Here is a 56,161-nt window from a genome sequence, read left to right as displayed (position 1 = left end):
GGGCAGGTCGTCGTCGTAGGTGTCGGAGTCGTAGAGGAAGTTGCCGTCCTCGCGGACGATGCGGCGGGTATTGGGGCCCAGGCGGCCGGTGTACCAGCCCTGCGGACGCTGGCCGGTCAGCTCGGTGAGGATGCGCACGGCCTCGAGCATGTGCTCGCGCTCCTGCGCTTCGTCCATGTACTGGTAGTCGATCCAGCGGTAGCCGTGGCTGCAGATCTCGTGGCCGTCGGCGACCATCTGGCGGATCGCTTCGGGGTGGCGCTGGGCGGCCATGGCCACGGCGAACACGGTCAGCGGCAGGTCGTACTTCTTGAACAGCTTGAGCAGGCGCCACACGCCGGCGCGGCTGCCGTATTCGTACAGCGACTCCATGCACATGTTGCGCTCGCCCTTGAGCGGCTGCGCGGCCACCATCTCGGAGAGGAAGGCTTCGGATTCGGCGTCGCCATGGAGGATGTTGCGCTCGCCGCCTTCTTCGTAGTTGAGGACGAAGGACAGGGCGATGCGGGCATCGTTGGGCCAGTGCGGGTGGGGGATGTTGTTGCCGTAACCGATCAGGTCGCGTGGGTAATCAGCGCTCACTGCAGTGTTCCTTCTTGTGGTTGGCGGTCGGCGCCGGGTCGGTGGACTGTGCGCTGCCGTTGATGGGTGCATTGTATACAAAATGTCAGGCGGTCTGTAAATACAATCCGCGCAACGGTCGTTTCATTCCGTTCGTCAGCGCTCGACGGGCTGCGGATGCCCAACATCTCCAGCATCCATACCTTGTGGCGGGCCTTTTCGCGCCATCGGGCAGCCTCGGAGCAAGGCGGGCGGCAGAGGCTTTTTGCAGAGCTGAATCAGTTTTTTGTATACAATCGTCCGCACTGCTGGGTATATTCGCAGACACCAAACGCATCCGCGGGCGGCCTCGATGGCCGCCCGCCCATTCGTATCAACAAGACAGAGGAGGAAGGTGTCGGCCGGCTCCGCCGCAGGACACCGTTAAGCCCATGGGACGCCTGACCACCCACGTACTGGATTCCGCCCACGGTTGCCCCGGCCATGGCATCACCGTCGAGCTGTACCGCGTCGAAGGCCAGCAACTGGAGCTGATCGCCACCCGCGTGACCAATGACGACGGCCGCTGCGACGAGCCGCTGCTGCAGGGCGACGACTTCCGCGCCGGCGTTTACCAGCTGCTGTTCAACGCTGGCGACTACTACCGCGCCCGTGGCGTCGAGCTGCCCCAGCCGGCCTTCCTCGACCAGGTCGTGCTGCGCTTCGGCATCGCCTCGGAAAGCGACCACTACCACGTGCCGCTGCTGATCTCCCCCTACAGCTATTCCACCTATCGCGGCAGCTAGTCCCCGCCCATAGGTTCTTCCCGGACTCTTCGTGGAGTCTTCCTCGGCCCGCCCACACTGCGGGCTTTTTTTTGCCCGTCGTTCAGGGAAATGCTTAGGAATCACAGGCGAGAAGGGTGGAATTGGGCTAGAAGGAGTGAGGGAAAAATCCGTTTCGAGGAGTGGTATGAGCAGGATTCTTATCGTCGACGAACAACCGGTCACCCGTCACGCCTTGCGGCTGATGATGGAGGCGGACCATCACGAGGTGGTCGGCGAAGCGGACAACGGCCCCGATGCGTTGCAGCAGGTACGCGCCTGCAAGCCGGACCTGATGATCCTCGAACTGTCCATTCCCCGCCTGGGCGGCCTGGAGGTGTTGCAGCGCCTGGTGGCCCAGGATTCTCCGGTGAAGGTGCTGGTGCTCACCTCGCAGGATTCGGAATACTTTGCCGGCCGCTGCCTGGCCGCCGGCGCCGCCGGGTTCGTCAGCAAGCAGGAGAACCCCCAGGCCGTGCGCGAGGCCGTCCGCGCCATCACCCAGGGCCACAGTTATTTTCCCAGTCACGCGCTGGGCAGCGTCGCGGCGGCCGAGGAGGTCGGGCATGGCGAACTGCTGCGCGGCTTGTCGGTGCGCGAGCTGTCGGTGCTGCAGTTGTTGGCGCGCGGCCTGAGCAACATCGCCATCGCCGATCAACTGGCGATCAGCGACAAGACCGTGAGCACCTACAAGGTGCGCCTGATGCAGAAGCTGCGGGCCAAGTCCCTGGTGGAACTGGTGGACATCGGCCGGCGCCACGGCCTGGTCGAGGGCGGGGTGAAGGAGGAGCACGAGGAGCCGGCCCCGGCATTCGACGCCGAGCAATCCCGCGAGCTGGGCCTGCTGCGCAAGGTGATCGATGCCATCCCGCATCCCATCACCATTCGCGACCTGCAGGCGCGGCTGGTGTACGGCAACCGCTCCGCCCTGGAGATGCTCGGCCTGCCGCTCGAAGAGGTCGTCGGCAAATACACCAACGACCTGCTGCTGCCCAATCACCATGAAGTGGAGTATCTGCGCGAGCGTTTCCTCGAGCGGGTCAGCAAGGGCGAGGCGTACGAAGACGATCTGGAGTTCATGTCCAACCAGGGGCGCATGGTCATTCGCCACTGGACCCATCCCTACACGGACGAGCAGGGCACGCTGATCGGCGCCATCTCCGGTTCGGTGGACATCACCGACCGCGACGAGCTGCTGCGCTCGCTGCGCGGGGCCAATGCCCGGGTGCAGAGCGTGAGTCGCAGCAAGAGCCAGTTCCTGGCCGGCATCGCCTCGGAGTTGCAGGGGCCGATTCAGTCGATGGTCGCGATGATCGACCTGGCGCTCAACCAGTCCGAGCAGAAGTCCCGCCAGGAACCGCTGCAGGTCGCGCGCTCGGTCGCCGACAACCTGCTCGCCCTGCTGGATGACGTGCAGTCCCTGGGCCGCGCGGAGTCCGGCCGACTGGTGCTGGCGCAGGAGGCGGTCGACCTGGTGGCGCTGGTCAAGGAACAGGTCGTCGCCATCCAGGAGCGCGCCCAGGCGAAGGGCCTGCGGCTGGACACGGACTTCGACCAGGCCTGGCAGACGCTGGTCTGGGCCGACCCGACGCGCCTGCGGCAGATCCTCAGCAACCTGTTGAGCAACGCCCTCAAGTTCACCGATCACGGCGGCATCCTGGTCCGGTTGATCGCGCGCGGGCGCAGCGAAGGCATCGTCGACGTGCAACTGGAAGTCATCGATACCGGCATCGGCATCGAAGCCGATGAGCGCCAGCGCGTCTTCGAGCCGTTCTCCCAGCACATCGACAGCGAACTGATCCTGCGTGGCGGCACCGGGCTCGGCCTGGCGCTGAGCAAGAGCCTGGTGGAGATGATGGACGGGCGGATCGAGGTGCTCGGCGAGCCGGGCAGCGGCACCGAGGTGCGGGTGACGCTGACCTTCACTACCGCCGAGAACTGGTCGTCCGCGCCGGAGTCCTGAGGCGGCGCCGAGCGCACCAGCGAAACGAACGAGCCCCGGCCTGTGCCGGGGCTCGTTCGTTGATGGCTTTAAAGGAAGATGAACTTGGCGACGAAGATCGCGCACAGCGCGTACAGGCTGACGGTCACGTCCTTGTGGCGGCCGGTGAAGACCTTCATCGCCACGTAGGTCACGAAGCCCAGGGCGATGCCATCGGCGACCGAGAAGGTCAGCGGCATCATGATCACCGTGACGATGGCCGGGATGGTCTCGGTGTGCTCGTCCCAGTCGATGTGGGCCATGCCGCCCATCATCAGCATGGCGACGTAGATCAGCGCGCCCGCGGTGGCGTAGGCGGGGATCATGCCGGCCAGCGGGGCGAAGAACATCGCCGCGACGAACAGCACGCCCACGGTGACGGCGGTCAGCCCGGTACGACCACCGGCGGCAACGCCCGCGGCGCTTTCCACGTAGCTGGTCACCGGCGGCACGCCGAGCACCGCGCCGAAGGCGCTGGAGGTGCTGTCGGCCTTCATCGCCTTGGACAGGTTCTCGATGCGGCCGTCCTCGCGCACCAGGTGCGCGCGCTGGGCGACGCCCATCAGGGTGCCGGCGGTGTCGAACATGTGCACGAAGAGGAAGGCCAGGATCACGCTGATCATGGTCACGTTGAACGCGCCGGCGATGTCCATGGCCAGGAAGGTCGGCGCCAGGCTCGGCGGCATGGAGAACACCCCGCCGAACTTGACGATGCCCAGTGCGATGCCGGCCACGGTGACGGTGAGGATGCTGATCAGGATGCCGCCGAACACGCGGCGGTATTCCAGGACGGCGATCATCAGGAAGCAGACGGCGGCGAGCAGCGGGCCGGGGCTGGTCAGGTCGCCCAGGTGGACCAGGGTGGCGGGGCTGGCGACCACGATGCCGGCGGTCTTCAGGCCGATCAACCCGAGGAACAGGCCGACGCCGGCGCCCATGGCGAAGCGCAGGCTGACCGGGATGCTGTTGAGCAGCCATTCGCGCACGCGCGAGAAGGTCAGGATCATGAAGGCGATGCCGGAGATGAACACCGCGCCCAGCGCGATCTCCCAGCTGTAGTTCATGGTCTTGACCACGGTGTAGGTGAAGAAGGCGTTGAGGCCCATGCCCGGCGCCAGGCCCACCGGCCAGTTGGCGTACAGGCCCATCAGGAAGCAGCCCAGCGCTGCGGCGAGGCACGTGGCGACGAAGGCGGCGCCGTGGTCGATGCCGGCATCCGCCATGATGTTGGGGTTGACGAAGATGATGTACGCCATGGTGATGAAGGTCGTGAGACCCGCGGCGAGCTCGGTCTTCACGGTGGTGCCATGCTGGCTGAGCTTGAACACGCGTTCGAGCAGGCCGGTGGCGGGGGGGCTGGTTGCAAAGGCTTGTTGTTCTTGTTTGGTGCTTTCCACAGCGGTACTCCTCAACGCTCTTGTTGTTGGTCTCTCGCCGTCGGCTGGTTCACCTGCGTCCCTTGCGCTAACGGAAAGAGTTGTGAGGGTGTGAATGTTGACCTTTGGGTCAGGAAGTCACGCCGCGATTATGCAGTTGTGTACAAAAACTTCAAATAATGTTTCGTGCCCTGCTGAAAGATTTTTACAAGCAAAGCATCGGAATGGTCGCAGGCTGATTGTCGCCATGTTCCGTCACCGCGCGGCATTGGCGCCGATGGCGAGTCGCGCGCGACGGCTGCACGATAGTGGCCACTTTGTGTACACTGTGCCCCATGCCTGGCCCGCGGCCAGCTCCACCCAAGCCCCCACGGATTTCGCGCCGGTTCCCGCCGGCTGAGCAGGGTTCGACTCCGATGACCGACCAGTTGCAACAGATCAGGAAGCAGCCGCGCAATGGCAAGACCCGCAGCGGCACGCAGGACGAGATCGTCTACGCGCACATCTTTGACGCCATCCTCGAGCAGCGCCTGGCGCCCGGCACCAAGCTGAGCGAAGAAGCCCTCGGCGAAATCTTCGGCGTCAGCCGCACCATCATCCGTCGTGCCCTCTCGCGCCTGGCCCACGAGCAGGTCGTGCTGCTGCGCCCGAACCGTGGCGCGGTGGTCGCCAGCCCGAGCATCGACGAAGCGCGGCAGATTCTCTTCGCCCGCCGCACCGTCGAGCGCGCCATCACCGAGCTGGCCGTGGACAACGCCAGCGGCGATGCCCTGGCCGAACTGCGCGACATGGTGAAGCAGGAGCAGTCCAGTTTTGCCCGTGGCGACCGTGGCGCCGGCATCCGCCTCTCCGGGGAGTTCCACCTCAAGCTCGCCGAAATGGCGAAGAATGCGCCGCTGGTGAGCTTCCAGCGCAGCCTGGTATCGCAGACCTCGCTGATCATCGCCCAGTATGAAAGTGGCGGCCGCTCGCACTGCTCGTTCGACGAGCACAACGAGATCCTCGACGCCATCGAGAAGGGCGACAAGGAAAAGGCCGTGACCCTGATGATGCACCACATGGCGCACATCGACGACAAGCTGAACCTGGACGTGGACGGCGCCTCCGGCGACCTGCACGCGGTGTTCTCGCACCTGCTGGCCGGCAAGAAGAAACCGCGCCGCAGCAAGGCCGACGCCGACTCCGCGGCCTGATCGCCGAGCTGGAAAAAAGCCCCGCAGTGCGGGGCTTTTTTCGTGGTTGCACGGGTAGCGCTTTGCAGGGCAGCGCAGGAAGCCCTGGCCCTTGGCCGCCGACGCGCCTTGGGTTCCGGCGAGACGTGGGTTCGCGAGCAAGCTCGCTCCTACAGGTGGTGCCAGCTGAGACTCCCGCGTGTGCCGCGTTGCTCTTCGTAGGAGCGAGCTTGCTCGCGAAACCGAGGCCGCGCCGCTCTGGAAGCGAGCCTGATCTGCAAACGCCCGCATCGCGCCTGACGCCATCGCGGACGGAGTCCGCTCCTACAGCCGAACGACGGCGTTTCCCTGTAGGAGCGGGCCATGCCCGCGATCGCGCCCAGAGGGCACTCCTACAGGTTCTGCGCGGTTTCCCGGTCTTGCTGCCAGCCCCCGCCGAGCGACCGGTAGAGCAGCACCAGCGTGGTCGCCACGGCCTCGCGGCCGCGCACCTGCTGTTCCTCGGTGGCGAGCAGTTCGCGCTGGGCGCTGAGCACGTTGAGAAAATCCACGGCGCCGGCCTTGTATTGCTCGCGGGCGTTGGCCAGGGCGGTGCGGCCGTGTTCGGCGGCGGTATCGAGGCTCGCCAGGCGACGCTGGTCGGCGGCGTAGTCGGTGAGCGCGTCGTCCACCTCGCGCCAGGCGTTGAGCACGGTGCGGCGGTAGGCGAGGGCTGCCTCCTGCTGCTGCGCCTCGCGCAGGGCCAGCATGCCCTTCAGCTGGCCACCCTCGAAGATCGGCAGCGACAGGCTCGGGCCGATGCCGAAGGTGCGGCTGTTCCAGTCGCCGAAGTTCGACAGTTGCAGCGCCTGGAAGCCGAGGTTGCCGTTCAGGCTGATGCGCGGGTAGAAGTCCGCCTTGGCCACGCCGATGCTGGCGGTGGCGGCGTGCAGCGCCGCTTCGGCGCGGCGTATGTCCGGGCGGCGCTGGGCCAGCTCCGAGGGCAGGCCGACCGGCACGCCGCGGGGCGGTTGGGGCACCGGTCTGGCCTGGGCCAGTTCGGCTTGCAGCGCGCCAGGCGCTTCGCCGAGCAGGTAGCCCAGGGCGTTGATCAGTCGTGCCTGGCGCTTCTGGCTATCGGGCAGGCGCGCCTCGATGCTGGCGACCTGGGTCAGGGCCTCGGCCACGTCCAGTTCGGTGGCCACGCCATCGGCGCGGCGCAGGCGGGTCAATTCCAGGCTGCGCCGGGCGATCTCCAGGTTGCCGCGGATGATCGCTTCCAGGTCCTGTTCGGCGCGCAGTTGCAGGTAGGTGCGCGCGGTCTCGGCGAGTACCGACACCAGCACGTCGCGGCGGCTTTCCTCGCTCACGCGGACGTTGGCGTCGGCCGCCTCCAGTTCGCGGCGCACGCGGCCCCAGAAGTCCAGTTCCCAGGACAGCTCGACGCCGCCGTCGAGCTGGTTGAAGCTGTCCTTGCCCGCCTTGCCGGACGGGTCGTTCAGCCCGACCTGGCTGTTGCGCTTGCGCTGGTAGCCCAGGTTCGCGCTGACGTTGGGCACGGCATCACCGCCCAGCGCCTGGCGGATCGCCCGGCTCTGCTGCAGGCGCGCGTCGGCTTCGCGCAGGTCCAGGTTGGCGGCCGCGACGCGGCGTTGCAGGTCGTCCAGCTGCGCATCGCCCAGCAGCGTCCACCACTGCGCCTCCAGTGGCGCATCGAGCGTGCGGCTTGGCGCGTCGCCGCGCTGGGCGGACCAGTGCACCGCGTCGGCATCCTGCGGGCGCTGGAAGTCCGGGCCGACGCTGCAGGCGCCCAGCGCCAGCAAGGCAAGCAGCAGCGGAGTGCGGGCGGCGGTCATTGCGCGGCCACCGTCTGCGGGGCCTCGGCGTGCTTGCCGGTGTCGATGCGGGCGATGACCGACATGCCCACCCGCAACCTGTCGCGCAGCGGCTGGTCGGCGTCGAGGACAATCTTCACCGGGATGCGCTGGACGATCTTGGTGAAGTTGCCGGTGGCGTTGTCCGGGGCGATGGGTGCGAAGCTCAGGCCGGTGGCGGGGGCGATGCTGTCGACGTGGCCGTGCAGCGTCTCGCCGGGGAAGGTATCGATGCTGATCGCCACGCGCTGTCCGGGTTGCACGTCGGTCAGCTGGGTTTCCTGGAAGTTGCCGACCACGTAGGCATCCTGCAGCGGCACCACCGCGAGCAGCGCGGTGCCCGGCGTGGTGTAGGCGCCAACGCGCACGGCGCGGCGGCCGACCATGCCGTCGAAGGGCGCGCGGATCTCGGTGTAGGACAGGTTAAGCTGCGCCTGCTGCAACTGCGCCTGGCCGCGCTTGAGGGCGCCGAGGGCCTCGGCCTGCTGGGCCAGCAGTACGTCGAGCTGCTTGCGGGCGGCCAGCGCGGCGGCTTTGTCCTTGTCCAGCACGGCCTTCGCCGAGTCCACGCGCGAGCGCGCCTGCTGGGCATTCTGCAGCGTGCCGGCGCCCTGGGTGGCGAGGTGTTGGTAGCGGTTGAGTTCCTGCGTGGCGAAGGTCAGCGCCGCCTGGTCGGCCTGCACCTGGGCGGCGCTCTGGGCAATCACCGCCTGCTGGCGTTCGAGGTCGGCGGCAACGTGATGGTGACGTGCCTGCGCGGCCAGTACGTCGGCTTCGGCGGCTTCCAGCGCGGCGCGATAGTCGCGGGCATCGATGCGCGCCAGGACCTGCCCGGCCTTCACCGGCTGGTTGTCCTCCACCAGCACCTGCTCGATGAAGCCGGCGACTTTCGGCGCCACCAGGGTGAAGTCGGCGTGGACGTAGGCATCGTCGGTGCTCTGCTCGCGGCTGGGGCCCAGCAGGCGCAGCAGCAGGTAGACGACGAGGGCGAGAAGCAGCACGGCGACCAGGGCCAGACTGCCGCGACGGGAGCTCAGTTTCGACATGGGCAGACCTTTCATTGATGAGGAATGACGGGCCGCGGCGGATAGACCCGCAGCGGCATCAGGGGGATCAGCACGAGCAGCGCGGCGGCCAGCCAGGACATCGCCAGCAGCGTGTCGGCAGCGGCGAGCACGCCGGCCTGGCCGCGCACCTGGCCGGCCAGGCGACCGACGTTCTCGGCGCCGCCCAGTTGTTCCAGGCGCAGGCCGAGGGCTTGCGGGGCGTTGCCCAGGTGATCGACCAGGCGGTTGGAGTGGTAGTGCTGGCGCCAGGTCATCAGGATCGACACCACCGCGCTGCCGAGCACCGCCGAGAAGCCGCGCACGCTGTTGAACCAGGCCGAGGCGAACGGCCCTTCGATGGGCGCGACCACGCTGGTGGCCGACATCAGCAGCGGCACGATGGCCATCGGCTGCCCGACGATCTGCAGCGCCAGCAGCCAATAGAAGTTCTCCCGCGTCCACTCGCTGGTCAGCTGGCTCATGCCGAACGCCGACAGGCCGCACAGGCTGATGCCGATGGCCAGCACCCAGCGGCAATCCACCCGCGGGATGTTGCACAGCGCGGCCACCAGCGGCAGCGAGACCAGCTGAGGCAGCGCCACCAGCAGCGCCATCGGCGCCGACTGCAACGGGCGATAGCCGTGGGCCGAGGCCAGGTAGGACGCCGGCACGCCCGCGCAGGCGCCGAGCACCACCAGCACGCCGGCCAGGGTGATCAGCGCGTGGGTGAAGTTGCGCCGCTTGAGGATGTCCAGGCGGTAGAAGGGCAGCGGGTGCGTCCATTCGTTGATGAAGAAGCCCACCAGCAGACCGGCGCCGCCGAGCACCAGCACGGTGATCAGGTCGGACTCGAACCAGTCCAGGCGCTCACCCTGCAGCAGGCCGATCACCAGCATCAGGATGCCCGGCAGGCCGAGGGCGAGGCCCGGGTAATCGAACTGCTTCAGGCGTTCCAGGCGCAGCGGGTCCTGCGGGATGCCCCAGGCGACGGCGGCCAGTGCCACCGCGCAGAGCGGGATGACCTGCCAGAACACCCACTGCCAGCCGACGAACTCGGTCCACAGCGCCGCCAGCGGCATGCCCAGGTTGGGGGCGAAGGTGGCGGTCAGCGCGTAGGCGCCCAGGCCGTAGAGCTTGATGCCCGGCGGCAGGAAGCGCAGCGCCACGGTCATCAGCATCGGTGGCATGCAGCCGCCGGCGAAGCCCTGCAACAGGCGCAGCAGGTACAGCGTCTCGACGTTCGGGGCGAAGGGGCAGAGCAGCGCGAGCAGGGCGAAGCAGGCGATGGCGCCGAGGGTGAAGCGGCGCAGCGAGACGGTGACCGAGAACCACGGCGCGAACGCCATGGCCGCTACCTGCGCCGCCGAATACAGGGCGAGCAGCCAGGTGCCCTCGTCGTGGCCGATGGACAAGGCGCCGCGCACGTCGGTCATGGCCAGGTCCGTGACCTTTTCGTTGAGGCCGGCGCTCAGGGAGGCCAGCAGCACGCCGAGCATGCCGACCACGATGCGCAGGCCGAAGGGCTGCGCTGCGGGGGCTGCGGGTTTGGCCGCTGGTGGTTGGGTGGCGGAAAGCGGGGCGAGCGCGGTCATGGCCGGCCTCCACGGGGGTGGCCGCCGCCGCCGCCGCCGGTGGGCGGTGCTGTGCAAGGCATAGGAATCAACTCGGGTATTTGCGACCGAGTCTAGGGAAGGGCTATAGCTGTGAAAATTGAAATGATTGCAGCTAATCAGTGCGTCTAACGCACTTAATGTGCACTCAACTCAGCAAGCCGGACGTCTCGCGCAGCTCGATGCAGACGCGTTTCACCGTCTGCCGCAGCCAGCTGTGCGCCGGGTCATTGTCGAAGCGCGGGTGCCAGGCCTGGATGATCACCACCGATTTGAGCGGCAGCGGAATATCGAACTGGCGCAGGGCGAAGCCCAGGCGGTCGAGGCGCCACAGCGAATGCTCGGGGATCGGCAACACCAGGTCGGATTCCAGCAGGGCGAAGATCGAGGAGTGGAAGGTCGGTGCGGTGAGGCGGATCTCCCGTTGCAGACCCAGGTTGGCCAGCTCTTCGTCGATCGGCCCGCGGGATTTCCCGCGCCGCGACACGCTGATCTGCGGGAAGGAGGCAAAGCGCTGGGCGGTGATCTCGTCGTCGAAGATGGGGTGGTCGCGCCGCGCCAGGCCGACGAAGTTGGTGGTGAACAGCGTCTGCGTGCGGATCTCCGGCTCCAGCGTCGAAGCGCCGCCGATGTACAGGTCGATGCGGTTCTGCCGCAGGGCTTCGTCGTCGAAGTCCGCCTCCGGGGCGATGCGCAGGCTGCAGCGTGGCGCCTCGTCCTTCATCACCGCGAGCATGCGCGACGCGAAGCCGCCGACCAGCACGTTGTTGGAGCGCAGCACGAAACAGCGTTCGAGCTGGTCCATGCGCAGGTTTTCCTTGGCGTTGAACAGGCGCGTGGCGTGCTCCACCAGGTCGCTGACTTCCTCGCGCAGTTGCAGCGCGCGGGGCGTGGGCACCAGGTTGCGCCCGGCGCGAACCATGATCGGGTCGCCCACCGCCTCGCGGATGCGCGACAGGGTGCGGCTCATCGCTGGCGCGCTGAGGTGCATGCGGCGGGCGGCGCCGACCACGCTGCCTTCTTCCAGCAGGATATTGAGGGCGACCAGCAGGTTGAGATCGGGCAGGGCCATGGTGACTCCAGAACGGTAGGCGCGATGCCGATCATGTTCCCTGGCGAAGGGCCGAATGGGCAAGCGTGCGTTTCATGCAATGGTCCATTACGCCCAGCGTGCCTTTACGCTCCGCGCCCGGGCCCGAAGAATGGCGGCGGATTTCGCTTTACGAAGGAGAGACGCATGTTCAAACGGATCCTGCTGGCCATCGACGGCGCGGCGCAGTCGCCCCGCATCATCGTGACCGCCCGCGAGCTGGCACGTTGCAATGGGGCGCAGGTGCACGTGGTCTGCGCCGTGGACCGTGCTTTCGCCATGCCGCGCCAGGATGCGCTGGAGTACCCGCCGGCGGAGCAGGAGCAGCACGAGGCGCAGGGCCTGGTGGATGGCGCCGTGGCGCAGTTGCAGCCCTGCCAGGCGTCGGGCGCGGTGGTGGCGGGCGATCCGGCGCGGGCCATTCTGCGTGAGGCGGAGCGGTTGGAGTGCGACCTGATCGTGATCGGCCATCGGCACCTGGGGCGCATCGAGCGGTTGCTGGACCCGTCGGTGGGGCAGCGGGTGATCGAGCGCGCGCCGTGCCCGGTGCTGGTGGAGGTGCGGGAGTAGGGCGCCTGTTTGCGGATGGGGGCCGTGCGGTTCGCGAGCAAGCTCGCTCCTACGAAGAGCACGTCGGTGCGGGCCTGTAGGAGCGAGCTTGCTCGCGAACCGCGGACGGCGCCAACAATTGGCTGGAGCCGATCGCGGACGGAGTCCGCTCCTACGTATGTCGGGGGCTGTGGAGCTCCCTGTAGGAGCGGGCCATGCCCGCGACCGCGCGCAGGGCCCCGTCCTACAAGGGAGGATTCACGCGGGGTTGTCGCGCGAAGCAAGAAAGAAAAGCGGCCCCGGCGCCGGGTTGGTCCTGAGCGAGGAACCGGCGCCGGAGCCGTAAGGGGTCAGCCGCGGCGATGCACGTTGCGGCCGTGCGCGAAGGTTTCCTTCACGGTGCGGTCGTCGCCGAGGATGACCAGTGCGAAGAGTTTCTCCTCCAGTGTCTTCGCCTGCTGCAGGCGGTAGTCCAGCAGCGGGGTGGCCTTGTAGTCGAGGACCACGAAGTCGGCTTCGTTGCCCTGGGCGAAGCTGCCGACCTTGTCCTCCAGCTCCAGCGCGCGGGCGCCGCCGAGGGTGGCCAGGTACAGCGACTTGAACGGGTCGAGCTTGATGCCCTGCAGCTGCATCACCTTGTAGGCCTCGTTCAGCGACTGCAGCTGGGAGAAGCTGGTGCCGGCGCCGACGTCGGTGCCCAGGCCGACCTTGACCTTGTGCTTTTCCAGCTTGGCCAGGTCGAACAGGCCGCTGCCCAGGAACAGGTTGGAGGTCGGGCAGAAGGCCACTGCCGAGCCGGTCTCCGCCAGGCGCTGGCACTCGCCGTCGCACAGGTGCACGCCGTGGGCGAACACCGAGCGCGGGCCGAGCAGGCCGTGGTGGTCGTAGACGTCCAGGTAGCCCTTGCGCTCCGGGAACAGCTCCTTGACCCACTCGATTTCCTTGAGGTTTTCCGACAGGTGCGTGTGCAGGTACACGCCCGGGTGCTCCTTGAGCAGGCGGCCGGCAGCGTCCAGCTGTTCCGGGGTGCTTGTCGGAGCGAAGCGCGGCGTCACCGCGTAGAGCAGGCGGCCCTTGCCGTGCCAGCGCTCGATCAGCGCCTTGCTGTCCGCGTAGCTGCTTTCGGCGGTGTCGGTCAGGTAGTCCGGCGCGTTGCGGTCCATCATCACCTTGCCGGCGATCAGGCGCAGGTCGAGCTTCTGCGCGGCGCCGAACAGCGCGTCCACCGACTGCGGGTGCACGGTGCCGAACACCAGGGCGGTGGTGGTGCCGGCGCGCAGCAGTTCCTTGAGGAAGATGCCGGCGACGTCGGCGGCGTGGGCCGGGTCAGCGAACTGCTTCTCGGTGGGGAAGGTGTAGGTGTTCAGCCAGTCCAGCAGCTGCTCGCCGTAGGAGGCGATCATGCCGGTCTGCGGGTAGTGGATGTGGGTGTCGATGAAGCCGGGGGTGATCAGCGCATCGCGGTACTCCACCACGTCCACGCCGCCCAGGTGCGGCAGCAGGTCGGCAGCGTGGCCGAGGCGGGCGACCTTGCCGTCTTCCACCAGCAGGATGCCGTCCTCGAAGTACTGGTAGGACTTCTCCACGCCGACTTCGGCGGGGTCGGCGACGCTGTGCAGGATGCTGGCGCGGTAGGCTTTGGCTTGAGTGCTCATCAATGTCTCGCAAATCGGAATTAGCGCGTCTTCGGACGCTATTCGATGGGTATCGCTGGCGCTCCACCCATCCTACAAAAACAGGTCATGGTTCCGTAGGATGGGTGGAGCGAAGCGATACCCATCACAAGGCCAGACACGTTGGAAATCAGGTGCCGCCATCGGCCGTGCGTGCGCGGCGGCTCGTGGGTAACAGTCTGGCCACGGTGTTCTCGCCCTGGCTGGCCTGCTGACCGAAGGTGGCGTTGTAGGTGGCGATCACCTCGCCGGCGATGGACACGGCGATCTCCACCGGCAGCTTGCCCTTCACCTCGCTGATGCCCATGGGGCAGCGCATGCGCTGCACGGTGTCGGCGGCGAAGCCACGGTCGCGCAGGCGGTGTTCGAACTTGGCGCGCTTGGTGTCCGAGCCGATCAGGCCGAAGTAGGCGAAGTCGTTGCGCGCCAGGATTTTCGCGGTCAGCTCCAGGTCCAGCGCGTGGTTGTGGGTCATGACGATGAAGTAGCTGCCGGCGGGCATCTCGTCGATCTCGTCGATGACGTCCTCGTTGATCACGCGGGTCACGCCCTCGGGGATGTAGCCGGGGAATTCGGCTTCCCGCGAGTCGATCCAGCGCACCTTGCACGGCAGGCTGGCGAGCAGCGGCACCAGGGCGCGGCCGACGTGGCCGGCGCCGAACACGGCGATGTGCGCCTGGGGCTGGCCCATGGGCTCGAACAGCAGCACGGTGGCGCCACCGCAGCACTGGCCCAGGCTGGCGCCGAGGCTGAAGCGCTCCAGCTTGGGTTCGCGCTCACGGTTCTGCAGCATCTCGCGGGCGATGGCCATGGCCTTGAATTCGAGGTGGCCGCCGCCGATGGTGTCGTACGTCTTGTCCGCGCTGATCACCATCTTCGAGCCGGCATTGCGCGGGGTCGAGCCGCGTTCTTCGATGATGGTCACCAGCACGCTGGCTTCGGCGCGCTGTTGCAGGTCGGCGAGGGCACTGATCCAGTTCATGGCTTCAACCTCTGGGGTGGAGCTCTTCGTAGGAGCGAGCTTGCTCGCGAACGAGTTTCCCGGCAGCTCTGTGGCTGGGCGGTTCGCGAGCAAGCTCGCTCCTACAGTTGGGAGTTAGGGTGGGGCGCCGCTGGCCCGGGGGAGGACGGGATTGGGGACGTCTTCCCGTGCCGGCGGCACCCCATGGTTACATCACGCCGGCTCGACCTGAGCCGGTGCCTTCTCTGCCTGGGCGGCCTTCAGCTTGCGCATCTGCTCCACGCCCCAGAGTACGCGCTCCGGGGTGGCCGGGGCGTCGATCTGCGGCTGGGCGCGGTAGTCGGCCAGGCTCGCCACGGCGTCCTTGATCGCGCAGAACACCGAGATGCCCAGCATGAACGGCGGCTCGCCGACGGCCTTGGAGTGGAACACCGTCTGCTCCGGGTTCTTGCGGTTCTCCACCAGCTTCACCCGCAGGTCGAGGGGCATGTCGGCGATGGCCGGGATCTTGTAGCTTGCCGGGCCGTTGGTCATCAGCTTGCCCTTGGCGTTCCAGACCAGCTCTTCCATGGTCAGCCAGCCCATGCCCTGGACGAAGCCGCCTTCCACCTGGCCGATGTCGATGGCCGGGTTCAGCGAGGCGCCGACGTCGTGGAGGATGTCGCTGCGCAGCATCCTGTACTCGCCGGTGAGGGTGTCGACGATCACTTCCGAGCAGGACACGCCATAGGCGAAGTAGTAGAACGGCCGGCCGCGGGCCTGGCTGCGGTCGTAGTAGATCTTCGGCGTGCGGTAGAAGCCGGTGGAGGAGAGCGACACCTGGCCGAAATAGGCCTGCTGCACCAGTTCCTCGAAGGGCACGATCAGATCGCGCACGCGCACCTGGTTGTTGCGGAACTCGACGTCTTCCTCGGTCACCTTCCAGTGCCTGGCAGCGAATTCCACCAGACGCTGCTTGAGGGTTTCGGCGGCGTTCTGCGCGGCCTTGCCGTTCAGGTCGGCGCCACTCGAGGCGGCAGTCGGCGAGGTGTTGGGCACCTTGTCGGTGTTGGTCGCGGTGATCTGCACGCGGTCGATGTCGACCTGGAAGACCTCGGCCACCACCTGTGCGACCTTGGTGTTCAGGCCCTGGCCCATCTCGGTGCCGCCGTGGTTCAGGTGGATGCTGCCGTCGGTGTAGATGTGAATCAGCGCGCCGGCCTGGTTCAAGAAGGTGGCGGTGAAGCTGATGCCGAATTTCACCGGGGTCAGCGCCAGGCCTTTCTTCAGCACCGGGCTGCTGGCGTTGAACGCGCGGATCTCGGCGCGGCGCTTGGCGTATTCGGCGCTGGCTTCCAGTTCCTCGGTCATCTCCTGCAGCAGGTTGTGCTCCACCTGCTGGTAGTAGTGGGTGACGTTGCGCTCGTCCTTGCCGTAGTAGTTGCGCTTGCGCACCTCCAGCGGGTCCTTGCCCAGGTGGCGCGCGACCGCGTCCATGATCTCCTCGATGGCGACCATGCCCTGCGGGCCGCCGAAGCCGCGGTAGGCGGTGTTCGAGGCGGTGTTGGTCTTGCAGCGGTGACCGTTCACCGTGGCGTTGCCGAGGAAGTAGGCGTTGTCGGAGTGGAACATCGCTCGGTCGACGATGGAGCCGGAGAGGTCCGGCGAGTAGCCGCAGTTGCCGGCCAGGTCGATGTGGATGCCGTGCAGCAGGCCGTCGTCGTCGAAGCCCACGTCGTATTCGACGTAGAAGGGATGGCGTTTGCCGGTCATCTGCATGTCTTCGACGCGCGGCAGGCGCATCTTCGCCGGCCGGCCGGTAAGGCGCGCGATCACCGCGCACAGGCAGGCCGGCGCGGCCGCCTGGGTTTCCTTGCCGCCGAAACCGCCGCCCATGCGGCGCATGTCGATGACCACCTTGTTGAAGGAGATGCCCAGCACTTCGGCGACGAGCTTCTGCACCTCGGTGGGGTTCTGCGTCGAGGTGTAGACGATCACGCCGCCGTCTTCGGTGGGCATCACCGAGGAGATCTGCGTCTCCAGGTAGAAGTGCTCCTGGCCGCCGATGTGCAGCGTGCCCTGGATACGGTTCGGCGCGGTCGCGAGCATGCCTTGCGAGTCGCCGATCTTGTGCTGGTGGCTGTCGAGCACGAAATGCTTCTTGCGCAGCGCCTCGACCACGTCGAGCACCGGCTCCAGGTCCTCGTACTCGATGATCGCGGCCATGGCGGCCTTGCGCGCGGTTTCCAGGCTGTCGGCGGCCACCGCGATGACCATCTGGCCGACGTACTCGACCTTGCCATCGGCCAGCAGCGGGTCGCCGGCGACCACCGGGCCGATGTCCAGCTGGCCGGGGACGTCACCCTTGGTGATGGCGATGGCGACGCCGGGGAACTGGTAGCAGGGGCTGACGTCCAGCCGGGTGATGCGCGCGTGGGCGCGGTCGCTCATGCGGGCGTAGACGTGCAGCTGGTTGGGGAACTCCAGGCGGTCATCGATGTAGATCGCCTCGCCGCTGACGTGCTTGGGCGCGCTCTCGTGCTTGACGCTGCGGCCGACGCCGGTGGTGAGGTCGGCGCGGAACAGGGCGGCGAGTTCTTCCTGGCTTTTCTGGGGCTTATGCATAGTGGGTCACCCGGGTCACGGCCTGAGGGGCTTCCAGTTCCAGGAAGCACTTGCGCAGCAGGTTCTGCGCGGTGAGCAGGCGGTATTCCTTGCTCGCACGGAAGTCGGTGAGCGGGGCGAAGTCCTCGCTCAGTGCCAGTGCGGCGCGTTCGAAGGTGGCGCTGTTGAAGGTCTGGCCCAGCAGCGCGGCTTCGCAGGCCTTGGCGCGTTTCGGGATGGCGGCCATGCCGCCGAAGCCGGTGCGCACGGCGGTGATTTTGCAGTTGTCGACCGTCAGGCTGAAGGCGGCGCAGACGGCGGAGATGTCGTCGTCCAGGCGCTTGGAGACCTTGTAGGCGCGGAACGCCTGGTTGGCCTGCGGGCGCGGGATGATGACCTGCTCGATGAATTCGCCTTCCTGGCGCGCGGTGACCTTGTAGTCGATGAAGTACTCGTCGATGGGCAGTTCGCGGCGCTCGTTGCCCTTGCGCAGCACCAGGCGCGCGCCGAGGGCGATCAGCAGCGGCGGCGAGTCGCCGATGGGGGAGGCGTTGCCGATGTTGCCGCCCAGGGTGCCCTGGTTGCGGATCTGCAGTGAGGCGAAGCGGTGCAGCAGTTCGCCGAAGTCCGGGTAGTCGCGGGCCAGGGTTTCGTAGCAGTCGGTCAGCGGCGTGGCCGCGCCGATCTCGATGCGGTCGTCGAAGACCTCGACGCGCTTCATGGCCTCGACGTGGCCGACGTAGATCATCACCGGCAGCTCGCGGTGGAACTGGGTGACTTCCAGCGCAAGGTCGGTACCGCCGGCCAGCAGGCGCGCCTGCGGGTTGGCGGTGTAGAGGTCCGCCAGGTCGGCGATGGTCAGCGGCAGCAGGCAGCGCTTGTCGCCACTGTTGAGCTCGGCGGTTTCGCGCGGGGCGATGGCCTTGAGCTGGGCGATGATCTCGGGCTGGGCGATGTCGAACTGGTCCGGCTGCTTCTGGCAGCAGGATTGCTCGGCGGCGTCGAGGATCGGGCGGTAGCCGGTGCAGCGGCACAGATTGCCGGCCAGCGCTTCATGGGCCTCGGCCTTGCGCGCTGCGGCGGTTTCGCCTGCGCTGTTCTTCTGCAGGGCGAACAGCGACATGACGAAGCCGGGCGTGCAGAAACCGCACTGCGAGCCGTGGCAGTCGACCATGGCCTGCTGCACGCCGTGGAGTTCGCCGCGGTGCTTCAGGTCATCGACGCTGATCAGCTGCTTGCCGTGCAGCGAGGAGACGAAGGTCAGGCAGGCGTTGAGGGTGCGGTAGCGGATGCGCTCGGCGCCTTCTTCGCCGACCAGTTCACCGACGACCACCGTGCAGGCGCCGCAGTCACCGGAGGCGCAACCCTCCTTGGTGCCGGTCTTGCCCAGGTGCTGGCGCAGGTAATTGAGCACGGTGAGATTGGGATCGAGGCGGTCTTCGACACGCAGCTCGCGATTGAGCAGGAACCTGATCAAGGCTTGCCTCCAGGCTGGTTCTTGTTTTTGGTAGGGCACTGGATGGCGAATCTATGGAAAGCTGACTTTTGAGTCAATAAAATTTCTGTCCCAATGGTCAGAAATTTCTTCGGCCGGTGATGAGTGGCGTGGTTGGGTTTTGTGCAGGAGCGGCCCATGCGCGCGATCGAGGGCATGGCCCGCTCCTAACAGAGGGCGTTAGGAACGGGCCGTAGGATGGGTGGAGCCTAGGCGATACCCATGCTGTGACCGGGCGAGGCGTGATGGGTATCGCTGCGCTCCACACCATCCTACGAAGAGCAGAGGCGTTGGGCGCACAACCCGTTCCGGGTTATGCGCCCAACGTCCAGCAACGGCGCGCTTTTGTAGGAGCGAGCTTGCTCGCGAACAACCGTGGCTGCCGGTGGGCACGGCGCTAGTCGGGCATGCCGATGCGCCCCCTCTCCCTTTGGGAGAGGGTTGGGGTGAGGGTGGTCCCGGGTAGAAGAGCTTCGCGAGCAAGCTCGCTCCTACCAAAAGCCAAAAGCCAAAAGCCAAAAGCCAAAAGCCAAAAGCCCAAAGCCCAAAGCCCAAAGCCAAAAGAAAAAAGGCGGCAAGCCGGGGTAGGGCTTGCCGCCAAGGCGTGGAACTCGTCGATCAGGCCCGCTGGGTGGCGCTCAGCTGGTACTCCTCGCCGGCATAGTAGGCGCGCACCCGGCGGTCCATCACCGCGCGCCAGAGCGGCGGGAACAGCGCGAGGACGATCATCCCGGCATAGCCGTTGGGCAGCTGCGGGCTCTCGTCGAAGTGGCGCAGCACCTGGTAGCGGCGCCTGGCGTTGGCGTGGTGGTCGGAATGGCGCTGCAGGTGGAACAGGAACAGGTTGGTCAGCAGGAAGTTGCTGTTCCAGGAATGCTCGTGGGTGGTCCGCTCGTAGCGCCCGGTGTCCAGGCGGCGGCGGTGCAGGCCGTAATGCTCGACGTAGTTGACGATCTCCAGCAGGGTGAAGGCCATCACCGACTGGCCGATGAAATACAGCGCGCCGATCCAGCCGAAGGCAACCGTGAAACCGACCAGGAACAGCGCGCTGATCGCATACCACCAGATCAGCTCGTTGCGCCAGTGCAGCGCCGGCAGGCCCTTGCGCTTGAGGCGCTCGCTCTCCAGCTTCCAGGCATTGAGGAAGTTGTGCTTGTAGGCGTGGGGCAGGAAGGCGTACAGGCTCTGGCCGTAGCGCGAGGAGGAGGCGTCTTCGGGCGTGGACACATGCACATGGTGGCCGCGCACGTGCTCGACCTTGAAGCCCGCGTAGCACACCGCCGCCAGCAGCAGGCCGCCGGCGTTCTGCTCCAGTTGCGGGTCCTTGTGGATCAGCTCGTGGGAGACGGTGATGCCGATGGCGCCCATCACCGTGCCGACCGAGAGGATCCAGCCCAGCTGGCCGACCCAGTTCCAGGCGTCATAGGTGGCCAGCACCCAGCCGCCGTAGACCAGCATGCCCAGCAGCAGCGGCACGGTCAGCAGGCTGAGGAAGCGGTAGTAGCCTTCGCGCTCCATGGGCGCCACTTCCGTCACCTCGTCCGGGTTGGCGGGGTCGCGGCCGACCACGAAGTCCAGCAGCGGGATGACGCCGAACACCACGCTGATCACCAGCCAGGCCCAGGCGTTGGGATGGTCGCTGCCGTAGGACCACCAGTAGCTGACCGGAATGCCAAAGACGGGAACCAGCCAGATCCAGTAGCCGGCTTTCTTGAGACGCAACATCCAGGCAGGGGAAAGGAACAAGGCGAACATGGACGACTCCCGAGACGTCTCTTGTGTAGGATTGTCAGACAATCCTGCGCCTGATCCGGGTAGTGGACGCACCAACCTTTGTTCAGTCGTCCGCCCCAGGCAGGAGATGGCGCGGTAACACCCTGTGTTACACTTGGCGTCCGCAACACCCCCTCGAAAGCGCCCCGATTCTTAAGGACAACCATGACGTTCAAGGCCCCGGACAGCCTGGCTGAGCAGATCGCGCACCACCTTGCCGAACGCATCATCCGGGGCGAACTCAAGGAGCGCGAGCGCATCCAGGAACAGAAGGTCACCCAGACCCTCAACGTCAGCCGCGGCTCGGTCCGCGAAGCGCTGCTGATCCTCGAACGCCGTCACCTGGTCGTCATCCTGCCGCGCCGGGGCGCGCAGGTGTCCGAACTGTCCGCCGCCCATGTCGAAAGCCTCTACTCGCTGGTGATGGAGCTGTACATCATGCTCGCCAGCGCCGTGGCGCGGACCTGGCGCGAAGAGGCTGACCTGGCGCCCTTCATGGCGATCCAGCAGCGCCTGCTGGACAACCTCGAACGCGGCGACATCAACGCGTTCGTCGAATCCAGCTTCGACATCATGCGCGCCGCCTTCCCGTTCGCCGCCAACCCCTACCTGCAGGAAACCGTGGAAAATCTCCTGCCGGCGATCAGTCGCACCTATCATCTGGCCCTGGAGCGTCGCAAAGGCGAGATGAGCCAGTTCATCGGCAGCTTCGAAAGCCTGTTGCGCGCGGTGGTGACCCGGGACGAGGCGGGCATCCGCGCGGTCCTGCTCGACTACGGTCGGCACAACAGCCAACTGGTCCTGGCCGCGCTGGCTGAACGATAAGAAGAAGGGGGAAGAGGGCGCATGCGGCTCAAGTGCATCAAGCTGGCGGGCTTCAAGTCCTTCGTCGACCCGACGACGGTCAATTTCCCGAGCAACATGGCGGCCGTGGTCGGCCCCAATGGTTGCGGAAAGTCCAACATCATCGACGCCGTTCGCTGGGTGATGGGCGAGAGTTCGGCGAAGAACCTCCGTGGCGAGTCGATGACCGACGTCATCTTCAACGGCTCCAACACGCGCAAGCCGGTGACCCAGGCGTCCATCGAGCTGGTGTTCGACAACTCCGACCAGACTCTGCTGGGCGAATACGCCAGCTACGCCGAGATTTCCATCCGCCGCCGCGTGACCCGCGACGGCCAGAACACCTACTTCCTCAACGGCACCAAGTGCCGGCGCCGTGATATCACCGACATCTTCCTCGGCACCGGCCTGGGGCCGCGCAGCTACTCGATCATCGAACAGGGCATGATCTCCAAGCTGATCGAGGCCAAGCCGGAGGACCTGCGCAACTTCATCGAGGAAGCCGCCGGCATTTCCAAGTACAAGGAGCGCCGCCGCGAGACCGAGAACCGCATCCGCCGCACTCAGGAAAACCTGGCGCGCCTGACCGACCTGCGCGAAGAGCTGGAACGCCAGCTGGAACGCCTGCACCGCCAGGCCCAGTCCGCGGAGAAGTACCAGGAGTTCAAGGCCGAGGAACGCACCCTCAAGGCCCAGCTCGGCGCCTTGCGCTGGCGCGACCTGAACGAGCAGGTCGGGCAGAAGGAAAAGGTCATCGGCGACCAGGAAGTTGCCTTCGAGGCCCTGGTGGCCGAGCAGCGCAGCGCCGACGCCAGCATCGAGCGCCTGCGTGACGGCCACCATGAGCTCTCGGAAACCTTCAACCAGGTGCAGGGCCGCTTCTATTCCGTGGGCGGCGACATCGCCCGCGTCGAGCAGAGCATCCAGCACGGCCAGCAACGCCTGCGCCAGTTGCAGGACGACCTGCGCGAGGCGGAGAAATCCCGCCAGGAAACCGAATCCCACCTGGGCCACGACCGCACTCTGCTGGCCACGCTGGGCGAGGAACTGGAGCGCCTGGCCCCGGAGCAGGAAATCAGCGCCGCCGCCGCCGAAGAGGCCAGCGCCGGTCTGGAAGAAGCCGAGCAGCGCATGCACGACTGGCAGCAGCGCTGGGACGCCTTCAACCAGCAGAGCGCCGAGCCGCGCCGCGAGGCGGAAGTGCAGCAGTCGCGCATCCAGCACCTGGAGCAGAGCCTGGAGCGCCAGGCCGAACGTCAGCGCCGCCTGAACGACGAGCGCGCGCAACTGGCCGCCGATCCGGAAGACGCCGCGATCCTCGAACTGGGCGAGCAGGTGGCGGCCATCGAACTGCTGCTGGAAGAGTCGCAGATCCAGGAGCAGGAGTTGGCCGAGCGCCTGGAGCAGGTGCGCCAGTCCCTGCAGGAAAGCACCGCCGCGCAGCACCAGGCGCAGGGCGAGTTGCAACGCCTGAACGGGCGCATCGCCTCGCTGGAGGCGCTGCAGCAGGCGGCGCTCGACCCGGGCGATGGCACCGCGCAATGGCTGCGCCAGCAGGGCCTGGAGCAACGTCCGCGTCTTGCCGAAGGCCTGCGCGTGCAGCCGGGCTGGGAGCTGGCGGTGGAAACCGTGCTCGGCGCCGACCTGCACGGCGTGCTGCTGGATGATATGAAGGGCTTGCCGTTCGATGCGCTGGAGAAGGGCGAGCTGCGCCTGCTCGATCTGGCCGCCGGCGCCGTTTCCCGCCCTGGCAGCCTGCTGGACAAGGTCGAGACGAATGTCGACCTGAACGAATGGCTGGGTCGCGTGCGGCCGGTGGAAAGCCTGGAGCAGGCGCTGGCCCAGCGTGCTTCGCTGGGGGATGGCGAAAGCCTGATCAGTCGCGACGGCTACTGGGTCGGCCGCCACTACCTGCGCGTGCGCCGCGGTGAATCCGCCGATGTTGGCGTGCTGGCGCGCGGCCAGGAGCTGGAGCGCCTGTATGCCGAGCGCGAGACGCTGGAGCAGCGCCTGGCTGAAATCGACGAACGACTGGTGCGCCTGCGCGATGAGCAGCGCCAGGCCGAAGAAGGCCGCGACCAGGTGCGCCGCCGTCTGCAGGACGAAGGCCGCCGCCAGGGCGAGCTGAAGGCGCAGTTGTCCGCGCAGCAGGCCAAGGTCGAGCAGCTGACCCTGCGCCGCCGCCGTCTGGACGAAGAACTGGCCGAACTGGCCGAGCAGCACGCCATCGAGCAGGAACAGCTGGGCGAAGCCCGTCTGAGCCTGCAGGAAGCGCTGGACGCCATGGCGGTGGACACCGAGCGTCGTGAGGCGTTGCTGGCCGAGCGCGACGGCATGCGCGAGCGGCTCGACCGCATCCGCCAGGAGTCCCGCCAGCACAAGGACCACGCCCACCAGCTGGCCGTGCGCGTCGGCTCGCTGCGCGCCCAGCACGAATCCACCCGCCAGGCCCTGGAGCGCCTGGACAGCCAGGCGGTGCGCCTGGTCGAGCGTTGCGAGCAGCTCAACCTCAACCTGGAGGAGGGCGCCGCGCCGCTGGAAGAGCTGCGCATGCGCCTGGAGGAGTTGCTCGACCGGCGCATGGCCGTCGAGGACGAACTCAAGCACGCGCGCCTGGCCCTTGAAGACGCCGACCGCCAGCTGCGCGATGCCGAGAAGCGCCGCACCCAGGCCGAGCAGCAGTCGCAATTGCTGCGTGGTCAGCTGGAACAGCAGCGCATGGAATGGCAGGCGCTGAGCGTGCGCCGCAAATCGCTGCAGGAGCAGCTCCACGAGGACGGCTACGACCTGCACGGGGTGCTCGCCACGCTGCCCCACGACGCCGCCGAAAGGGTCTGGGAAACGCGCCTGGAAGAACTGGCCGCGCGCATCGGCCGCCTGGGTCCGATCAACCTCGCGGCGATCGAGGAATACCAGCAGCAATCGGAGCGCAAGCGCTACCTGGACGACCAGAACGACGACCTGGTGGAGGCGCTGGAGACCCTGGAAAACGTCATCCGCAAGATCGACAAGGAAACCCGCAACCGCTTCAAGGAAACCTTCGACCAGATCAATGCTGGCCTTCAGGCATTGTTCCCCAAGGTTTTCGGCGGCGGTCACGCCTATCTGGAACTTACCGGCGAGGATCTACTCGATACCGGGGTGGCGATCATGGCGCGGCCGCCCGGCAAGAAGAACAGCACCATCCATCTTCTGTCCGGTGGCGAGAAGGCCCTGACCGCTCTGGCGCTGGTGTTTGCGATCTTCCAGCTGAACCCGGCACCGTTCTGCATGCTCGATGAAGTCGATGCGCCGCTGGACGATGCCAACGTCGGCCGCTATGCACGACTGGTGAAGGAAATGTCCGAGAAAGTGCAGTTCATCTATATCACCCACAACAAGATCGCCATGGAGATGGCCGATCAATTGATGGGCGTGACCATGCATGAACCGGGTTGTTCGCGCCTGGTGGCGGTGGATGTGGAAGAGGCTGTTGCGTTGGCCGAAGCGTGATCGCGCAGGTCAACTCGAAGGATGCTGGCCAGGTGCTTTTTTTTCAGCCTAAGGCCTTGATTTGATTGGGGTAGGCTATATTTGGCAAGCGCAAGTGGCGACGGCTATGAAAAGTTGCAAAGTGCGCGGCGGAGTATGGCTTCAGGCAGTGTAAAGTTATGTGAGAGCGTGTTAGCTTAACGCCCACTTTTGTATCGCGTGGAAAACATCAGTCAGAACATGAAGTTGGCTCCACGTTTTCAAGGGATAGGATGTCCTTTTTTTCATCATCATCATTTTTTGTTCAGGGGCTACGGGATTAGATGGATATCGGTCTGCGCGAATGGCTGATCGTCATTGGGCTTATCGTCATCGCCGGCATTCTGTTCGACGGCTGGCGTCGTATGCGGGGCGGCAAGGGCAAGTTGCGGTTCAAGCTGGATCGCCAGTTTGCCAACCAGCCCGATGACGGGGATGACAGCAATCCGGAACTGCTCGGGCCTTCCCGGGTGGTCGAGCACCGCGAACCGGCACTGGACGAGGAAGACCTGCCCAAGGTCAGCGCCAAGGAATCGCGCGGCAAGCGCCGTGGCGAACCGCGCCAGGGCGACCTGAACCTGGACGACCCGGCCCCGAACCTGCTCGGCCCGCTGGACGAAGAGGATTTCCCCAACCCGCTGGACGAGTCCGCGCAGGAAAAGGAAAAGCCCAGGAAGGACCGCAAGAAGGACAAGGAGCGTGCCGCTCCCGCGGCGGCCGCTGCGACCTCGTCCGCGCCTCAGGCACCGGTCGAGGAAGTGCTGATCATCAACGTCATCAGCCGCGACGAAACCGGCTTCAAGGGCCCGGCGCTGCTGCAGAACATCCTCGAAAGCGGCCTGCGCTACGGCGAGATGGACATCTTCCACCGCCACGAGAGCATGGCCGGCAACGGCGAAGTGCTGTTCTCCATGGCCAACGCGGTCAAGCCGGGCACCTTCGATCTGGACAACATCGACCAGTTCAGCACCCGCGCCGTGAGCTTCTTCCTCGGCCTGCCGGGCCCGCGCCATCCCAAGCAGGCGTTCGACGTGATGATCGCCGCCGCGCGCAAGCTGGCCCAGGAGCTCAATGGCGAGCTGAAGGACGAGCAGCGCAGCGTGATGACCGCCCAGACCATCGAGCATTACCGCCAGCGCATCATCGACTTCGAGCGACGCGCCCTGACCCAGAAGCGCTAAGCTTTCCGCACGCTGCACAAAAAGCCCCAAGCAACCCTTGGGGCTTCGCATTTCTAGCCGCAACCCCTTGCCGCCCGAGATTCCCGCATGACCGACTCCCAAACCGCAGCCGAACGCATCGCCCAGCTGCGCAGCGAACTCGACGACCACAACTACCGCTACTACGTGCTCGACGAGCCGAGCGTGCCGGACGCCGAGTACGACCGCCTGTTCCGCGAGCTGAAGGCGCTGGAGACCGAGCATCCGGAACTGGTCACCCCCGAGTCGCCGACCCAGCGCGTCGGCGGTGCGGCTGCCTCGGCCTTCGGCGAGGTGCGCCACGAGGTGCCGATGCTCAGCCTGGGCAACGCCTTCGAGGAGCAGGACCTCAACGACTTCGACCGCCGCGTGCGCGAAGGCCTGGCGGACCTGCTGCCGGCCTCGGACCTGTTCGGCGGCGGCGCCGAGGTGGAGTACAGCTGCGAACCCAAGCTCGACGGCCTGGCGGTGAGCCTGCTGTACGAGAACGGCGTGCTGACCCGCGGCGCCACCCGCGGCGATGGCACCACCGGCGAAGACATCAGCGTCAACGTGCGCACCATCCGCAACGTGCCGCTGCGCCTGAAGGGCGAGGGCTGGCCGGCGGTGCTGGAGGTGCGCGGCGAAGTGTTCATGTCCAAGGCCGGTTTCGAGGCGCTCAACCAGCGGCAGATGGAAGCCGGTGGCAAGACGTTCGCCAACCCGCGCAACGCCGCGGCTGGCAGCCTGCGACAGCTGGATTCGAAGATCACCGCCAGCCGCCCGCTGGAGTTCTGCTGCTACGGTTTCGGCCGCGTCGAGGGTGGCACGCTGCCCGGCACCCAGGTCGGCATTCTCGAGGCGCTCAAGGGCTGGGGCATCCCGATCAGCCGCGAGCTGAAGCTGGCCAAGGGGGTCGAGGGCTGCCGCGCCTACTACGAGGACATCGGCGCGCGCCGCGACAGCCTCGCCTATGAGATTGACGGCGTGGTGTTCAAGGTCAACCGCATCGACTTCCAGCGCGAGCTGGGCTTCCGCGCCCGCGAGCCGCGCTGGGCGATCGCCCACAAGTTCCCGGCGCGGGAAGAGCTGACCGAGCTGCTCGACGTGGAATTCCAGGTCGGCCGTACCGGCGCCGTGACGCCGGTGGCGCGCCTGAAGCCGGTGCAGGTGGCCGGCGTGACCGTCTCCAACGCCACCCTGCACAACATGGACGAGGTCGCCCGCCTGGGCCTGATGATCGGCGACACCGTGATCATCCGCCGCGCTGGCGATGTGATTCCGCAGGTCATGCAGGTGGTCACCGAACGCCGCCCGGCGGACGCCCGCCCGGTGGAGATTCCCACGCAGTGCCCGGTGTGCGGCTCGCAGGTCGAGCGCACCCAGTTGGTCAAGCGCAGCAAGGGCAAGGAGTCGGTCAGCGAGGGGGCGATCTACCGCTGCGTCGGCCGACTGTTCTGCCAGGCTCAGCTCAAGCAGGCGATCATCCACTTCGTGTCGCGCCGCGCGATGGATATCGACGGCCTCGGCGACAAGATCGTCGAGCAGCTGGTGGACAAGGGGCTGGTGAAGTCGCCGGCGGACCTCTACACCCTGACGTTCGAGCAGGTCATCGAGCTGGAGGGCTTCGCCGAAGTCTCCACGCGCAACCTGCTCGCCGCGATTGCCGACAGTCGCAAGCCGACGCTGGCACGCTTCGTCTTCGCCCTGGGCATCCCCGACGTCGGCGAGGAGACCGCCAAGCTGCTGGCGCGCTCGCTCGGCTCCCTGGCGCGCATCCAGAAGGCGCTGCCGGAAGTGCTCACCTACCTGCCGGATGTCGGCGGCGAAGTGGCCTACGAGATCCACAATTTCTTCGACGATGAGCACAACCGCGAGGTCATCGCGCAATTGCTCGAGCGTGGCGTCGAACTGCAGGACGAAGGCGAGGTGTCTGCCGAGTTTGCCGCCGTCGCCACGCTGGCCGGCTTCATCGACAAGCTGAACATCCCCTTCATCGCCGCCACCGGCGCCGAGAAGCTGGCTGACCGGACCGGCAGTCTCGATGCCCTGGTCACCCTCAGCCAGGACTGGCTCGACCTCAGCACCCTGAAAGGGGTGAACGAAAAGGCCAAGCAGTCGGTGCGCGAGTATTTCGCCGATGCCACCCGCGTCGAGCGCGCCAGGGCGGTCGAGGCGCAGCTGGCCGAGTTCGGCATGCACTGGCGCAGCGAGCGCAAGGTGGTCGAAGGCCTGCCGCTGGCCGGCCAGACCTGGGTGCTCACCGGTACGCTCGAAGCCATGAGCCGCGATGTGGCCAAGGAGAAGCTCGAAAGCCTGGGCGCCAAGGTCGCCGGCTCCGTCTCGGCCAAGACCCACTGCGTGGTCGCAGGGCCTGGCGCGGGTTCGAAATTGGCCAAGGCCCAGGAACTTGGCGTCGCCGTGATGGACGAAGAGCAGCTGATCACGCTGCTGGCCGACCACGGCATCGGCGCCTGACACGCCTTTCTTTCGATCAACGAATCACGATCAACGCATCAAGGAGTCAATCCATGCCCATGACCAAGGACCAACTGGTTCGCGATATCGCCGAATCCCTCGACCTGACCCAGGCCGCTGTGCGCGGCGTGTTCGAGCAACTGGCGCAGATCGCCCAGGACGCCCTGGAGAACGACGGTGAGCTGACCCTGCCGGGCATCGGCAAGCTCAAGGTCAGCGAGCGCGCCGCTCGCACCGGCCGCAACCCGCAGACCGGCAAGACCATCGAGATCGCCGCGAAGAAGGCGGTGCGCCTGGTGCCGGCCAAGGCGCTGGTTGACAGCCTGAACTGATCGGCGGGCCCGTTTCGCCCAGCGAGGGTTCGGTGCGGGGCGGGCCATCCGTGAGCGGAGAGCACGATGGACAAGGCAAGAAAGCAGCGCCTGCTCGGCGTGGCGGCATTGGTGCTGCTGTTCGGGGCCTACGTGGCCTGGACCGAGCGCCCGCAGATCGTCCTGCATTACGACGGCGTGGGCGGCCCTGCGGTGAGTTACAGCTTCAAGGAAAACGGCGAGGAAACCCGCGCGGGCGAGATCAAGCCGGGTGAGGCGCGCGCCTTCCCGCTGCGCCTGCTGCGTTCGGGCGAGTATCGCGTCGCCTTCCAGTTCCACCAGGGCGCAGAGCGCTATTCGACCTTCAGCACCCGTCCGGGCTACAGCAAGATGGACCTGTTCATCGGGCCGAACCTGGAAGTTTCCACCCAGCCTCGGCCCGAGGGCCTGCTCCAGGGGCAATAACGCCCTTACAGGTATTCGGCCACCAGCACCACATTGCGCTGGCCTGCAGCGACGCCGCCCTGGGTGACCTCGCGGATCACACTGTCGGCATCGCCGGTGGCGGTGATGCCCCTGCCCAGCGCCTTGCCGTGCATATCGGTCAGCCGATAGCTCACGCTGGGCTGCGCGCCGCGCGGCTCGTTCAGCATCATCGTCACCACCTGGCCGCACTCGCTCAGCTGCACGTGTGCGCTGCGGTCAGTAACGTTGCTCAGCCCGACCTGGCAGGTCGGCTCGACCACTGCACCACTGAAGTAGATGATGCCGTCGTAGGCCATCAGCGGGGTGGAGCAGAGCAGGGCGGCAAGGGTGGTGGAACGCAGGGCAACGGACATCATGGCTTTCTCGCTCTGAATGGCCCGTCCTTGATTGGCGGGATCTCTATTCAGGGCGTCGGCGCAAGAGGAAATTTCTTTATAGCGCGTGAAGCGATTCTCGAAATAATCGCCCGGATTAGTGATGACGGTCAGGGATTTCCTGAAGGGCAGCGCTAAGTGCTTGAAGTACTTGTAAGTTGCGCTCAAGCCGCTACAATGGCGCGGCTCGCCGATCTGGCGAGTTCTCGCGATGGTGGCCCTGTCGGTCCCCCCGCAACGATTACCCGTTAACCTGGTCAGGTCCGGAAGGAAGCAGCCATAGCGGGGACATTGTGTGCCGGGGTGTGGCTGGCGGGGCCGCCTCCATTTCGGGGCCAGGAAAACCTCGCGCCCCCGCCTGTCGATGCACGAATCGCCTCAGCGATAGTGATCCAGGATCTGCTCGATCTTCCCCGACGCCTTGATCTTCGCCAGCACCGCGAGTACCTCGTCGGCGCGCACCTCCGGCGTATCCAGCACCATGCACGACAGCGGCGTTTCCTCGATCACGCTGGCGATCCGCAGGCGCTCCGCCTCGGGCAGCGAGCGGTTGAACCAGTTCAGCGCAAACTCGCTGCTGATGGCGTACTGGTAGCGGCCGATGCGCAGCTTCTTCAGCACCAGCTCCTGGTTGCGGGCGTCGTCGCGGGTCAGCCAGTGGCTGTCCAGCAGCGGCTGCAGGCGCGGATAGTGATAGCCCAGCACGGTGCCGACGGATTGGCTGGGGAGGGTTTCCAGCTTGTCTGCCGGAGCGTCGCGCACCACCAGCAGGTCGCGCTGCACCAGGAGCGGGGCGCTCCAGCGGTAGTCGTTGAATTCGTGTTCGATCCAGCTGCGCGACACGTAGCAGCGCACGTCCACGGTGTGAGTGAGCAACGCCTGTTCGATGCGCGCGCGGGGCACGATGTGGAAGGCGGCCTGCCGGCCCAGTTCGTGCGCCGCCTCGTTGAACAGCTCGAACATGATGCCGCCGGTCAGTTCTCCATTCTCGATCTGTGCCAGGGGCATCGCCCAGCTGTCGACCACCGAGAAGCGCAGGGGACGGTCGTCGGCCTGGGCGAGAGTGGCGAGCAGCAGCAGGGCGGTGGCAAGGAAGCGCATCAAGGCTCCGTTGATGGCAGAACGACGACACAATGCCGTGTAGCCCGGCCCTTGCCAAGATGCGACAACGACCGGTGCGGACATCGGGTGCAATTTACAGTCCGCTTCGCTAGGATTAGCGCACTTCTGCTCACCTGTCGCGATGGATTTCAATGAGTTATCAGGTTCTTGCCCGCAAATGGCGTCCGCGCTCGTTCCGCGAAATGGTCGGCCAGACCCATGTGCTCAAGGCCCTGATCAACGCGCTGGACAACCAGCGCCTGCACCACGCCTACCTGTTCACCGGTACCCGTGGTGTGGGCAAGACCACCATCGCGCGCATCCTGGCCAAGTGCCTGAACTGCGAGACCGGCGTCAGCTCGACTCCCTGCGGGCAGTGCTCGGTGTGCCGCGAGATCGACGAGGGCCGCTTCGTCGACCTGATCGAAGTGGACGCCGCCAGCCGCACCAAGGTCGAGGACACCCGCGAGCTGCTCGACAACGTGCAGTACTCGCCGAGCCGCGGGCGCTACAAGGTCTACCTGATCGACGAAGTGCACATGCTCTCCAGCCACAGCTTCAACGCCCTGTTGAAGACCCTGGAGGAGCCGCCACCCCACGTGAAGTTCCTGCTGGCCACCACGGACCCGCAGAAGCTCCCGGTGACCATTCTCTCGCGCTGCCTGCAGTTCTCCCTGAAGAACATGCCGCCGGAGCGCGTGGTCGAGCACCTCACCCACGTCCTGGGCGCCGAGAACGTGCCCTTCGAGGACGATGCGCTGTGGCTGCTGGGCCGCGCGGCCGATGGCTCGATGCGTGACGCCATGAGCCTCACCGACCAGGCCATCGCCTTCGGCGAAGGCAAGGTGCTGGCCGCCGACGTGCGCGCCATGCTCGGTACCCTGGATCACGGGCAGGTCTACGGTGTGCTCCATGCGTTGCTCGAAGGCGATGCCCGCGCGCTGCTGGAAGCCGTCCGCCACCTGGCCGAGCAGGGCCCGGACTGGGGCGGCGTACTGGCCGAAATACTCAACGTGCTGTACCGCGTGGCCATCGCCCAGGCGCTGCCCGAGGCGGTGGACAACGGCCAGGGCGACCGTGATCGCGTGCTGGCACTGGCCCAGGCGCTGCCGGCCGAAGACGTGCAGTTCTATTACCAGATGGGCCTGATCGGCCGTCGCGACCTGCCGCTGGCGCCCGACCCCCGTGGCGGCTTCGAGATGGTGCTGCTGCGCATGCTGGCGTTCCGCCCGGCGGATGCCGACGGCGCGCCCAGGTCGCCACTAAAGGACCTGGGGATCAGCAAGGCCACGGCTGATTCCAACCCCAACCCAGTGGCCGGCGCCGCCGTTGCGGCGCCGGTTGCAGCCATTGCCGCGCCGCCGGCCGTGCCCGCTCCGGTCGCGCCGGTTGCCGAGACTGCTCCGACCGTTGCTGCGCCGCAGCCTCAGGTTGCCCCGGCTCCGGTCGTGGAGGCCGCGCCCGTTGTGGCTCCCGCTCCGGTCGTCGCAGCGGCCCCGGCTCCGGTCGAGCCGCAGCCGCAACCCCTGGCCGCGGCTGACCCTGCTCCGGCAGTCGAACCGCCGCCGGTTGCCGACGTGCCGGTGGATCTGCCATGGGACGAGCCCGCGGTGCCGGTTGCCGTCGCGCCCGCGCCCGCGCCGGCTGAGCCTGCTGCACCTGCACCTGCACCTGCACCTGCACCTGCACCTGCACCTGTCGCGGCTGCGCCTTTGGCGCAAGCAGCCGCGCCGGCCCCGGTGGACCTGCCCGCCCCGGTGGTAGCCGAGGCACCGGCCGAAGACGACGATCGCGACGAAGAGCCGCCGCCCGCCGAGGATTACTACGAAGTCGACATGGAATCCTACGGCTACCTCGAGAACGAGGCGCCGCAGGAGCAGGCCGAGCCGGAGCCCGAGCCCGCCGCCATGCCCGCCACCGGCCTTGCCGCCGAGTGGCTGGAGCTGTTCCCGCGCCTGGGCCTGGCCGGCCTGACCGCCAGCATCGGCGCCAACTGCACCCTGGTGGCCGTGGACGGTGACAACTGGCACCTGCACCTGGACCCGGGCCAGAGCGCCCTGTTCAACGCCACCCAGCAGCGCCGCCTGAACGATGCGCTGAACCAGTACCATGGGCGTACCCTGACGCTGCAGGTCACCCAGCAGAAGCCCGAGCAGGAAACCCCGGCCCAGGCCGCCGCGCGCAAGCGCGCCGAGCGTCAGCGCCAGGCCGAGGCGTCCATCGCCGCCGACCCCTATGTGCTACAGATGAAGCAACAGTTCGCCGCGGTGGTCCGCGACGGTACTATTGAACCCCTGGAGGCGAAGGCCTGAGGACCCTGGCCGCGGCCTGCTGCGCTCGCTCGCGCAGCCGCGACCAGCCCCTGACTTCGCCACGACTGAACGAATCGAGGAACTCGACATGATGAAAGGTGGCATGGCTGGCCTGATGAAGCAGGCCCAGCAGATGCAGGAAAAAATGCAGAAGATGCAGGAAGAGCTGGCCAACGCCGAAGTGACCGGTCAATCCGGCGCCGGCCTGGTGAGCGTGGTGATGACCGGTCGCCACGACGTCAAGCGCGTCTCCCTGGATGACAGCCTGATGCAGGAAGACAAGGAAATCCTCGAAGACCTGATCGCCGCCGCGGTGAACGATGCCGTGCGCAAGATCGAGCAGAACAACCAGGAGAAGATGTCCGGCATGACTGCTGGCATGCAATTGCCGCCCGGCTTCAAGATGCCTTTCTGATCCAGGCGCTTCCCCTGTAGGAGCGAGCTTGCTCGCGAACGCTCTTCCGGCTCCAGTGGCCGGGCAGGGTTCGCGAGCAAGCTCGCTCCTACAGTCGTTCTACTCCCTGAAAAATCTCCCGAGACCGCCCCATGAGCTTCACGCCGCTGATCCGCCAACTGATCGATGCCCTGCGCACCCTGCCCGGCGTGGGCCAGAAGAGTGCCCAGCGCATGGCGCTGCAGCTGCTGGAGCGCGACCGCAGTGGCGGCCTGCGCCTGGCCCAGGCGCTGACCCAGGCGATGGAAGGCGTCGGCCACTGCAAGCAGTGCCGCACCCTGTCCGAGGACGAGTTCTGCCCGCAATGCACCGACCCTCGCCGGGATGACAGCCTGCTGTGCGTGGTGGAAGGCCCGCTGGATGTGTTCGCCGTCGAGCAGACCGGCTACCGCGGCCGCTACTTCGTGCTCAAGGGGCACCTGTCGCCGCTGGACGGCCTGGGGCCGGAAGCCATCGGCATTCCCGAGCTGGAAGCGCGGATCAAGGCCGGCAACTTCAGCGAGATCATCCTTGCCACCAACCCCACGGTGGAAGGCGAGGCGACCGCCCACTACATCGCCCAACTGCTGGGCGGCGGCGACCTGGTGCTGTCGCGCATCGCCCACGGCGTGCCGCTGGGTGGCGAGCTGGAGCTGGTGGACGGTGGCACCCTGGCCCACGCCCTGGCGGGACGTCGGCCGATCAGCGGCTAACCGCCGGCAAGGCGCCGCAGCGCCCAGTCATCCATGCCGTAGGCAATCCACTTGCTGTCCGGGCGCCCGCCCAGGCGCCGGTAGAAGCGTTCGGCTGCGTCATTGCCGGCCAGCACGTCCCACAGCAGGCGGCCCGCACCCCGCTCCAGCGCCCAGTGCGCAACGCGCCGCAGCAACTCTTCGCCGACGCCGCCGTTGCGCTGCGCCGGGACGACATACAGCTCCTTGAGTCGAACGCTCGGGCGTAGGTCGAAGGTGAAGGCAAGCGTCTGCACGACGGCGTAGCCGCAGAGTGCGTCGCGCTCGGCGACGAACACCTGGCATTGCGCCGCTGTGCCGAAGGCGCGGGCGAGCAGGGCGTCGGCGTCCACCGCGAAGTCGTCGAGGTAGCCTTCGAACGCTGCCAGGGCACGCATGAGCTCCAGCACGGCGGGAACGTCGTCCTGCCGCGCCTCGCGAATGCTCAGCAGGCGCACGAGATGCCGTCTGCCTGGCTGAGTGGCGGCTGGCCTGCCGCGCCGGTCAGCGCCAGGCCCTCGTCCAGCCAGCCGGTCACCCCGCCGATCATCTCCTTCACCGGCAGGCCCAGGGCAGCGAGCTTCGCGGCGGCGCGGTGCACGCCGTTGCAATGCGGCCCGGCGCAGTAGACGACGAACAAGGTGCCCGACGGGAACTGTGCCATGCGCGGCGCATCGATCTCGCGGGTGGGCAGGTTCAGCGCGCCGGGTACGTGGCCACGGGCAAAGGCAGCGGCGCTGCGTACATCGAGCAGGACGAAATCCTGCTCGCCGTTCTGCAGGGCGTGGTTCACGTCCGAGCAATCGGTCTCGAAGGCCAGGCGATGGCTGAAGTGGGCGAGGGCGTCGGCGGGCAGGGCGGCAGGGAACTGGCTGACGAGGCTGGGCATGGCAAGGCTCCTGTGAAAGATGGCTGCACTGTAGGCGGCCGGTTGAATCGGCTACAGTGGCGGCCTGGACAGTGATCGGAAGTTTTCCGCCAAATGCAGCGCGATCCCCTGGATGTGGCCGTTCTTGCCTATGACGGCCTGTGCACCTTCGAATTCGGCATCGCCGTGGAGATGTTCGGGCTGCCGCGTCCCGAGTTCGACTTCCCGTGGTATCGCCACCGTGTCGTCGCCGTCGACGCAGGGCCGATGCGCGCGCTGGGCGGCATCCAGGTCCTGGCCGATGGCGGGCTGGAAGCCCTCGAGACGGCCGGCACCATCATCGTGCCGGGCTGGCGCGACCGCGCCGAGGCGCCGTCCGCCGAACTGGTGCAGGCCTTGCGCAAGGCCCATGAACAAGGCGCACGGCTGCTGTCCATCTGCTCCGGGGTCTTCGTCCTGGCCGCCACCGGCTTGCTCGACGGCCGGCGGGCAACCACCCATTGGCGTTACACCCACGAGCTGGCGGCGCGCTTTCCCGCCATCGAGGTCGATGCCCAGGTGCTCTACGTCGATGCCGGGCAACTGATCACCTCGGCCGGCAGCGCGGCGGGGATCGATGCCTGCCTGCACCTGGTGGCGCGGGATTTCGGCACGCAGGTCGGCAATACCGTTGCACGGCGCCTGGTGATGTCGCCGCAACGTGGCGGCGGGCAGGCGCAGTTCATCCCAGCGCCGGTGGCGAAGGCTCCCCGGCACGATCTCGCCGGACTGCTGGACTGGGCCCGGCAACGGCTGGACCGGTCGATTTCGGTGGGCGAGCTGGCCAGCCGGGTGGCGATGAGCGAACGTACCTTCCTGCGCCGCTTCAGCGAGGCCACCGGCATGACGCCCAAGGCGTGGCTGCAGCACGAGCGCATGGCCCGCGCCCGCGAGTTGCTGGAAAGCAGCGGCGAGAGCGTCGAGCGAATCGCCGAGCAATGTGGCTTCGGCACCGTGGAGAGCTTCCGCAACGCCTTCCGCAGTGCGGCAGGTGTGGCGCCTTCGACCTACCGCGAGCGATTCGGGGCGGCGCATCTGTCCTAGCCGATGGCGGGTGTCTCCGCTTGAAAACCAAGCAAGCGCTCGGTAAGTTTTCAGGCAAATCGCCTGGAGCCTCGCCATGTCCGTGTTCGCCGAATACTTCGATGACAGCCACCGCCTGGTCCGCGACAGCGTGCGGCGCTTCGTCGAGCGTGAAATCCTGCCCCACGTGGCCGACTGGGAGGAGGCCGAAGCGTTCCCCCGCGAGCTGTACCGCAAGGCGGGCGAGGCCGGCATCCTCGGCATCGGCTACCCGGAATCGCTGGGCGGCAGCCACGAGGGCGACCTGTTCGCCAAGGTGGCGGCCAGCGAGGAACTGATGCGCTGCGGCTCCGGCGGGCTGGTGGCGGGGCTGGGCTCGCTGGATATCGGCCTGCCACCGTTGATCAAGTGGGGCCTCCCCGAGTTGCGCGAGCGCATCGCGCCGCAGGTGCTGGCCGGCGAGAAGATCATGGCCCTGGCGGTCACCGAGCCGTCCGGCGGCTCCGACGTGGCCAGCCTGAAGACTCGCGCCGTGCGCGACGGCGACCATTACCGCGTGAGCGGCAGCAAGACCTTCATCACCAGCGGCGTGCGCGCCGATTACTACACCGTGGCGGTGCGAACCGGTGGCGATGGCTTCGGCGGCGTCAGCCTGCTGCTGGTGGAGAAGGGCACGCCCGGCTTCACCGTCAGCCGCACGCTGAAGAAGATGGGCTGGTGGGCATCGGACACCGCCGAGCTGTTCTTCGACGACTGCAAGGTGCCGGTGGAAAACCTCATCGGCGCCGAGAACATGGGCTTCGCCTGCATCATGGCGAACTTCCAGAGCGAGCGCCTGGCCCTGGCGATCATGGCCAACATGACCGCGCAACTGGCGCTGGACGAGGCGCTGGCGTGGAGCCGCGAGCGCGAGGCGTTTGGCAAGCCCATCGGCAAGTTCCAGGTGCTCAAGCACCGGTTGGCGGAGATGGCCACCCAGGTGGAGGTGTCCCGCGAGTTCACCTACCGCCAGGCGGCGAAGATGGCGGCCGGCAAGAGCGTGATCAGGGAAATCTCCATGGCCAAGAATTTCGCCACCGACGTCGCCGACCGCGTGACCTACGACGCGGTGCAGGTACTGGGCGGCATGGGCTACATGCGCGAGAGCCTGGTGGAGCGGCTGTACCGCGACAACCGCATCCTCTCCATCGGCGGTGGCACGCGGGAGATCATGAACGAGATCATTGCCAAGCAGATGGGGCTCTGATTCTTGTCGCATACTGCGACCAGCTCAGGCCCGCCGGTGCGGCGAGCCTGAGTGCGGGTTTCATCCGCGGGTATTGTGGATCACCAGCTGCATGACGCCTTGCCGCTCATAGAAGTAGCGCTGGCTGTTGCCGCACAGGTAATCGCCAACCTGCAGGTGCGTGTCGATCAACTGGCGCGCCGCCGCGTTGAACTTGGGTTCGCGCAATAGAGCCGCCCGATATTCAGCGGTGACCTGCCGTACCTCCGGGAACCCGTAGGTGAGCCAGAGGCTGCCGTTGATACCGTAGACGTCCATGTTCCCGGGGCGCACCCCGGCTCGGTAGTCAGCCTGGGCGATGACCTGGTGAATGAAGACGTTGTTGCCGGAGCTGAAGCCGTCCAGGCGTACCTGGCCGTGCCCATCGGTAAGGCCGACGCGCACCGTGGCGCCCGCGTTCCAGCCCTGGGTGTCGGGTATCAGGCCGAGGTAGGAGCTGGTACCCAGGAGCAGGGCCCCCGCCTTTGGCGTCTGGCCTTCGAACAGGGTGATGTGCGCGCACAGCGCCTTGTTGATCCCGACCAGTTCGATCAGCGTGCCGTTGCTAGCGACTTCGAAGGGAATGCCATCGTTGTCGCCCACCGGGCCGGTGTTCTTGCCGTTGATGTCAGCGGTGAAGTCCCAGCCGCCCTTGCGTTCGTACTTCAGGCGGGTGCCATCGGCGTCACGCACCATGGTGAACTCATAGAGCTTGTAGCGCCCCGCAGGCAAGTGCAGGTCGATGCACTGGGCGCCGTCGATGAACCGTACGCCGCCGATCAGCCTGGCCTCGTCGACATAGCGATCGATGCCGATGATCTGGCTGTAGGTGACATCCCCCGGGACGATGCCAAAGGCGAACCGTATCGTCTCAGCCGCAGCGGAGCGTCCTTGCTCGTCGGCGCCGGGGACGCCAGCCCAGATTTTCTTGCACAGCCTGACGTTGGGTATGCCGCCATTGTGAATCGTGGCCTTGAGCATGCCCTGGCGCTCGTACAGGTAGTTGGTGGCAGCGCACAGGTAGTCGCCGACGTGCAGGTTCTGGCGGATCAGCTCGCGTGCGGCGGCATTGAGCTTCGGCTCGTGCAGCAGGTGGTCCAGCTCGGCCTGGGTGATGGCGTGGCCCTCGGCGAAGTCGCAGCTGAACCAGGGGCTGCCGTCCTGATGCAGCACATCCATCCGGGTGGCGCGGACCCCCGCCTCGTAATCCGCCCTGGGGATGACTTCATGGATGAAGGCATTGCAACCGGAGGTGAAGCCGTCCAGCCTCAGGCTGCCCTGAGCGTCCGTTATCCCGACACGCACGATGGCGGCGATGTTCCAGTCGTGGGGGAACAGCCCCGAGCCTGAGCTGGTGCCGAAGATCATCACGCCAGGTTTCAGCTGGCCGTCGGCGCGTTTCTCGATCAACACCGAGAAGGACTTGTTGATGCCCATCAGGGTGATTTCGCTATTGCCGTTGCCCACTTCGAACGCAATGGCGTTCTCGTCGTCGATGGCGGCGGTTTCGACCCCGTTGACCTCGGCCTTGAACTGCCAGCCGCCCATCTTGGCCAGCTTCAGCGTCACGTTGTCGGCTGCGCGAACGAGCTCGAATTCGTAGAGGCGGTACTTGCCCGGTGGCAGCGAGAAGCTGACGACCTGCTCGCCGCTGAGCCTGATCACCCCGCCAATCAGCTTGCTTTCATCCAGGTAGCCGTCCGCGCCGACCATCTGGGCGAAGGAGGTGTCCGCGCCGACGATGCCGAAAGCGAACTGCATCGTGACGTCGGGGATGGAGTAGCCCTTGTCATCCGAGCCCGGCACGCCGGCCCACAGCTTCTTGTACAGTTTGACGTTGGGTGTACCGCCATTGTGGACCGTCGCCTTGAGCATGCCCTGGCGCTCGTACAGGTAATTGGTGGCGGCGCACAGGTAGTCGCCGACGTGCAGGTTCTGGCGGATCAGCTCGCGCGCGGCGGCGTTGAGTTTCGGCTCGCGCAGCAGATGGTCCAGCTCGGCCTGGGTGACGGCGTGGCCCTCGGCGAAGTCGCAGCTGAACCAGGGCGTGCCGTCCTGGTGCAGCACGTCCATTCGATTGGCTCGCACGCCCGCCTCGTAATCGGCCTTGGGAATGACCTCATGGAGGAAGGCATTGCCGCCGGAGGTGAAGCCGTCCAGCCTCAGGCTGCCGGTGGCATCGGTCACCCCGACGCTCACGATGGCGGGGGCGTTCCAGTCGTGGGGGAACAGCCCGTAGCCGGAGCTGCTGCCGAAGAACATCACTCCCGCCTGCGGCCGACCGCCAGCGAGCTTGTCGACCAGTACCGAGTAGGTCTTGTTGATGCCGACAATGGCGATGTCCTGGCCGTCAGTGCCCACCTCGAACGGAACGGCGTTCTCGTCATCGATGGCGGCAGTTTCGACCCCGTTGATGTCGGCCTTGAATTGCCAGCCGCCCATCTTGGCGAACTTCAGCGTGGCGTTGTCGGCGGCGCGCACGAGGGTGAATTCGTAAAGGCGGTACCGGCCCGGCGGCAGGGAGAAGGCGGTGATCTGGTCGCCGTTGACCCAGTGGATGCCGGTGATCAATCGGCTCTCGTCGAGATAACCGTCGACGCCGCTGATCTGCGCGAAGGACATGTCCGCCGCCACGACGCCGAAGGCGAACTGCATCGTCGCCGGTGGGGCGCTATAACCTTTGCTGTCCGAACCGGGCAGACCTGCCCAGAGTTTTTTCGAAAGCTTGATGAGACTGACGCTACTGACCATCAGGACACTCCTTGTTCACACCATGTGTTTGTCAACGCGAGGGCGAGACATCCACGCCCCACCCCGGTTATCGGTGTTGCGGGGAGGTGAAAGAAGAAGACGCCAGCCACTGGTCTGTAGGAGGGCTCCGGATAAGCCGTAATCTTGCTGTCAGAGAAACACAAAGCCCGCCTGGTCAGGGCGGGCTTTGCGCTGCAATGGCGGGGGCTACTTGGCCTCGTAGCCCTCCGCGCCGGACTTGCGCTTGGGCCTGGGGGCGAAGCGTTTGGCCAGCTTCATGCTGCCGGTGACCACCTTCTGGTACCACACCGGCAGCAGGCGCAGCATCAGGTCGATGGCATGGGCATCCGAGCCGATCAGGATGCGCCGCGAGTCGCGTTCCACGCCGCGGAGGATCACCTGCGCGGCCTTCTGCGGGGTGGTGCGCAGCAACTGGTCATTGAACTGGGTGCGCGCGGCTTCCGCGTTCTGCCCGGTGACCTTGACCATGCTGTCGTTCATCCGCGCGGTCTTGGCGATGTTGGTCTTGATCCCGCCGGGATGCACGCAGCTGGCGGAGACGCCACTGCGCTCCATGTCCAGCTCCTGGCGCAGCGACTCAGTGAAGCCGCGCACGGCGAACTTGGTGGCGTTGTAGGCGCTCATGCCCGGCTGGGAGAACAGGCCGAAGACGCTGGAGACGTTGACCACGTGGCCGTCGCCCGAGGCCTTCAGGTGTGGCAGGAAGGCCTTGGTGCCGTAGACCACGCCCCAGAAGTTGATGTTGGTGATCCACTCGTACTCTTCGTAGTCGCTCGCCTCCACGGTGCCGGCATGGGCGACGCCGGCGTTGTTGAACACCAGGTTGACCTTGCCGTGCTCGCGGGCGGCCTTGTCGGCCCAGGCATGCACCTGGTCGCGGTCGGCGACGTTGACCGTGTCGGTGGACACGCGCACGCCGGAGGAGGCGAGCAACTGGCGGGTTTCCTCCAGGCCTGCGGCGTTCACGTCGGCCAGGGCCAGGTGGCAACCCCGGGCGGCCAGTTCCACGGCCAGGGCGCGACCGATGCCGGAGCCCGCGCCGGTGATGGCGGCGACCTTGTTCTCGAAGTTCTTCATGCCGGCACCTCCTCGGCGTGGCGTTGCGGTTGGGCGACAGGGCTGCTCAGGGGCTTGGCTTTCAGGTGATAGGCGCTGGGGTCGAACTGGCTGGTGAGCGCGCGGAAGCGCCAGGTGAAGCCCGGCCACAGGGTGCAGTTGCGCCCGCTCACCGGGTGCAGGTACCAGCTCTTGCAGCCGCCGGTGTTCCACACGCTGTGGTTGAGGCCGCGTTGCAGCTTCTCGTTCCAGCGCTCCTGGACCTCTTCCTTGACTTCGACGCTCTGCAGCTCGCGGCGATCCATCAGCTTGATGGCGCCCAGCACGTAGGCGATCTGCGATTCGATCATGTAGACCATGGAGTTATGGCCCAGGCCGGTGTTCGGGCCCATGAGGAAGAACAGGTTGGGGAAGCCGCGGGTCATGGTGCCCTTGTAGGCTTCCGGGCCGTTCTTCCAGGTGTCGAGCAGGTCCACGCCACCCTTGCCGAACACCACGCCGCGGGGGATCGGGTCGTTAGCGGTAAAGCCGGTGCCGAAGATGATGGCGTCCACGGGGCGCTCGCGGCCGTCGCTGGTGATGATGCTACCGGCCTTGATTTCACGGATGCCGTCGACGATCACCGAGGCGTTGGAGGCGGCCAGCGCGGGGTAGTAGTTATGCGACATGAGCACGCGCTTGCAGCCGATGGTGTAGTCGGGGGTCAGCTTGCGGCGCAGGTCGGGGTCCTTGATCTGCTGGCGGATGAAACGCTCGGCCAGCTTGCCCACCAGCTTCATCGCCCAGGGCGCGAAGGTGAAGCCCAGCACGCGGCCTTCGAGCATGCTGTAGAGCGCGCCGCGCCAGAGCTTCTGCACGGCGGGGAAGTGGCGGAAGCGCGCGCGTTCCTTCTCGCTGATGGCGCGGTCGGGCTTGGGCAGGATCCACGGTGCGGTGCGCTGGTAGAGGTCGAGCTTGGCCACCAGCGGCTGGATTTCCGGGACGAACTGGATGGCCGAGGCGCCAGTGCCGATCACCGCGACGCGCTTGCCCTTGAGGTCGTAGTCGTGGTCCCACTGCTGGGAGTGGAAGGCCTTGCCCTGGAAGTTCTCCAGGCCCTTGAGCGCCGGGATCGACGGGATCGACAGGGCGCCCATGCCCGACACCACGGCCTTGGCGGTGTAGAGGTTGCCGGCGGCGTCGAACAGGTGCCAGAGCTGCTGCTGTTCGTCCCATTCGAAACGCGCCATCTCGGTGTTGAGCAGGGTCTTGTCTTCGAGGCGGTACTTCTTCCAGCAGTTCTCCAGGTAGGCACGGATTTCCGGCTGGCGGGCGAACATGCGCGTCCAGTCCGGGTTCGGCTCGAAGGAGAAGGAGTAGACGTGGGACTGCACGTCGCAGGCGCAGCCCGGGTAATTGTTGACCCGCCAGGTACCGCCGACGCCGGCGTCCTTCTCGAACAGCAGGAAGTCGTTCTCGCCTTCCTGCTTCAGGCGGATCGCCATGCCCAGCCCGGAAAAGCCGGTGCCGATGATGGCGACTTTGCAGTGTCGCGGGGCAGTCTTTGGTTGGGTACCCATTGCCAAGCTCCTGTTATGATTGTTGCTGGCGTATACAACTGTCTACGTGCTGAAATGTAGACATCTGTATACTTGCGGGACAACCAACCTTAGGTGGGGTCGGCGCCAATCTCATGGAAATCGGACAGGAAGAACGACCGGTGGAGGCCGCCGGCAAGCGTGCGCTGATCGAGGCGGCGCTGCGCCTGGCGGCGAGCCGGCGCAGCCTGAGCAGCCTCGGGTTGCGGGAGCTGGCGCGGGAAGCGGGGCTGAACCCGAACACCTTCTACCGGCATTTCGGCGACGTGGACGACCTGGGCCTGGCGATCATCCGCGACATCGCCACCCAGCTGCGCCAGCCGCTGCGCGACCTGCGCCGCGAGGCCGCCGAACGCGCCAGTCCGGGGAAGGGCGCCGCCAGCGTACCCTTCGGCCTGGACCTGGAGCGCGGCCAGCGGGTAACGCGGGAGACGGTACGGCTGTTCTTCGATTTCGTGGAGTGCAACCCGCAGGCCTTCATCATCGGCGTACGCGAGCTGCACGGACCGTCGCCGGTGCTGCGTGAGGCGCTTGCGCACGTGATGGACGCCTTCGGCGAAGACATGGCCGAGGACATCCGCCAGTTCCACCTGCTGCCGGATGTCGACGAGGGTGAGCTGAACCAGCTGTCCAGGCTGATCAGCCGGCAGCTGTTCCAGCAATCGCTGGACTATCTGGAGCGCCCGCCGCAGCAGCGCGAGGAGGTCCGCCTTCTCGCCGAGCGACAAATCCTGTTGCTCTTCACCGGCGTGGCGGTGCTGCAGACCTTCGGCATGCTGGCTAATCTCTGAATCCTGTTCGGCATTCCGGGAGAGTCGTCATGTTGCCTTTGCCCCTGTTTGGCGGCTGCGCCTGCGGTGCTGTGCGTTACCGCGTGGACGCAGAGCCTGAGGAAGCGGGCTATTGCCACTGCCGTATCTGCCAGAAATCCAATGCCGCGCCGGCGGTGCCCTGGGCGGTGATTCCGCTCTCGGGTTTTGCCTATATCGCTGGCGAGCTGGGGATGTGGCGCTCCAGTGAGGACGGCGAGCGGCGCTTCTGCGTGAAGTGCGGCACGCCGCTGGAGTTTCGCCTGCGCGACGGCGATACGGTCGGGCTCAACACCGTTACCCTGGACGATCCAGAGCTGATCCAGCCGCAATGCCATGTCTGGTGTTCGTCGCAGCTGTCGTGGTTCGACACCGTGGATGATCTGCCGCGCCGGCAGGAGGGCTGACGCCCGGTCATGCTTTGTAGGAGCGAGCTTGCTCGCGAACCTCTCGGCACCGGAGCGGCGTGCGTTCGCGAGCAAGCTCGCTCCTACAGAAACCGTCGTTCGGCCCGATAGGGTGGAATGAAAACGCCAGGCGATTGCCTGGCGTTTTCTTTGCACCCTAGCGATCAGCCGGCGAAATCCAGCGTTTGCTTCCAGCGGGTTTCCAGCGCCTTGGTGTCGTGGTCGAAGGGGTGGAAGCCGGGGCGGAAGTAGTCCAGCCACGGGCGGATCAGCGCGACGAAGTAGCCGCGGCGCGGGTGCAGCAGCACGCCGAGGCCGTGCTTCCAGCTGCGCCAGTTGAACAGCTGGCCGTCGCGGCGCAGCAGGTTGATCTGGAAGCCGGCGATGACGCTGAGGAAGATCACCGTGGTCAGCAGCATCACCGCGGTGCGGGTGAAGTAGCCGCCATACACCTGCTGGTAGACGTCGTAGGCCACCGCCTTGTGCTCGTTCTCCTCGATGGCGTGCCACATCCACAGCTTGTACATCTTGTCCGACTTCATCTGGCTGCTCAGGTCTTCGCGCTTGAGCAACTGCTCGGCCATGGTCGCGGTGAAGTGTTCCAGCGCGCAGGTGATTGCCAGCTGATGCTTCTTGGTGGTGACCTTGCTGATGGATTCCAACAGCACCTTGATGCGCAGCTCGAGGGTTTCCAGGTCGATGCCGTGTTCGTCGGCGTACTCGTTGTAGGCCGCGTGCTCCTTGGAATGCATGGCTTCCTGGCCGATGAAGGCGCTGACGTCCTTCTGCAGCTGCGGGTCCTGGATGCGTTCGCGCACGGCGCGCACGCTGTCGACGAAGAATTTCTCGCCGTAGGGGAACAGCGAGGACAGGTTATTCATGAAGTGGGTCATGAAGGGTTGCCCGTTCCACCAGTATTTCGGCGTTTCGCTGAAGCTGAAATCCATGCGGCGGACCGGGAAGTTGGCGCGGATCGGCGTGGTACTGGCGTTCATGACTAACTCCTTGTTGTTCTGCGGGCGCCGGGTGGATGGGGGCTGGCACGTGGCAGGTGCAGCGACCCTGGGCAAGCCCTGTCGTTAGTTCGCGATGCCACTTGAGAATGTGTCATCGGTTGATGTCATGTTCGGAGTCTTGTCGGACAATCGCCAGGTCAAATCCGGCCGTAGCCAGGTCGAATCTGGCCAAGCGGGTGCCGACCAGCCATTGGATGGGGCGGTATCTGATGCGGATCGCAGAAACGAAAACGGGCGCCGAGGCGCCCGTTTTCCCATGCCAGTGCTCTTTACTGCTCGTCGAGGGCGAAGGCAGTCAGGCTGTAGGTGGGGATCTGCGCGTCATTGAGCTTGGCCGAGCCGCCCAGCTCCGGCAGGTCGATGATCGCGGCGGCCTCGAACACGCTGGCACCCATGCGGCGCACCAGTTGCGCGGCAGCCAGCAGGGTGCCGCCGGTGGCGATCAGGTCATCGAAGATCAGCACGCTGTCGCCTTCGCAGAGGCTGTCGGCGTGGACCTCCAGCAGGGCTTCGCCATATTCGGTTTCGTAGGCCTGGGCCAGCACGTCGGCCGGCAGCTTGCCGCGCTTGCGGAACAGCACCAGGGGCTTGTTCAGCTCATAGGCGATGATCGAACCGATCAGGAAGCCGCGCGCATCCATGGCGCCAATGTGGGTGAAGTCGGCCTCGACGTAGCGCTGGATGAAGCTGTCGGCGACGAAGCGCAGGGCTCGCGGCGACTGGAACAGCGGGGTGATGTCGCGGAACATGACGCCGGGCTTGGGAAAGTCGGGAACGGCACGGATCACGGACTTCAGGTCGAGTGGGTTGAGGATCATGCTGGCTGTGCACCTGATGCGGTTTTTGCAGAGGCCAAAGTATAACGGGCCCGCCAATCGGCGAGCCCGTTTTCGATGACCGGAAAGTCAACCAGTCGGTCAGATTTCCAGGTCTGTCAGCTTTCCAGCTGGCCGCCGGCCAGGGCGCACAGTTCGATGGAATCGAGGATGTGCACTTCCTTGCCTTCGGCGGCGATCAGGCCGTTCTGCTGGAAGCGGGTGAAGACGCGGGAAACGGTCTCCACCGCCAGACCGAGGTAATTGCCGATCTCGTTGCGCGACATGGCCAGGCGGAACTGCTGGGCCGAGAAGCCACGGGCGCGGAAGCGCGCGGAGAGGTTCACCAGGAACGTGGCGATACGCTCGTCGGCAGTCTTCTTCGAGAGCAGCATCATCATCTGCTGGTCGTCGCGGATTTCGCGGCTCATCACTCGCAGCAACTGGCGACGCAGCTGCGGCAGCTGCTCGGACAGCTCGTCCAGGCGTTCGAAGGGAATCTCGCAGACCGAGGTGGTTTCCAGCGCCTGGGCTGACACGGGGTAGCTCTCGGTGTCCATGCCGGACAGGCCGACCAGTTCGCTGGGCAGGTGGAAGCCGGTGATCTGCTCTTCGCCGCCGTCGGTGATGCTGAAGGTCTTCAGCGCGCCGGAGCGCACGGCGAAGACGGAGCCGAACGCATCGCCCTGACGGAACAGGAACTCTCCTTTCTTCAGGGGGCGGCCGCGCTTGACGATCTCATCGAGGGCGTCCATGTCGTCGGTGTTCAGCGACAGGGGCAGGCAGAGCGGAGCCAGGCTGCAATCCTTGCAGTGCGCCTGGGGCAGGGCGCGCACTTTAATGGTTTCGGCCATGAGTGTTCCTTGAATGGGATGGCACACAAAAACCAAGGGTACCGCAGACGGCGGCCATGGCGCCAGTTGGCGACCTCTCTGAATCGGCCCTTGGACGGCTGTGCGGGCAGATATCGAGGCTTGTCGAGGGAGGCGAAGTGCGTCTGAAGAGGGCCGGTTCAGGGCCGTTTCAGGGATGAGAATTTACCGACATATCCTGTTGCAATGGGTGCGACAGTTGGCCCTGTGCCGTCTGTCGCGGCAAGCGGGTCAGATGACCCGCGAGAAGCGTTGCAGGTTCTGCATCGGCAGGTAGCGGTCGAACAGCATGCACAGCGACCGCACCAGCAGCCGGCCGGCGGCACTGACGTCAATGCCGCGCGAGCCTAGGGTGATCAGCCCGTCCCTGGCGAAGCGTTCGAGGTCGTCCCAGATGTCCGCGAAGTAGCCGCGGAAGTCGATGTTGTAGAGGTCTTCGATGTCTTCGAAGTCCAGCTGGAAGTGGCAGATCAGTTGCTGGATCACCGCCCGGCGGATCAGGTCGTCCTTGTTGCAGTGCAGGCCGCGGCGGGTGGCGAGCTGGCCCTGGTCGAGGGTGTTCTGATAATCGGCGATGTCGTTGCTGTTCTGGCAGTAGAGGTCGCCGATCTGGCTGATCGCGGAAACCCCCAGGCCCACCAGGTCGCAATGCCCATGGGTGGTATAGCCCTGGAAGTTGCGCTGTAGGGTGCCGTCTTCCTGGGCCATGGCGAGTTCGTCGTCCGGCAGGGCGAAGTGGTCCATGCCGATGTAGCGGTAGCCGGCGGCCGCCAACTGCTCGGTGGTGCGCTGCAGCATTTCCAGTTTCTGCGCGGGGGAGGGCAGGTCTTCCGCCCTGATCCGGCGCTGCGGCGGGAAGCGATCGGGCAGGTGCGCATAGTTGAACACGGAGAGCCGGTTGGGCTGCAGGGCGATGACCTGCTCCACGGTGCGGGCAAAGGTGTCCGGGGTCTGCCGGGGCAGGCCGTAGATCAGGTCGATGTTGATCGAGCGGAATTGCAGGGTGCGCGCCGCGTCGATGATGGCGCGGGTTTCGTCGAGGCTCTGCAGGCGGTTGATGGCCTGCTGCACGTCCAGGTTGAAGTCCTGGACACCGATGCTGGCGCGGTTGAAGCCCAGCTCGCGGAGCAGGCCCATGGTGGACCAGTCGGCCTCGCGCGGGTCGATTTCGATGCCATAGTCGCCGAAGTCGCCCTCGACGAAATGGAAGTGGGTGCGCAGTTGCGCCATCAGCTCGCGCAATTGGCCGGGGCTCAGGAAGGTCGGGGTACCTCCGCCGAAATGCAGCTGCTCGACTTGCTGCTCGCGACCCAGGTGGCGGCTGACGATCTCGATTTCGTGGATGAGGCGGGCAAGATAAGGGGCGCTGCGGCCACGATCCTTGGTGATGACCTTGTTGCAGGCGCAGTAATAGCAGATGTTCGCGCAGAACGGGACGTGCACGTAGAGCGAGAGCGGCCGCTGGGCCTTCTGGCTATCACGCAGCGCGTGCAGCAGGTCGAAGGGTCCGACGCCTTCGTGGAACTGCACGGCTGTGGGATAGGAGGTATAGCGCGGGCCGGACAGATCGTATCGGCGTATCAGATCTGCGTCCCAGCGAATGTTGTCGAGCATGCCGATGTTCCCCGGTGGCGAGCTTTGCCTGCGCAGTCTAGGGAGAGTCCGATAGTGGCCTGTTGACCTGTATCAAGCGGCTTTATGGTGGGGAATGTCGGCGCTGGCGTGCATCTCGTGGCCCATGATCCAGGCCTGGTGCGGGCCCGGGAGGGTCCACAGGCCGAAGAGGATCACCAGGATGCCGCCCGCCATGCGCACGCTGCGTTTGCGCAGCAGGGCGGTGATGCGCTCGGCGGCCAGACCGGTGGCCAGCAGCACGGGCCAGGTGCCGAGGCCGAAGGCGAGCATCAGCAGGGCGCTGTCCAGCGCGGAGCCTTGGCTGGTGGCCCAGAGCAGGGTGCTGTAGACGAGGCCGCAGGGCAGCCAGCCCCAGAGCGCGCCCAGCAGCAGCGCGCGCGGCAGCGTGGCCACCGGCAGCAGGCGGCTGGCGAAGGGCTGGATGTGCTTCCACAGGCCGCGCCCGAGCGCTTCGATGCGGGTCAGGCCGCTCCACCAGCCGGCCAGGTAGAGGCCCATGGCGATCAGCAGCAGGCCGGCGATCACCCGCAAGGCGGAGGCGAACGGCGTACGCGCCACGGCCCAGCCGGCAAGGCCAAGCAGCAGGCCCGCGCAGGCGTAGCTGAGGATGCGGCCGAGGTTGTAGGCCAGCAGCAGGCGCAGGCGGCGCCCGCGTTGCTCCTGCGGGATGGCCATGGTCAGCGCGCCCATCAGGCCGCCGCACATGCCCAGGCAATGGCCCCCGCCGAGCAGGCCGAGGATCACGGCAGACGCCAGCAGGGGCGCCAGTTCAGGCATCGCGCTGGTCCTGCGGCTGGCTGGCGCGGGCGGTCTCGTCGCCTTCGGCTTCATCGATGCCAGCCTGGTGCTTGGGATCTTCGTCGTCGAACAGGATGCTGTGGGCCGGGCCGTCCATGTCGTCGTACTGGCCGCTGTTCACCGCCCAGAAGAAGATCGCGATGCAGATGCCGACGATCACCACGGCAACCGGGATCATGATGTAGAGAGCAGGCATTTCAACTCCGTGGCAGCGCCTGCGCCGCGTGGGGCGCGGCCGGCAGGGCGGTGGTCGCTGGCGGGGCGCCCACGCCCCTGGGCAGCCAGGTCAGGCGCAGGGCGTTGAGCACCACGGTCAGCGAGCTGATCGACATGCCCACCGCCGCCCAGACGGGCGTGATCCAGCCGAGGGCGGCGAAAGGCAACATGAGGCCATTGTACAGCCCTGCCCAAAGCAGGTTCTCGATGATCACCCGGCGCGTGCGGCGGGCCAGGGTGAAGGCCTGCACCACGCTCTCCAGGCGGTTGGATAACAGCACCGCATCGGCGCTGGTCTTGGCCAGGTCGGTGGCCGAGCCCATGGCGACGCTGATGTCGGCGGCAGCCAGCACCGGTACGTCGTTCACGCCGTCGCCCAGCATCAGCACGCGGTGGCCTTGCTGGTGCAGCTGGCGCAGGACTTCCAGCTTGTCGTCGGGGCGCAGGCCGCCACGACAGTCGTCGATACCCAGCTCGGCGGCGACACGCCCGACCATGGGCGAGCTGTCGCCGGACAGCAGCAGTGTGCGCCACCCACGGGCGCGGCAGGCGTCGAGGAGGTCGGCGGCGTCTTCGCGGATGCGGTCGTCCAGCACCAGCCAGGCGAGGGCGCTGCGCTCGTCGCCCAGCAGCAGCCACTGGCCGGGTTCCTGGGGATGCTCCGGCGCGGCGCTGCCGCTTAAGGCGCAGACGAAGGACGGTTCGCCGATGCGCAGCCGGCGGTCGCCGACCAGGCCTTCCAGGCCCAGGCCGGGGTGGCTTTCGACGTTCTCGGCGGCCTGCGGCGCACGGCCGAAGGCGCGGGCGATGGGGTGTTCGGAGCGGTTCTCCAGCGCGGCGGCGAGCGCCAGGCAGCTATCGCTGTCCAGGGCGCCCAGCGGCCGCACGGCGCGCAGGGTCAGGCGGCCTTCGGTGAGGGTGCCGGTCTTGTCGAAGATGACCGTGTCGATGTGGTTCAGGCCTTCCAGCACGTGGCCGCGCGTCACCAGCAGGCCGAGCTTGTGCAGGCTGCCGGTGGCGGCGGTCAGCGCGGTTGGGGTGGCCAGCGACAGCGCGCAGGGGCAGGTCGCCACCAGCATCGCCAGGACGACCCAGAAAGCGCGGGAGGCGTCGTGCTGCCACCAGAACAGGCCGACCACGGCGGCGAGCACCAGCAGGGCGATGAGGAACCATTGCGCCGCTTTGTCGGCGAGCTCGGCGAGGCGGGGTTTGTCCGACTGCGCGCGTTCCAGCAGGCGGACGATGGCGGACAGCCGGCTGTCGCCGCCCAGCGCCTTGACCTGCACGGTCAGCGGGCCCTCGACGTTGAGGGTGCCGCCAGTGACGCTGTCGCCGCTCTGGCGCGGCTGCGGCAGGTATTCGCCGGTCAACAGGGATTCGTCGACGCTGGACTGGCCGTCGAGGATCAGGCCGTCGGCGGGAATCACCGCGCCGGGCTGTACCAGCACGCGGTCGCCAACGCTCAGTTCGCTGAGCAGCACACGGCTGCTCTGGCCGCTGTCGTCCAGCCGCAGGCAGGAGGCTGGCAGCAGGTTGACCAGTTGTGCGGTGGCCGCAGCGGTGCGTTCGCGGGCGCGGCGTTCGAGGTAGCGGCCGGCGAGGAGGAACAGGGCGAACATGCCGACGGCGTCGAAGTACAGGTCGCCATGGCCGGTGACGGCCGTCCAGATGCCGGCCAGGTAGGCGCCGCCGATGGCCAGGGACACCGACACGTCCATGGTCAGGTGGCGTGTGCGCAGGTCGCGCACGGCGCCACGGAAGAACGGCTGGCAGGAATAGAAGACGATGGGCGTGGTGAGGAACATCGCCACCCAGCGCAGGATCTCGTGCAGCTCGGGGCTCAGGTCGATATTGAATTCCGGCCAGGTGGCCATGGTCGCCATCATCGCCTGGAACCACAGCAGGCCTGCAACGCCCAGCTGGCGCAGGGATTTGCGGTTTTCCTGGTGCAGTTGCTCGGCGGCGCGGTCGGGCTGGAACGGGTGGGCGGCGTAGCCGATCCTGCGCAGTTCCGCGAGCAGTTCGCTCAGGGGCAGTTCGCTGTCGGACCAGCGCACGTGCAGGCGGTGGTTGGACAGGTTGAGGCCGGCTTCGGCGATGGCGGGAAGGCCCTTGAGGTGTTTCTCGATCAGCCAGCCGCAGGCGGCGCAGCTGATGCCTTCCATGATCAGGGTGGTCTCGGCCAGGTCGCCCTGGTGCTGGACGAAGGGTTGCTGGACGTCGGGCCGGTCGAACAGCTTCAGCTCGTCAGCCAGTTGCTCGGGCAGGGCATCCGGATTGGGCGCGGCTTCGGTGCGGTGGCGGTAATAGCCTTCCAGGCCGCCGGCGACGATGGCCTCGGCCACGGCCTGGCAGCCCGGGCAGCAGAATTCGCGGGCTTCGCCCAGAACCTGTGCGGTGAATCGGCTGCCGGGAGGAACCGGCAGCGCGCAGTGGTAACAGAGCAGCGGGGCGCTCATGGGCGCTCGGCTTCGTCTCCGTTAAGGGGCTCGTCGCCGAGGACGAAGGCGCCGCCGGGGGCGACTTTCTCTTCCTCGAACAGACGCCAGGTCTTGCCGTTCTCCTCGCCGAGCAGTTCGACGAAGCGGCGGCCTTTCACGGCGGCATCCAGGCTGGCGGTGTAGCGGCCGGGCTCGGCGGGGCTGGCGCGCATTTCCAGGTGCTTGTCCTGGGACTCCAGGGTAGGGGAGAGCAGGTTCAGGGTCAGCGTGGCCGGGCGGCTGTCGCCGGTCAGGCGCAGGTCCACTTCGCCGGTCAGTTCGTCGAAACTGATCTTCGCCTGCATCTTCAGCTGCTGGGCCAGGTGCTCGCGGTCCAGAGAGCGGTTGATGCCCTTGCCGGCTTCGTAATAGTTGTCGCTGACCAGGGAGTCCTGGTTGTTCACGGCGATGTTGACCATCGTCAGGCTCAGGGCAACCGAGGTGGCCAGCATGGCGATGATGATCCACGGCCAGAGGTGCTTGTACCAGGGTTGCACGGGCGTTTTCAGGGCCGATTGCATTGTCGTTACTCTCGCTGGCAGCGCCGCGCCAGGCGGGCTGCCCGGTGAAGGGGCGGGCAAATTCTACGTGCTTCGCTCGGCACTGGCACCCCATGCGCAACATGGGGTGCCAATTCGTTCAGCAGCGGTTCAACGAACGCGCGGGCCGATGAAGCGGCTGGTGGATTCCTTGCTGATCGACGGGTCGTCCACCGACTGGAGGGTGAAGCTGATTTCGTTGGTGGTGGAGGGCAGTTTCTCCGGATCGATGGACAGTTCCACCGGCATGCTGACGATGTCGCCGGCGGCGACCGAGATTTCCTTCTTGCCTTCCAGGATCAGTCCGTCCATGCCCTTGGCGCCGAGCACGTAGGTGTGGTCCTTCTGATCCTTGTTCATGATCTTCAGGCTGTACACGTTCTCGATGCGTCCTTCGGCGTTTTCGCGGTAGAGCACGCGGTCCTTGCTGACGTCGAAGCCCACCAGCGGGCGGATGACCACGGCGGTGATCAGCAGGCCGATCATGATGCACAGCGCGATGGCGTAGCCGATCAGGCGCGGGCGCACCAGATGAGTCTTCTGCCCGGACAGGTTGTGTTCGGTGGTGTAGCTGATCAGGCCGCGCGGGTAGTTCATCTTGTCCATGATGCTGTCGCAGGCGTCGATGCAGGCGGCGCAGCCGATGCACTCGATCTGCAGGCCGTCGCGGATGTCGATGCCGGTCGGGCAGACCTGTACGCACATAGTGCAGTCGATGCAGTCGCCCAGGCCCTGGGCCTTGTAGTCCAGCGACTTCTTGCGCGGGCCGCGCTTCTCGCCGCGGCGCGGGTCGTAGGAGACGATCAGGGTGTCCTTGTCGAACATCACGCTCTGGAAGCGTGCGTAGGGGCACATGTAGATGCACACCTGCTCGCGCAGCCAGCCGGCGTTGCCGTAGGTGGCGAGGGTGAAGAAGCCGACCCAGAAGTAGGCCCAGCCGTCGGCCTGGCCGGTGACGAGGTCGCTGAGCAGGTCGCGGATGGGCGCGAAGTAGCCGACGAAGGTCAGGCCGGTGACCAGGCCGATCAACAGCCACAGGCTGTGCTTGGCGATCTTGCGCAGGAGCTTGTTGCCGCTCATGGGCGCCTTGTCGAGCTTCATGCGCTGGTTGCGGTCACCTTCGGTGACTTTCTCGCACCACATGAAGATCCACGTCCAGACGCTTTGCGGGCAGGTGTAGCCGCACCAGACACGGCCGGCGAATACCGTGATGAAGAACAGGCCGAAGGCGCAGACGATCAGCAGGCCCGAGAGGAGGATGAAGTCCTGCGGCCAGAAGGTGGCGCCAAAGATGTAGAACTTGCGCTCGGGCAGGTCCCAGAGGACCGCCTGGCGACCGTTCCAGGTCAGCCAGACGGTGCCGAAGTAGAGGAGGAAGAGGAGGGCGCCTCCGACCATTCGGAGGTTTCTGAAGAAACCGGTGAAGGCTCGGGTGTAGATCTTTTCCCGGGAGGCATAAAGGTCGACGCTTTCACCCTTGCCCTTGGTGGGCGGAGTGACGTCCTGGACCGGAATCTGTTTGCTCATCAGTGCATTCCACGGCAGCGGGAGGGCGCCCTGTCGATACATGCCGAGAGGGTCAGAAATATGCTTGCACGCCTAACAATGATACGGCGTGGCCAGTGTTGCAACGGTGCGACAGTTGGTCGCGCAAGGAATTATGGACCCAGAAATAGAGCGGCGCCGGTGTAGAAACCGGCGCCGCTGGGTGTTGCTGTTGGTGTAGGAGCGTGAAGGATTATTCCGCGCTCTTCGCACCTTCGCCGTGGGACAGGCTGTATACGTAGGCAGCGAGCAGGTGCACCTGGTCTTTGCCCAGACGTTCCAGCTGAGCCGGCATCTGGCCCTGACGGCCGTAGCGGATGGTCTGCTGCAGCTGAGCGAAGCTCGAGCCGTAGATGAACGCGGCCGGGTGGGTCAGGTTCGGCGCGCCCATGGCGGCGGTCCCTTTGCCTTCGGGGCCATGGCAAGCCACGCAGTTGGTGGAGAAGATCTTCTGGCCGTTGGCGACCTGTTCGTCAGTCACGCCTTCGGGCAGCTTGCGGCCGTCCAGCTTGGTGGTGACGAAGGCAGCCACGTCGTGAACGCCCTGGTCGCCGATGACTTCGCCCCAGGCCGGCATGGCCGCGTGGCGGCCGCCTTCGATGGTGGCGATGATGTCTTTCGGCTCGCCGCCCCAGCGCCAGTCTTCGTCGGTCAGGTTCGGGAAGCCGTGGGCACCCTTGGCGTCGGAGCCGTGGCAGACGGAGCAGTTGGACGCGAACAGGCGGTTACCCATTTTCAGGGCCTGCTCGTCCTTGGCCACGTCTTCGATCGGCATGGCGCCGAACTTGGCGTACAGCGGGCCGTATTTCTCATCGGCCTTGGCCATTTCCTTTTCCCACTGGTGCACACCAGTCCAGCCTTTTTCGCCGTTGGCGAATTCGGCCTTGTCCTGGTAGCCCGGCAGCAGGCCCTTCCAGTTGCCCAGGCCCGGGTACAGGGCGAGGTAGGCGAGGGCGAAGATGAAGGTGGCTACGAACAGCATGAACCACCACTTGGGCAGCGGGTTGTCGTACTCCTCGATGCCATCGAAGGCATGGCCGACGGTTTCATCGGTGGCTTCGTTGCGCTGACCGCGACGGGTGGCGAACAGCAGCCACGCCAGGGCGAAGATGGTGCCCAGGGTAAGTACGGTGACGTACAGACTCCAGAAGGTTGTCATTCTTTGTTGCTCCTAGAAGCTTGCTCTTGCTCGACGTGCTTTTTGGCGACCGGGTCATCCGCGAAGGGCAGCAGGGCGTCTTCGTCGAAGCGCTCCTTGCGTTTGCCGCCATAGGCCCAGAGCAGGACGCCAACGAAGGCGACCATCACTACTACCGTGCCGATACCACGAATGGTCCCGATATCCATCACTGTCACCGTTTGCTCTTGATGATGGTGCCGAGGCCTTGCAGGTAGGCGACGACAGCGTCCATCTCGGTCTTGCCTTTGACGGCGTCACGGGCACCGGCGATGTCGTCGTCGGTGTAGGGCACGCCCAGCGTACGCAGGGCTTCCATTTTCTTCGCCGTGTCCTTGCCGTCGAGCTTGTTCTCCACCAGCCAGGGGTAGGAGGGCATCTTCGATTCCGGCACCACGTTGCGCGGGTTGTACAGGTGCGCGCGGTGCCAGTCGTCGGAGTAGCGGCCGCCAACGCGGGCCAGGTCCGGGCCGGTACGCTTGGAACCCCACAGGAACGGGTGGTCCCAGACGCTTTCGCCGGCGACGGAGTAGTGGCCGTAGCGCTCGGTCTCGGCGCGGAACGGACGGACCATCTGCGAGTGGCAGCCTACGCAGCCTTCGCGGATGTAGATGTCACGGCCTTCCAGCTCCAGCGCGGTGCGCGGCTTCATGCCTTCGACCGGCTTGTTGGTGACGTCCTGGAAGAACAGCGGAACGATCTGGGTCAGACCGCCGATGCTCACCGCAATGACCATGAAGAAGGCCAGAAGGCCGATGTTCTTCTCGACTACTTCGTGCTTCATCAGTGAGCTCCTACAGCGGGGATCTGGGCAGCGGCATCGGCGTCAGCCTGTTTGAAACCGCGCACAGTACGGAAGGTGTTGTAGGCCATCAGCAGCATGCCGGAGGCGAAGAAGGCGCCGCCCAGTGCACGGACGATGAAGCCCGGGTGGCTGGCCTGCAGGGCTTCCACGAAGGAGTAGGTGAGG

General features: G+C 66.3%; 47 protein-coding genes, 1 other RNA gene and 1 pseudogene (2 of these 49 cut by a window edge). 18 read left to right on the top strand and 31 right to left on the bottom strand.

Annotation, left to right across the window (positions count from 1 at the left end; translation table 11 throughout):
* Nucleotides 1–582, bottom strand: partial view of an allantoinase PuuE gene (gene puuE, locus N0B71_RS26235; RefSeq protein ID WP_259755925.1) — the 5' portion only. It extends 354 nt beyond the left edge of the window; 582 of the gene's 936 nt are visible here — the first part of the coding sequence; it begins with the start codon at nt 580–582; the stop codon falls past the left edge of the window.
* A 410-nt stretch (nt 583–992) separates the two neighbouring features.
* Between puuE and uraH the strand changes: the two genes are divergently transcribed.
* Complete coding sequence (gene uraH, locus N0B71_RS26230; protein WP_259755923.1) at nt 993–1,346, top strand: hydroxyisourate hydrolase; 354 nt, start codon at nt 993–995, stop codon at nt 1,344–1,346.
* A 166-nt stretch (nt 1,347–1,512) separates the two neighbouring features.
* Complete coding sequence (locus N0B71_RS26225; RefSeq protein ID WP_259755922.1) at nt 1,513–3,327, top strand: ATP-binding protein; 1,815 nt, start codon at nt 1,513–1,515, stop codon at nt 3,325–3,327.
* Nucleotides 3,328–3,395: 68 nt separating this feature from the next.
* On the opposite strand, the gene N0B71_RS26220 is transcribed toward N0B71_RS26225, so the two are convergent.
* Complete coding sequence (locus N0B71_RS26220; RefSeq protein WP_259755921.1) at nt 3,396–4,742, bottom strand: NCS2 family permease; 1,347 nt, start codon at nt 4,740–4,742, stop codon at nt 3,396–3,398.
* Between the two features lie 395 nt (nt 4,743–5,137).
* Between N0B71_RS26220 and N0B71_RS26215 the strand changes: the two genes are divergently transcribed.
* Nucleotides 5,138–5,914 carry a GntR family transcriptional regulator gene (locus N0B71_RS26215; protein ID WP_259755919.1) on the top strand — a complete coding sequence of 259 codons (777 nt, stop codon included), beginning with the start codon at nt 5,138–5,140 and terminating at the stop codon, nt 5,912–5,914.
* A 371-nt stretch (nt 5,915–6,285) separates the two neighbouring features.
* On the opposite strand, the gene N0B71_RS26210 is transcribed toward N0B71_RS26215, so the two are convergent.
* From N0B71_RS26210 to N0B71_RS26195, 4 genes are all read right to left on the bottom strand, one after another.
* Entirely contained in the window at nt 6,286–7,728 is a 1,443-nt protein-coding gene (locus tag N0B71_RS26210) for an efflux transporter outer membrane subunit (RefSeq protein WP_259755918.1), read from the bottom strand.
* Nucleotides 7,725–8,792, bottom strand: coding sequence for an HlyD family secretion protein (locus tag N0B71_RS26205; RefSeq protein WP_259755917.1), 1,068 nt, complete (start codon nt 8,790–8,792; stop codon nt 7,725–7,727). The genes N0B71_RS26210 and N0B71_RS26205 overlap by 4 nt, the downstream gene beginning before the upstream one ends.
* A gap of 11 nt (nt 8,793–8,803) precedes the next feature.
* Nucleotides 8,804–10,384, bottom strand: coding sequence for an MFS transporter (locus tag N0B71_RS26200; protein ID WP_259755916.1), 1,581 nt, complete (start codon nt 10,382–10,384; stop codon nt 8,804–8,806).
* Between the two features lie 166 nt (nt 10,385–10,550).
* Nucleotides 10,551–11,474: a LysR family transcriptional regulator gene (locus N0B71_RS26195; RefSeq protein WP_259755914.1), complete on the bottom strand. Its 924-nt coding sequence runs from the start codon at nt 11,472–11,474 to the stop codon at nt 10,551–10,553.
* 165 nt (nt 11,475–11,639) lie between these two features.
* Here N0B71_RS26195 and N0B71_RS26190 point away from each other — a divergent pair, with 165 nt between their 5' ends.
* A complete protein-coding gene (locus tag N0B71_RS26190) occupies nt 11,640–12,062 on the top strand; it encodes a universal stress protein (RefSeq protein ID WP_259755912.1) in 423 nt (140 codons plus the stop codon).
* A gap of 329 nt (nt 12,063–12,391) precedes the next feature.
* Here N0B71_RS26190 and guaD read toward each other — a convergent pair whose 3' ends face one another.
* The 5 genes from guaD to N0B71_RS26165 all read right to left on the bottom strand — a co-directional run bounded on the left by guaD (nt 12,392) and on the right by N0B71_RS26165 (nt 20,508).
* Nucleotides 12,392–13,696, bottom strand: a complete 1,305-nt coding sequence (guaD, locus tag N0B71_RS26185) for a guanine deaminase (RefSeq protein WP_259755910.1) — start codon at nt 13,694–13,696, stop codon at nt 12,392–12,394.
* A 148-nt stretch (nt 13,697–13,844) separates the two neighbouring features.
* On the bottom strand, nt 13,845–14,696 hold the full coding sequence (xdhC, locus tag N0B71_RS26180) for a xanthine dehydrogenase accessory protein XdhC (protein ID WP_259755909.1): 852 nt from the start codon (nt 14,694–14,696) through the stop codon (nt 13,845–13,847).
* 192 nt (nt 14,697–14,888) lie between these two features.
* The gene (xdhB, locus tag N0B71_RS26175) at nt 14,889–17,279 is read right to left on the bottom strand and encodes a xanthine dehydrogenase molybdopterin binding subunit (protein WP_259755908.1); all 2,391 of its coding nucleotides are present in this window, start codon (nt 17,277–17,279) and stop codon (nt 14,889–14,891) included.
* Nucleotides 17,272–18,735: a xanthine dehydrogenase small subunit gene (gene xdhA / locus N0B71_RS26170; protein WP_259755907.1), complete on the bottom strand. Its 1,464-nt coding sequence runs from the start codon at nt 18,733–18,735 to the stop codon at nt 17,272–17,274. Before xdhA ends, xdhB begins: the two co-directional genes overlap by 8 nt.
* Before the next feature lie 636 nt (nt 18,736–19,371).
* Nucleotides 19,372–20,508, bottom strand: a complete 1,137-nt coding sequence (locus N0B71_RS26165; RefSeq protein WP_259755905.1) for an alkane 1-monooxygenase — start codon at nt 20,506–20,508, stop codon at nt 19,372–19,374.
* A 183-nt stretch (nt 20,509–20,691) separates the two neighbouring features.
* Between N0B71_RS26165 and N0B71_RS26160 the strand changes: the two genes are divergently transcribed.
* From N0B71_RS26160 to N0B71_RS26135, 6 genes are all read left to right on the top strand, one after another.
* Nucleotides 20,692–21,351, top strand: coding sequence for a GntR family transcriptional regulator (locus N0B71_RS26160; RefSeq protein WP_259755904.1), 660 nt, complete (start codon nt 20,692–20,694; stop codon nt 21,349–21,351).
* 21 nt (nt 21,352–21,372) lie between these two features.
* A complete protein-coding gene (gene smc / locus N0B71_RS26155; protein ID WP_259755902.1) occupies nt 21,373–24,861 on the top strand; it encodes a chromosome segregation protein SMC in 3,489 nt (1,162 codons plus the stop codon).
* Between the two features lie 302 nt (nt 24,862–25,163).
* Nucleotides 25,164–26,060, top strand: a complete 897-nt coding sequence (zipA, locus tag N0B71_RS26150) for a cell division protein ZipA (RefSeq protein ID WP_259755901.1) — start codon at nt 25,164–25,166, stop codon at nt 26,058–26,060.
* Between the two features lie 87 nt (nt 26,061–26,147).
* Complete coding sequence (ligA, locus tag N0B71_RS26145) at nt 26,148–28,535, top strand: NAD-dependent DNA ligase LigA (RefSeq protein ID WP_259755900.1); 2,388 nt, start codon at nt 26,148–26,150, stop codon at nt 28,533–28,535.
* A gap of 53 nt (nt 28,536–28,588) precedes the next feature.
* Complete coding sequence (locus N0B71_RS26140) at nt 28,589–28,867, top strand: HU family DNA-binding protein (protein ID WP_024763913.1); 279 nt, start codon at nt 28,589–28,591, stop codon at nt 28,865–28,867.
* A 66-nt stretch (nt 28,868–28,933) separates the two neighbouring features.
* Nucleotides 28,934–29,311 (top strand): hypothetical protein, encoded by a 378-nt coding sequence (locus N0B71_RS26135; protein WP_259755898.1) that lies wholly within the window; start codon nt 28,934–28,936, stop codon nt 29,309–29,311.
* 5 nt (nt 29,312–29,316) lie between these two features.
* On the opposite strand, the gene N0B71_RS26130 is transcribed toward N0B71_RS26135, so the two are convergent.
* Entirely contained in the window at nt 29,317–29,688 is a 372-nt protein-coding gene (locus N0B71_RS26130) for a hypothetical protein (protein WP_259755896.1), read from the bottom strand.
* 239 nt (nt 29,689–29,927) lie between these two features.
* Here N0B71_RS26130 and ffs point away from each other — a divergent pair.
* Nucleotides 29,928–30,024: signal recognition particle sRNA small type (gene ffs, locus N0B71_RS26125), an RNA gene on the top strand.
* A 60-nt stretch (nt 30,025–30,084) separates the two neighbouring features.
* On the opposite strand, the gene N0B71_RS26120 is transcribed toward ffs, so the two are convergent.
* Nucleotides 30,085–30,807 (bottom strand): substrate-binding periplasmic protein, encoded by a 723-nt coding sequence (locus tag N0B71_RS26120; protein WP_259755895.1) that lies wholly within the window; start codon nt 30,805–30,807, stop codon nt 30,085–30,087.
* Between the two features lie 152 nt (nt 30,808–30,959).
* Between N0B71_RS26120 and dnaX the strand changes: the two genes are divergently transcribed.
* The 3 genes from dnaX (at nt 30,960) to recR (ending at nt 34,265) form a co-directional block, all read left to right on the top strand.
* On the top strand, nt 30,960–33,119 hold the full coding sequence (gene dnaX / locus N0B71_RS26115; protein ID WP_259755893.1) for a DNA polymerase III subunit gamma/tau: 2,160 nt from the start codon (nt 30,960–30,962) through the stop codon (nt 33,117–33,119).
* Between the two features lie 88 nt (nt 33,120–33,207).
* The gene (locus N0B71_RS26110; protein WP_017516839.1) at nt 33,208–33,534 is read left to right on the top strand and encodes a YbaB/EbfC family nucleoid-associated protein; all 327 of its coding nucleotides are present in this window, start codon (nt 33,208–33,210) and stop codon (nt 33,532–33,534) included.
* A gap of 131 nt (nt 33,535–33,665) precedes the next feature.
* Nucleotides 33,666–34,265, top strand: a complete 600-nt coding sequence (gene recR / locus N0B71_RS26105) for a recombination mediator RecR (protein WP_259755892.1) — start codon at nt 33,666–33,668, stop codon at nt 34,263–34,265.
* On the opposite strand, the gene N0B71_RS26100 is transcribed toward recR, so the two are convergent.
* Both N0B71_RS26100 and N0B71_RS26095 read right to left on the bottom strand, forming a co-directional pair.
* Nucleotides 34,262–34,741 carry a GNAT family N-acetyltransferase gene (locus N0B71_RS26100; protein ID WP_259755890.1) on the bottom strand — a complete coding sequence of 160 codons (480 nt, stop codon included), beginning with the start codon at nt 34,739–34,741 and terminating at the stop codon, nt 34,262–34,264. The two genes, recR and N0B71_RS26100, sit on opposite strands and share 4 nt — an antisense overlap.
* Complete coding sequence (locus N0B71_RS26095) at nt 34,729–35,172, bottom strand: rhodanese-like domain-containing protein (protein ID WP_259755888.1); 444 nt, start codon at nt 35,170–35,172, stop codon at nt 34,729–34,731. Before N0B71_RS26095 ends, N0B71_RS26100 begins: the two co-directional genes overlap by 13 nt.
* Nucleotides 35,173–35,265: 93 nt before the next feature.
* On the opposite strand from N0B71_RS26095, the gene ftrA reads away from it, so the two are divergent.
* Together ftrA and N0B71_RS26085 are read left to right on the top strand one after the other, a co-directional pair.
* A complete protein-coding gene (gene ftrA / locus N0B71_RS26090) occupies nt 35,266–36,234 on the top strand; it encodes a transcriptional regulator FtrA (protein ID WP_259755887.1) in 969 nt (322 codons plus the stop codon).
* A 76-nt stretch (nt 36,235–36,310) separates the two neighbouring features.
* Nucleotides 36,311–37,459 carry an acyl-CoA dehydrogenase family protein gene (locus N0B71_RS26085; protein WP_259755885.1) on the top strand — a complete coding sequence of 383 codons (1,149 nt, stop codon included), beginning with the start codon at nt 36,311–36,313 and terminating at the stop codon, nt 37,457–37,459.
* Between the two features lie 60 nt (nt 37,460–37,519).
* On the opposite strand, the gene N0B71_RS26080 is transcribed toward N0B71_RS26085, so the two are convergent.
* The 3 genes and pseudogenes from N0B71_RS26080 to N0B71_RS26070 all read right to left on the bottom strand — a co-directional run bounded on the left by N0B71_RS26080 (nt 37,520) and on the right by N0B71_RS26070 (nt 42,902).
* On the bottom strand, nt 37,520–40,228 hold the full coding sequence (locus N0B71_RS26080; RefSeq protein ID WP_259755883.1) for a hypothetical protein: 2,709 nt from the start codon (nt 40,226–40,228) through the stop codon (nt 37,520–37,522).
* A 207-nt stretch (nt 40,229–40,435) separates the two neighbouring features.
* Complete coding sequence (locus N0B71_RS26075; protein ID WP_259755881.1) at nt 40,436–41,326, bottom strand: SDR family NAD(P)-dependent oxidoreductase; 891 nt, start codon at nt 41,324–41,326, stop codon at nt 40,436–40,438.
* Nucleotides 41,323–42,902, bottom strand: a pseudogene (locus N0B71_RS26070) (flavin-containing monooxygenase). Before N0B71_RS26070 ends, N0B71_RS26075 begins: the two are co-directional and overlap by 4 nt.
* 75 nt (nt 42,903–42,977) lie before the next feature.
* On the opposite strand from N0B71_RS26070, the gene N0B71_RS26065 reads away from it, so the two are divergent.
* Nucleotides 42,978–43,673 carry a TetR family transcriptional regulator gene (locus N0B71_RS26065; protein WP_259755879.1) on the top strand — a complete coding sequence of 232 codons (696 nt, stop codon included), beginning with the start codon at nt 42,978–42,980 and terminating at the stop codon, nt 43,671–43,673.
* Between the two features lie 29 nt (nt 43,674–43,702).
* Entirely contained in the window at nt 43,703–44,098 is a 396-nt protein-coding gene (locus N0B71_RS26060; protein ID WP_259755878.1) for a GFA family protein, read from the top strand.
* 164 nt (nt 44,099–44,262) lie between these two features.
* Here the strand turns inward: N0B71_RS26060 and N0B71_RS26055 are convergent, their stop codons facing one another.
* From N0B71_RS26055 to ccoN, 13 genes are all read right to left on the bottom strand, one after another.
* The gene (locus tag N0B71_RS26055) at nt 44,263–45,093 is read right to left on the bottom strand and encodes a metal-dependent hydrolase (protein WP_259755876.1); all 831 of its coding nucleotides are present in this window, start codon (nt 45,091–45,093) and stop codon (nt 44,263–44,265) included.
* A gap of 290 nt (nt 45,094–45,383) precedes the next feature.
* Nucleotides 45,384–45,932 carry an adenine phosphoribosyltransferase gene (locus N0B71_RS26050; RefSeq protein WP_259755875.1) on the bottom strand — a complete coding sequence of 183 codons (549 nt, stop codon included), beginning with the start codon at nt 45,930–45,932 and terminating at the stop codon, nt 45,384–45,386.
* Nucleotides 45,933–46,048: 116 nt separating this feature from the next.
* Nucleotides 46,049–46,783, bottom strand: coding sequence for a transcriptional regulator Anr (anr, locus tag N0B71_RS26045; RefSeq protein ID WP_259755873.1), 735 nt, complete (start codon nt 46,781–46,783; stop codon nt 46,049–46,051).
* Between the two features lie 249 nt (nt 46,784–47,032).
* Nucleotides 47,033–48,415 (bottom strand): oxygen-independent coproporphyrinogen III oxidase, encoded by a 1,383-nt coding sequence (hemN, locus tag N0B71_RS26040; RefSeq protein WP_259755872.1) that lies wholly within the window; start codon nt 48,413–48,415, stop codon nt 47,033–47,035.
* A 72-nt stretch (nt 48,416–48,487) separates the two neighbouring features.
* A complete protein-coding gene (locus N0B71_RS26035) occupies nt 48,488–49,213 on the bottom strand; it encodes a sulfite exporter TauE/SafE family protein (protein ID WP_259755871.1) in 726 nt (241 codons plus the stop codon).
* Nucleotides 49,206–49,430, bottom strand: a complete 225-nt coding sequence (gene ccoS / locus N0B71_RS26030) for a cbb3-type cytochrome oxidase assembly protein CcoS (protein WP_259755870.1) — start codon at nt 49,428–49,430, stop codon at nt 49,206–49,208. The genes N0B71_RS26035 and ccoS overlap by 8 nt, the downstream gene beginning before the upstream one ends.
* Before the next feature lies 1 nt (nt 49,431).
* Complete coding sequence (locus N0B71_RS26025) at nt 49,432–51,909, bottom strand: heavy metal translocating P-type ATPase (protein WP_259755869.1); 2,478 nt, start codon at nt 51,907–51,909, stop codon at nt 49,432–49,434.
* Nucleotides 51,906–52,451, bottom strand: a complete 546-nt coding sequence (locus N0B71_RS26020) for a FixH family protein (RefSeq protein ID WP_259755868.1) — start codon at nt 52,449–52,451, stop codon at nt 51,906–51,908. Before N0B71_RS26020 ends, N0B71_RS26025 begins: the two co-directional genes overlap by 4 nt.
* A gap of 129 nt (nt 52,452–52,580) precedes the next feature.
* A complete protein-coding gene (gene ccoG, locus N0B71_RS26015; protein WP_259755867.1) occupies nt 52,581–53,996 on the bottom strand; it encodes a cytochrome c oxidase accessory protein CcoG in 1,416 nt (471 codons plus the stop codon).
* A gap of 211 nt (nt 53,997–54,207) precedes the next feature.
* Entirely contained in the window at nt 54,208–55,173 is a 966-nt protein-coding gene (ccoP, locus tag N0B71_RS26010) for a cytochrome-c oxidase, cbb3-type subunit III (protein ID WP_259755866.1), read from the bottom strand.
* Nucleotides 55,170–55,361, bottom strand: a complete 192-nt coding sequence (locus N0B71_RS26005; RefSeq protein WP_024763940.1) for a cbb3-type cytochrome oxidase subunit 3 — start codon at nt 55,359–55,361, stop codon at nt 55,170–55,172. The genes ccoP and N0B71_RS26005 overlap by 4 nt, the downstream gene beginning before the upstream one ends.
* A gap of 5 nt (nt 55,362–55,366) precedes the next feature.
* Nucleotides 55,367–55,975: a cytochrome-c oxidase, cbb3-type subunit II gene (gene ccoO / locus N0B71_RS26000; protein ID WP_243804958.1), complete on the bottom strand. Its 609-nt coding sequence runs from the start codon at nt 55,973–55,975 to the stop codon at nt 55,367–55,369.
* Nucleotides 55,975–56,161: the 3' portion of a cytochrome-c oxidase, cbb3-type subunit I gene (gene ccoN, locus N0B71_RS25995; RefSeq protein WP_259755864.1), read on the bottom strand. It continues 1,256 nt past the right edge of the window; only the last 187 of its 1,443 coding nucleotides appear in the window; its start codon lies off the right edge, out of view — the gene reads right to left on this strand; its stop codon occupies nt 55,975–55,977. Before ccoN ends, ccoO begins: the two co-directional genes overlap by 1 nt.

It is taken from the genome of Pseudomonas sp. GCEP-101, assembly GCF_025133575.1.
Classification (GTDB): domain Bacteria; phylum Pseudomonadota; class Gammaproteobacteria; order Pseudomonadales; family Pseudomonadaceae; genus Pseudomonas; species Pseudomonas nitroreducens_B.
The sequence above is the reverse complement of the archived record's forward strand: the minus strand, read 5'-3'. Positions and strand labels throughout refer to the sequence as shown.

Bases quoted from the DNA above. Each gene is read 5' to 3' on its own strand.
- hemN (WP_259755872.1), bottom strand. From the start codon at position 48,415: ATGCTCGACAACATTCGCTGGGACGCAGATCTGATACGCCGATACGAT.
- N0B71_RS26135 (WP_259755898.1), top strand. From the start codon at position 28,934: ATGGACAAGGCAAGAAAGCAGCGCCTGCTCGGCGTGGCGGCATTGGTG.
- N0B71_RS26065 (WP_259755879.1), top strand. From the start codon at position 42,978: ATGGAAATCGGACAGGAAGAACGACCGGTGGAGGCCGCCGGCAAGCGT.
- anr (WP_259755873.1), bottom strand. From the start codon at position 46,783: ATGGCCGAAACCATTAAAGTGCGCGCCCTGCCCCAGGCGCACTGCAAG.
- N0B71_RS26075 (WP_259755881.1), bottom strand. From the start codon at position 41,326: ATGAAGAACTTCGAGAACAAGGTCGCCGCCATCACCGGCGCGGGCTCC.
- N0B71_RS26195 (WP_259755914.1), bottom strand. From the start codon at position 11,474: ATGGCCCTGCCCGATCTCAACCTGCTGGTCGCCCTCAATATCCTGCTG.
- guaD (WP_259755910.1), bottom strand. From the start codon at position 13,696: ATGAGCACTCAAGCCAAAGCCTACCGCGCCAGCATCCTGCACAGCGTC.
- N0B71_RS26160 (WP_259755904.1), top strand. From the start codon at position 20,692: ATGACGTTCAAGGCCCCGGACAGCCTGGCTGAGCAGATCGCGCACCAC.
- N0B71_RS26085 (WP_259755885.1), top strand. From the start codon at position 36,311: ATGTCCGTGTTCGCCGAATACTTCGATGACAGCCACCGCCTGGTCCGC.
- uraH (WP_259755923.1), top strand. From the start codon at position 993: ATGGGACGCCTGACCACCCACGTACTGGATTCCGCCCACGGTTGCCCC.
- ftrA (WP_259755887.1), top strand. From the start codon at position 35,266: ATGCAGCGCGATCCCCTGGATGTGGCCGTTCTTGCCTATGACGGCCTG.
- N0B71_RS26025 (WP_259755869.1), bottom strand. From the start codon at position 51,909: ATGAGCGCCCCGCTGCTCTGTTACCACTGCGCGCTGCCGGTTCCTCCC.
- N0B71_RS26130 (WP_259755896.1), bottom strand. From the start codon at position 29,688: ATGATGTCCGTTGCCCTGCGTTCCACCACCCTTGCCGCCCTGCTCTGC.
- N0B71_RS26205 (WP_259755917.1), bottom strand. From the start codon at position 8,792: ATGTCGAAACTGAGCTCCCGTCGCGGCAGTCTGGCCCTGGTCGCCGTG.
- ccoG (WP_259755867.1), bottom strand. From the start codon at position 53,996: ATGAGCAAACAGATTCCGGTCCAGGACGTCACTCCGCCCACCAAGGGC.
- smc (WP_259755902.1), top strand. From the start codon at position 21,373: ATGCGGCTCAAGTGCATCAAGCTGGCGGGCTTCAAGTCCTTCGTCGAC.
- N0B71_RS26035 (WP_259755871.1), bottom strand. From the start codon at position 49,213: ATGCCTGAACTGGCGCCCCTGCTGGCGTCTGCCGTGATCCTCGGCCTG.
- N0B71_RS26110 (WP_017516839.1), top strand. From the start codon at position 33,208: ATGATGAAAGGTGGCATGGCTGGCCTGATGAAGCAGGCCCAGCAGATG.
- xdhC (WP_259755909.1), bottom strand. From the start codon at position 14,696: ATGAACTGGATCAGTGCCCTCGCCGACCTGCAACAGCGCGCCGAAGCC.
- recR (WP_259755892.1), top strand. From the start codon at position 33,666: ATGAGCTTCACGCCGCTGATCCGCCAACTGATCGATGCCCTGCGCACC.
- xdhB (WP_259755908.1), bottom strand. From the start codon at position 17,279: ATGCATAAGCCCCAGAAAAGCCAGGAAGAACTCGCCGCCCTGTTCCGC.
- N0B71_RS26060 (WP_259755878.1), top strand. From the start codon at position 43,703: ATGTTGCCTTTGCCCCTGTTTGGCGGCTGCGCCTGCGGTGCTGTGCGT.
- N0B71_RS26140 (WP_024763913.1), top strand. From the start codon at position 28,589: ATGCCCATGACCAAGGACCAACTGGTTCGCGATATCGCCGAATCCCTC.
- zipA (WP_259755901.1), top strand. From the start codon at position 25,164: ATGGATATCGGTCTGCGCGAATGGCTGATCGTCATTGGGCTTATCGTC.
- ccoP (WP_259755866.1), bottom strand. From the start codon at position 55,173: ATGACAACCTTCTGGAGTCTGTACGTCACCGTACTTACCCTGGGCACC.
- N0B71_RS26200 (WP_259755916.1), bottom strand. From the start codon at position 10,384: ATGACCGCGCTCGCCCCGCTTTCCGCCACCCAACCACCAGCGGCCAAA.
- N0B71_RS26020 (WP_259755868.1), bottom strand. From the start codon at position 52,451: ATGCAATCGGCCCTGAAAACGCCCGTGCAACCCTGGTACAAGCACCTC.
- N0B71_RS26120 (WP_259755895.1), bottom strand. From the start codon at position 30,807: ATGCGCTTCCTTGCCACCGCCCTGCTGCTGCTCGCCACTCTCGCCCAG.
- N0B71_RS26055 (WP_259755876.1), bottom strand. From the start codon at position 45,093: ATGAACGCCAGTACCACGCCGATCCGCGCCAACTTCCCGGTCCGCCGC.
- N0B71_RS26165 (WP_259755905.1), bottom strand. From the start codon at position 20,508: ATGTTCGCCTTGTTCCTTTCCCCTGCCTGGATGTTGCGTCTCAAGAAA.
- N0B71_RS26050 (WP_259755875.1), bottom strand. From the start codon at position 45,932: ATGATCCTCAACCCACTCGACCTGAAGTCCGTGATCCGTGCCGTTCCC.
- N0B71_RS26005 (WP_024763940.1), bottom strand. From the start codon at position 55,361: ATGGATATCGGGACCATTCGTGGTATCGGCACGGTAGTAGTGATGGTC.
- dnaX (WP_259755893.1), top strand. From the start codon at position 30,960: ATGAGTTATCAGGTTCTTGCCCGCAAATGGCGTCCGCGCTCGTTCCGC.
- N0B71_RS26225 (WP_259755922.1), top strand. From the start codon at position 1,513: ATGAGCAGGATTCTTATCGTCGACGAACAACCGGTCACCCGTCACGCC.
- N0B71_RS26080 (WP_259755883.1), bottom strand. From the start codon at position 40,228: ATGGTCAGTAGCGTCAGTCTCATCAAGCTTTCGAAAAAACTCTGGGCA.
- ligA (WP_259755900.1), top strand. From the start codon at position 26,148: ATGACCGACTCCCAAACCGCAGCCGAACGCATCGCCCAGCTGCGCAGC.
- N0B71_RS26095 (WP_259755888.1), bottom strand. From the start codon at position 35,172: ATGCCCAGCCTCGTCAGCCAGTTCCCTGCCGCCCTGCCCGCCGACGCC.
- N0B71_RS26215 (WP_259755919.1), top strand. From the start codon at position 5,138: ATGACCGACCAGTTGCAACAGATCAGGAAGCAGCCGCGCAATGGCAAG.
- ccoS (WP_259755870.1), bottom strand. From the start codon at position 49,430: ATGCCTGCTCTCTACATCATGATCCCGGTTGCCGTGGTGATCGTCGGC.
- N0B71_RS26190 (WP_259755912.1), top strand. From the start codon at position 11,640: ATGTTCAAACGGATCCTGCTGGCCATCGACGGCGCGGCGCAGTCGCCC.
- ccoO (WP_243804958.1), bottom strand. From the start codon at position 55,975: ATGAAGCACGAAGTAGTCGAGAAGAACATCGGCCTTCTGGCCTTCTTC.
- N0B71_RS26210 (WP_259755918.1), bottom strand. From the start codon at position 7,728: ATGACCGCCGCCCGCACTCCGCTGCTGCTTGCCTTGCTGGCGCTGGGC.